Source organism: Methylobacterium sp. AC315 (assembly GCF_979253755.1).
On the sequence record NZ_CEEDEA010000029.1, the window covers coordinates 1 to 50367 of the forward strand.

General features: G+C 68.8%; 50 protein-coding genes and 2 pseudogenes. 25 read left to right on the forward strand and 27 right to left on the reverse strand.

The features are described 5' to 3' along the window. Positions 1-62 precede the first annotated feature (62 nt). Both AC0IY0_RS25985 and AC0IY0_RS25990 read left to right on the forward strand, forming a co-directional pair. Positions 63-722: an ABC transporter permease gene (locus AC0IY0_RS25985; protein WP_471766132.1), complete on the forward strand. Its 660-nt coding sequence runs from the start codon at positions 63-65 to the stop codon at positions 720-722. A gap of 44 nt (positions 723-766) precedes the next feature. Beyond that, the gene (locus tag AC0IY0_RS25990; protein WP_147939805.1) at positions 767-1687 is read left to right on the forward strand and encodes an acetamidase/formamidase family protein; all 921 of its coding nucleotides are present in this window, start codon (positions 767-769) and stop codon (positions 1685-1687) included. Positions 1688-1802: 115 nt separating this feature from the next. Here AC0IY0_RS25990 and AC0IY0_RS25995 read toward each other — a convergent pair whose 3' ends face one another. The 7 genes from AC0IY0_RS25995 to AC0IY0_RS26025 form a co-directional block, all read right to left on the reverse strand. Beyond that, positions 1803-2882: a DmpA family aminopeptidase gene (locus AC0IY0_RS25995; RefSeq protein WP_471766133.1), complete on the reverse strand. Its 1080-nt coding sequence runs from the start codon at positions 2880-2882 to the stop codon at positions 1803-1805. Further along, entirely contained in the window at positions 2879-3775 is an 897-nt protein-coding gene (gene gsiD, locus AC0IY0_RS26000; protein WP_147939807.1) for a glutathione ABC transporter permease GsiD, read from the reverse strand. The genes AC0IY0_RS25995 and gsiD overlap by 4 nt, the downstream gene beginning before the upstream one ends. A gap of 7 nt (positions 3776-3782) precedes the next feature. Further along, positions 3783-4703 carry a glutathione ABC transporter permease GsiC gene (gene gsiC / locus AC0IY0_RS26005; RefSeq protein WP_471766134.1) on the reverse strand — a complete coding sequence of 307 codons (921 nt, stop codon included), beginning with the start codon at positions 4701-4703 and terminating at the stop codon, positions 3783-3785. Positions 4704-4811: 108 nt separating this feature from the next. Then, positions 4812-6359, reverse strand: coding sequence for a glutathione ABC transporter substrate-binding protein GsiB (gsiB, locus tag AC0IY0_RS26010; protein ID WP_471766135.1), 1548 nt, complete (start codon positions 6357-6359; stop codon positions 4812-4814). Positions 6360-6392: 33 nt separating this feature from the next. After that, complete coding sequence (locus tag AC0IY0_RS26015) at positions 6393-8294, reverse strand: dipeptide ABC transporter ATP-binding protein (RefSeq protein ID WP_147939808.1); 1902 nt, start codon at positions 8292-8294, stop codon at positions 6393-6395. A gap of 8 nt (positions 8295-8302) precedes the next feature. Next, positions 8303-9280 carry an isoaspartyl peptidase/L-asparaginase family protein gene (locus AC0IY0_RS26020; protein ID WP_471766136.1) on the reverse strand — a complete coding sequence of 326 codons (978 nt, stop codon included), beginning with the start codon at positions 9278-9280 and terminating at the stop codon, positions 8303-8305. Next, a complete protein-coding gene (locus AC0IY0_RS26025) occupies positions 9277-10215 on the reverse strand; it encodes a MurR/RpiR family transcriptional regulator (RefSeq protein ID WP_471766137.1) in 939 nt (312 codons plus the stop codon). The genes AC0IY0_RS26020 and AC0IY0_RS26025 overlap by 4 nt, the downstream gene beginning before the upstream one ends. Positions 10216-10798: 583 nt before the next feature. Here AC0IY0_RS26025 and rnhA point away from each other — a divergent pair. From rnhA to AC0IY0_RS26045, 4 genes are all read left to right on the forward strand, one after another. After that, complete coding sequence (gene rnhA / locus AC0IY0_RS26030) at positions 10799-11464, forward strand: ribonuclease HI (protein ID WP_471766138.1); 666 nt, start codon at positions 10799-10801, stop codon at positions 11462-11464. A gap of 698 nt (positions 11465-12162) precedes the next feature. Then, positions 12163-14337, forward strand: a complete 2175-nt coding sequence (locus AC0IY0_RS26035; RefSeq protein WP_471766139.1) for a marine proteobacterial sortase target protein — start codon at positions 12163-12165, stop codon at positions 14335-14337. Beyond that, positions 14337-14927 (forward strand): class GN sortase, encoded by a 591-nt coding sequence (locus tag AC0IY0_RS26040; protein ID WP_471766152.1) that lies wholly within the window; start codon positions 14337-14339, stop codon positions 14925-14927. The genes AC0IY0_RS26035 and AC0IY0_RS26040 overlap by 1 nt, the downstream gene beginning before the upstream one ends. Before the next feature lie 92 nt (positions 14928-15019). Further along, the gene (locus tag AC0IY0_RS26045) at positions 15020-15778 is read left to right on the forward strand and encodes a helix-turn-helix domain-containing protein (RefSeq protein ID WP_471766140.1); all 759 of its coding nucleotides are present in this window, start codon (positions 15020-15022) and stop codon (positions 15776-15778) included. A 110-nt stretch (positions 15779-15888) separates the two neighbouring features. Here AC0IY0_RS26045 and AC0IY0_RS26050 read toward each other — a convergent pair. Continuing rightward, a pseudogene (locus tag AC0IY0_RS26050) lies at positions 15889-16649 on the reverse strand (integrase core domain-containing protein). A 59-nt stretch (positions 16650-16708) separates the two neighbouring features. Here AC0IY0_RS26050 and AC0IY0_RS26055 point away from each other — a divergent pair. Further along, positions 16709-16951, forward strand: coding sequence for a hypothetical protein (locus tag AC0IY0_RS26055; protein WP_419828639.1), 243 nt, complete (start codon positions 16709-16711; stop codon positions 16949-16951). Between the two features lie 15 nt (positions 16952-16966). Here the strand turns inward: AC0IY0_RS26055 and AC0IY0_RS26060 are convergent, their stop codons facing one another. The 4 genes from AC0IY0_RS26060 to AC0IY0_RS26075 all read right to left on the reverse strand — a co-directional run bounded on the left by AC0IY0_RS26060 (position 16967) and on the right by AC0IY0_RS26075 (position 22568). Further along, positions 16967-18817, reverse strand: a complete 1851-nt coding sequence (locus tag AC0IY0_RS26060) for an ABC transporter ATP-binding protein (protein ID WP_471766141.1) — start codon at positions 18815-18817, stop codon at positions 16967-16969. An 86-nt stretch (positions 18818-18903) separates the two neighbouring features. Beyond that, positions 18904-19836, reverse strand: a complete 933-nt coding sequence (locus tag AC0IY0_RS26065) for an ABC transporter permease (RefSeq protein ID WP_147940037.1) — start codon at positions 19834-19836, stop codon at positions 18904-18906. After that, entirely contained in the window at positions 19802-20761 is a 960-nt protein-coding gene (locus AC0IY0_RS26070) for an ABC transporter permease (protein WP_147940038.1), read from the reverse strand. The genes AC0IY0_RS26065 and AC0IY0_RS26070 overlap by 35 nt, the downstream gene beginning before the upstream one ends. A gap of 16 nt (positions 20762-20777) precedes the next feature. Next, on the reverse strand, positions 20778-22568 hold the full coding sequence (locus AC0IY0_RS26075; protein ID WP_471766142.1) for a peptide ABC transporter substrate-binding protein: 1791 nt from the start codon (positions 22566-22568) through the stop codon (positions 20778-20780). Between the two features lie 218 nt (positions 22569-22786). Here AC0IY0_RS26075 and AC0IY0_RS26080 point away from each other — a divergent pair, with 218 nt between their 5' ends. The 5 genes from AC0IY0_RS26080 (at position 22787) to rpsI (ending at position 27495) form a co-directional block, all read left to right on the forward strand. Further along, complete coding sequence (locus AC0IY0_RS26080; RefSeq protein WP_471766143.1) at positions 22787-24205, forward strand: M20 family metallopeptidase; 1419 nt, start codon at positions 22787-22789, stop codon at positions 24203-24205. A 160-nt stretch (positions 24206-24365) separates the two neighbouring features. Continuing rightward, a complete protein-coding gene (locus AC0IY0_RS26085; protein ID WP_471766144.1) occupies positions 24366-25682 on the forward strand; it encodes a nucleotide sugar dehydrogenase in 1317 nt (438 codons plus the stop codon). Between the two features lie 61 nt (positions 25683-25743). Beyond that, positions 25744-26328: a CoA-binding protein gene (locus AC0IY0_RS26090; RefSeq protein WP_419828635.1), complete on the forward strand. Its 585-nt coding sequence runs from the start codon at positions 25744-25746 to the stop codon at positions 26326-26328. Between the two features lie 217 nt (positions 26329-26545). Next, positions 26546-27007 (forward strand): 50S ribosomal protein L13, encoded by a 462-nt coding sequence (gene rplM / locus AC0IY0_RS26095; protein WP_147855873.1) that lies wholly within the window; start codon positions 26546-26548, stop codon positions 27005-27007. Positions 27008-27009: 2 nt separating this feature from the next. Beyond that, complete coding sequence (gene rpsI, locus AC0IY0_RS26100) at positions 27010-27495, forward strand: 30S ribosomal protein S9 (protein WP_419828634.1); 486 nt, start codon at positions 27010-27012, stop codon at positions 27493-27495. A gap of 286 nt (positions 27496-27781) precedes the next feature. On the opposite strand, the gene AC0IY0_RS26105 is transcribed toward rpsI, so the two are convergent. Next, positions 27782-27916 (reverse strand): hypothetical protein, encoded by a 135-nt coding sequence (locus AC0IY0_RS26105; protein WP_274533107.1) that lies wholly within the window; start codon positions 27914-27916, stop codon positions 27782-27784. 55 nt (positions 27917-27971) lie between these two features. Here AC0IY0_RS26105 and AC0IY0_RS26110 point away from each other — a divergent pair, with 55 nt between their 5' ends. Then, on the forward strand, positions 27972-29162 hold the full coding sequence (locus AC0IY0_RS26110; RefSeq protein ID WP_471766145.1) for a DUF3829 domain-containing protein: 1191 nt from the start codon (positions 27972-27974) through the stop codon (positions 29160-29162). Between the two features lie 205 nt (positions 29163-29367). Here the strand turns inward: AC0IY0_RS26110 and AC0IY0_RS26115 are convergent, their stop codons facing one another. Then, positions 29368-30222 carry a hypothetical protein gene (locus AC0IY0_RS26115; RefSeq protein WP_419828632.1) on the reverse strand — a complete coding sequence of 285 codons (855 nt, stop codon included), beginning with the start codon at positions 30220-30222 and terminating at the stop codon, positions 29368-29370. A gap of 144 nt (positions 30223-30366) precedes the next feature. Between AC0IY0_RS26115 and AC0IY0_RS26120 the strand changes: the two genes are divergently transcribed. Continuing rightward, the gene (locus AC0IY0_RS26120) at positions 30367-30765 is read left to right on the forward strand and encodes an ABC transporter ATP-binding protein (RefSeq protein WP_147940046.1); all 399 of its coding nucleotides are present in this window, start codon (positions 30367-30369) and stop codon (positions 30763-30765) included. 14 nt (positions 30766-30779) lie between these two features. Here the strand turns inward: AC0IY0_RS26120 and AC0IY0_RS26125 are convergent, their stop codons facing one another. From AC0IY0_RS26125 to AC0IY0_RS26155, 7 genes are all read right to left on the reverse strand, one after another. Continuing rightward, positions 30780-31193 (reverse strand): hypothetical protein, encoded by a 414-nt coding sequence (locus tag AC0IY0_RS26125; RefSeq protein ID WP_471766146.1) that lies wholly within the window; start codon positions 31191-31193, stop codon positions 30780-30782. A gap of 23 nt (positions 31194-31216) precedes the next feature. After that, positions 31217-31909: a hypothetical protein gene (locus tag AC0IY0_RS26130; protein ID WP_147940048.1), complete on the reverse strand. Its 693-nt coding sequence runs from the start codon at positions 31907-31909 to the stop codon at positions 31217-31219. A gap of 11 nt (positions 31910-31920) precedes the next feature. Next, complete coding sequence (locus tag AC0IY0_RS26135; protein ID WP_147940049.1) at positions 31921-32574, reverse strand: HD domain-containing protein; 654 nt, start codon at positions 32572-32574, stop codon at positions 31921-31923. Positions 32575-32584: 10 nt separating this feature from the next. Beyond that, the gene (locus AC0IY0_RS26140; RefSeq protein WP_147908967.1) at positions 32585-32863 is read right to left on the reverse strand and encodes a hypothetical protein; all 279 of its coding nucleotides are present in this window, start codon (positions 32861-32863) and stop codon (positions 32585-32587) included. Positions 32864-32916: 53 nt separating this feature from the next. After that, a complete protein-coding gene (locus AC0IY0_RS26145; protein WP_187193635.1) occupies positions 32917-33525 on the reverse strand; it encodes a hypothetical protein in 609 nt (202 codons plus the stop codon). A gap of 2 nt (positions 33526-33527) precedes the next feature. After that, positions 33528-34034 (reverse strand): hypothetical protein, encoded by a 507-nt coding sequence (locus AC0IY0_RS26150; protein ID WP_147908968.1) that lies wholly within the window; start codon positions 34032-34034, stop codon positions 33528-33530. Between the two features lie 414 nt (positions 34035-34448). After that, positions 34449-34892, reverse strand: coding sequence for a hypothetical protein (locus tag AC0IY0_RS26155; RefSeq protein WP_246692782.1), 444 nt, complete (start codon positions 34890-34892; stop codon positions 34449-34451). 54 nt (positions 34893-34946) lie between these two features. Between AC0IY0_RS26155 and AC0IY0_RS26160 the strand changes: the two genes are divergently transcribed. From AC0IY0_RS26160 to AC0IY0_RS26170, 3 genes are read left to right on the forward strand one after another with little or no spacing between them, the layout of a single operon-like run. Beyond that, positions 34947-35273, forward strand: a complete 327-nt coding sequence (locus AC0IY0_RS26160; protein WP_147830646.1) for a hypothetical protein — start codon at positions 34947-34949, stop codon at positions 35271-35273. Continuing rightward, a complete protein-coding gene (locus tag AC0IY0_RS26165; RefSeq protein ID WP_471766147.1) occupies positions 35260-35790 on the forward strand; it encodes a hypothetical protein in 531 nt (176 codons plus the stop codon). The genes AC0IY0_RS26160 and AC0IY0_RS26165 overlap by 14 nt, the downstream gene beginning before the upstream one ends. A 52-nt stretch (positions 35791-35842) precedes the next feature. Then, complete coding sequence (locus AC0IY0_RS26170) at positions 35843-36535, forward strand: hypothetical protein (RefSeq protein WP_461231572.1); 693 nt, start codon at positions 35843-35845, stop codon at positions 36533-36535. Positions 36536-36538: 3 nt separating this feature from the next. On the opposite strand, the gene AC0IY0_RS26175 is transcribed toward AC0IY0_RS26170, so the two are convergent. From AC0IY0_RS26175 to AC0IY0_RS26185, 3 genes are read right to left on the reverse strand one after another with little or no spacing between them, the layout of a single operon-like run. Beyond that, the gene (locus AC0IY0_RS26175; RefSeq protein ID WP_147830653.1) at positions 36539-36889 is read right to left on the reverse strand and encodes a hypothetical protein; all 351 of its coding nucleotides are present in this window, start codon (positions 36887-36889) and stop codon (positions 36539-36541) included. Positions 36890-36943: 54 nt separating this feature from the next. After that, on the reverse strand, positions 36944-37447 hold the full coding sequence (locus AC0IY0_RS26180) for a hypothetical protein (protein ID WP_056186785.1): 504 nt from the start codon (positions 37445-37447) through the stop codon (positions 36944-36946). 10 nt (positions 37448-37457) lie between these two features. Beyond that, the gene (locus tag AC0IY0_RS26185; RefSeq protein ID WP_471766148.1) at positions 37458-39608 is read right to left on the reverse strand and encodes a M48 family metalloprotease; all 2151 of its coding nucleotides are present in this window, start codon (positions 39606-39608) and stop codon (positions 37458-37460) included. A gap of 199 nt (positions 39609-39807) precedes the next feature. Here AC0IY0_RS26185 and AC0IY0_RS26190 point away from each other — a divergent pair, with 199 nt between their 5' ends. After that, a complete protein-coding gene (locus tag AC0IY0_RS26190; RefSeq protein WP_274533561.1) occupies positions 39808-39948 on the forward strand; it encodes a helix-turn-helix domain-containing protein in 141 nt (46 codons plus the stop codon). 261 nt (positions 39949-40209) lie between these two features. Here the strand turns inward: AC0IY0_RS26190 and pdxR are convergent, their stop codons facing one another. Then, entirely contained in the window at positions 40210-41691 is a 1482-nt protein-coding gene (gene pdxR, locus AC0IY0_RS26195; RefSeq protein WP_147940054.1) for a MocR-like pyridoxine biosynthesis transcription factor PdxR, read from the reverse strand. A 90-nt stretch (positions 41692-41781) separates the two neighbouring features. On the opposite strand from pdxR, the gene AC0IY0_RS26200 reads away from it, so the two are divergent. The 3 genes from AC0IY0_RS26200 (at position 41782) to AC0IY0_RS26210 (ending at position 44231) form a co-directional block, all read left to right on the forward strand. After that, the gene (locus AC0IY0_RS26200; protein WP_471766149.1) at positions 41782-42699 is read left to right on the forward strand and encodes a DMT family transporter; all 918 of its coding nucleotides are present in this window, start codon (positions 41782-41784) and stop codon (positions 42697-42699) included. Positions 42700-42783: 84 nt separating this feature from the next. Next, the gene (locus AC0IY0_RS26205) at positions 42784-43452 is read left to right on the forward strand and encodes a GNAT family N-acetyltransferase (protein WP_471766150.1); all 669 of its coding nucleotides are present in this window, start codon (positions 42784-42786) and stop codon (positions 43450-43452) included. Next, the gene (locus AC0IY0_RS26210) at positions 43353-44231 is read left to right on the forward strand and encodes an isocitrate lyase/PEP mutase family protein (protein WP_210248943.1); all 879 of its coding nucleotides are present in this window, start codon (positions 43353-43355) and stop codon (positions 44229-44231) included. Before AC0IY0_RS26205 ends, AC0IY0_RS26210 begins: the two co-directional genes overlap by 100 nt. Positions 44232-44402: 171 nt before the next feature. On the opposite strand, the gene AC0IY0_RS26215 is transcribed toward AC0IY0_RS26210, so the two are convergent. After that, a complete protein-coding gene (locus AC0IY0_RS26215) occupies positions 44403-45305 on the reverse strand; it encodes an SDR family oxidoreductase (protein WP_419828625.1) in 903 nt (300 codons plus the stop codon). A 98-nt stretch (positions 45306-45403) separates the two neighbouring features. Between AC0IY0_RS26215 and AC0IY0_RS26220 the strand changes: the two genes are divergently transcribed. After that, the gene (locus tag AC0IY0_RS26220; RefSeq protein WP_147940058.1) at positions 45404-46267 is read left to right on the forward strand and encodes a helix-turn-helix transcriptional regulator; all 864 of its coding nucleotides are present in this window, start codon (positions 45404-45406) and stop codon (positions 46265-46267) included. A 210-nt stretch (positions 46268-46477) separates the two neighbouring features. On the opposite strand, the gene AC0IY0_RS26225 is transcribed toward AC0IY0_RS26220, so the two are convergent. After that, on the reverse strand, positions 46478-46888 hold the full coding sequence (locus tag AC0IY0_RS26225; protein ID WP_461231568.1) for a Cif family virulence factor: 411 nt from the start codon (positions 46886-46888) through the stop codon (positions 46478-46480). A 730-nt stretch (positions 46889-47618) separates the two neighbouring features. Here AC0IY0_RS26225 and AC0IY0_RS26230 point away from each other — a divergent pair. From AC0IY0_RS26230 to AC0IY0_RS26240, 3 genes and pseudogenes are all read left to right on the forward strand, one after another. After that, entirely contained in the window at positions 47619-49079 is a 1461-nt protein-coding gene (locus AC0IY0_RS26230; protein ID WP_419828623.1) for a helix-turn-helix transcriptional regulator, read from the forward strand. Between the two features lie 259 nt (positions 49080-49338). Beyond that, the gene (locus AC0IY0_RS26235) at positions 49339-49704 is read left to right on the forward strand and encodes a CsbD family protein (protein ID WP_471766151.1); all 366 of its coding nucleotides are present in this window, start codon (positions 49339-49341) and stop codon (positions 49702-49704) included. A gap of 46 nt (positions 49705-49750) precedes the next feature. Further along, positions 49751-50367 (forward strand): annotated as a pseudogene (locus tag AC0IY0_RS26240) (PhnA-like protein); the annotation flags it as partial.

The window sequence follows — 50367 nt, forward strand, 5'->3', positions numbered from 1 at the left end:
CCGGCCAAGCTACCCGTGGTGAAGCGGCCTACCGCGCACTAACTTGAACTTTGGACCACCCTGTGGGGGGCGATCACTCGGCGATCGGCCGGTTCCTCTGGCAGGGTCTTGCCGACGGCACGCTCTTGCGCGACGCGGGCGTCACCGCCCTCGAAACGGGGCTCGGGTTTCTCATCGGCAACGTCGTGGGCACGCTCGCCGGTCTTTCTCTCTGGTACTCGACCTTCGTCTCGCGGGTCGTCCAGCCCTTCATCGTTGCGGTAGGCTCGATCCCGATCATCGCGCTCGCCCCGATCATCATCATCTGGTTCGGCACGGGGCTCGCCTCGAAGGTCGCGATGTCGACGCTGTCCGTCGTCGTGGTCGCCCTCGTGACCTCCTACAAGGGCGCGCTCGGCGTCGACCCGGACCAGATCAACCTCCTGCGGACTCTCGGTGCACGAAAGCCGCAGATCTTCACCAAGCTCGTCGTGCCGTCGAGCCTCGCCGACATCTTCGCCGGCTTGAAGCTCACTGTCGGCTTCGCGCTGATCGGCGCCATCGTCGGCGAGTTCATGTCGTCGTCCGTAGGGCTGGGCCACGCAATCTTCCAAGCGGGATCCCTCTACGCGATCCCGAAGGTCTTCGCCGCGCTGGTCGGCACGATCGCGCTGGCCTTCGTTCTGACTTTCCTAGTCGGCCGGGCCGAACGGGCGCTCATGCCTTGGCGGGATCATCTCTGACCCACGCCCCCTCGATACCACCGACATCGCCAAAGGAGTTCCATGTGACGCAGCGCATCAGCAAACAAGGAACGATCAAATACGCCCTCTCGGGCGACGAGCCCTTCGTCGCGACGATCGCACCCGGCGAGATCGTCACGGTTGAATGCGTGATCAACATTGGTGACGGGGTCATAAAGGAACTCGGGCAGAACCTGACCGAGGCCGACGTCACCTTCCCGTTCGTGAATGGGGCGACGGGGCCGATCGAAGTCGCGGGCGCGAAGCCGGGCGACATGCTGAAGGTCGAAATCCTCGACATGGAACTGGGCCAACGCGGCTACAGCTCCCTCTGGCCCGGGCACGGCATGTTTCCGGACTGGGTGCGCCGCAAGGAATGGGGCATCCGGACAAAGATCGTCGATGTAAACGACGGTCATGTCATCTGGAATGACCGGCTCCGGCTGCCGGTGAAGCCGATGGCCGGCGTCATCGGCGTCGCGCCCGTCCATGGTGCAGTCCTCACGGTCGACAACGGCACGCATGGCGGCAACCTCGACGTTCAGGAGGTCACTACCGGGAACATGGTGATGCTGCGGGTCGAGAAGGCCGGCGCGCATTTCTTCATCGGCGATTGTCACGCGCTCCAGGGCGACGGCGAAGCGGTTGGGATGGGGGCGATCGAAATCGGTGCGAACGTGACCCTGCGGGTGAGCCTCGTGCCCGCGCCGGCGCGGCTCGGCCACCCGCGGATCGAGACGCCCACGCATATCTGCACGCTCGGCTGCGCCCGTCCGCTTGAGGACGCGATGCGCATCGCGTTCGCCGACATGATCTACTGGCTTGCGGACGAGTGGAACATCCCCGAACCGGAGGGTTACCTTCTGCTCGCACAGATCGCCGAGGCGCGCTGCACGCAGATGGTCAATCCGAAATACACGTACATCTGCAAGGTGCCGAAGGCGATCCTCGCGGCTTTCCAGTGAGTCGAGCCGCAGACCTGCAATCCGGTCAATCGCCGGATCCGATCCTACCGAGCCAAGCAGTTCGGCCTGTAGATGCCGGCGTCGCCCTCGATGTCCGTCGAGATCAGGTCGCACATCAATCAGGCCCGAGGATGTCGGCCCAGCTGGGCAGAAGTTCGGTCAGCGCGTGTCGCATGTGGCCGGCTCGACCCGTCACCGTCTCGGCCCGCCACAGGGCATGGATGATCGCCTGCTCGATTCCGTCGGCGGCGGCCTCGAACAACGGATCGAGCTCCGCGTCGTGAAGTAGGACGGGCATGGGCGCTGGGCGTGTGGGATCGTGCGGCACGGTGTAGGCGGTCGTGAAAGCGAGAGCGATGTCGCCGCTACCGTGGCCGAACACCGACCCGGTCCGGGCAAGGCCCGCGCCGGCACGCCGGGCGACCCGACGCAACTGGCGCGCGTCGAGCGGCGCATCGGTGGCGACGATCATGATGATCGATCCCTTCTCCGGGGTTTCCGCGCCTGCTACCTCGTCCTCTGAAGCGGTCCTGAGGTAGGGGGCAAGCGGCTTGCCGCAGACTCGGATCTGGGACGGCTTGCCGAAGTTCGACAAGACGAGCGTGCCCACAGTGAATCGGCCGCGCGCTGGCGTGCGGATCCGCCGGGAGGCGGTACCGATGCCACCCTTGAACCCGAAACTCGACATCCCGCGCCCGGCACCGACCGACCCTTCCGCCACGGTGGTCCCGGCCGCGCCGACCGCGTCGCGATAATGAGCCGGTTCGACCGCCATGCGCTGGATGTCGTTGAGATGGCCGTCGTTGCACTCGAACACGAGCGGGTTGACGGTTGGCAACCCGCGCCCGATCTCAGGATTGGCAGTGATCGCGATCCGGATCTGGGCGGCCGCCACCGCCGGCACGCTGAAGGTGTTGGTCAGGGCGACGGGCGTCTCCAGCACACCGAGTTCCTCGACCTGCATGAGGCCGACGGACTTGCCGAATCCGTTGAGCACCACGCCGGCCGCCGGGACCCGGTCCCGGTATAGATCGCCACCGTGCGGCAGGACGACCGTCACCCCGGTCTGCACCTCCCCGTCGGCCAGCGTGCAATGGCCGACAGTCACGCCCGCCACATCGGTGATGGCGTCGCGGGCGCCCCGCGGCAGGCGCCCGACCCGCGGCGCCGGGCGAGGAGAGGCGGGCGCCGTCATTGGCGATCGATCTTCGGGTCAAGGGCGTCCCGAAGACCATCCCCGAGGAGGTTGAAGGCGAGCACCGTGAAGAAGATCGCCAGGCTCGGGAACAGGGCTACGTGCGGCGCCGAGACCATGTCGGCCCGGGCTTCGTTCAGCATGGCCCCCCATTCGGGCGTCGGCGGCTGCGCGCCCATTCCGAGGAAGGACAGGCTCGCCGCCGTGATGATCGAGGTGCCCAGCCGCATCGTGAAGTAGACGACGATACCCGAGATCGTACCCGGGAGGATGTGCCGAAGGAGGATTGTCCGGTCCGGAGCACCGATGCTGTGCGCGGCCTCGATATAGGTGGTGTTCTTCAGGACCAAGGTCGTGCCGCGCACGAGCCGCGCGAAGGCCGGAACGCTGAAAACGGACACGGCTACGACGACGTTGACGAGCCCGGAACCGAGTATCGCCACGACGCCGAGGGCGAGTAGGATTCCCGGGAAGGCGAACAGGACGTCTGACATGCGCATGACCAGCCGGTCCCACCAGCCGCCGTAGTAGCCCGCCAGCAGACCGAGAAGCGTACCGACGAAGCCGCCGACGGCGACCGAAAGGAAGCCTGTAGCGAGGGAGATCCGCGCACCCTCGATGATGCGACTAAGGATATCCCGCCCGAGGGGATCGACGCCCAACCAGTGTGCGACCGAGGGGCCCTCGTTGATCCGGTCGTAGTCAAAGTCGTTGACGGCGTCGTAGGGGACGATCCAGGGAGCCAGAACGGCGATCACGACCAAGAGGGCGATGAAGCCGAGCGCAGCGACGGCGACACGCTGGCGCCGGAACTTGCGCAGGAACTCGGACCACGGCGTGCGCACGCCGCTGGGGACGGATGCAATCGCGGCGGGGACGACAGTTTCGATCACGGCCAGCTCAGCTGTAGCGAATGGTCGGGTTGATGAGACCGTAGAGCACGTCCACGACCAGATTGATCAGGATGAACTCCAGGGAGAACAGCAGGACCAAGGCCTGGATCACCGGATAGTCGCGCTGATTTACGGCATCGACGAGCAGACGGCCGATGCCGGGCCAGTTGAACACCGCCTCCACGACGATTGAGCCGCCGAGGAGGAAACCGAACTGCAGGCCCATCATGGTGACGACGGGGATCAGGGCGTTGCGCAGGCAGTGCTTGGCGATGACGCTTCGCTCCTTCGGCCCCTTCGCTCGAGCCGTGCGCACGAAATCCTCGCCGATCACCTCGATGAAGGCGGCGCGCGTGAAGCGAGCCATCACGGCGGCGACGGCGGCGCCGAGGGTCAGCGAAGGCAGGATGTAGTGCCACCACGTCGCCGCACCGACGGTGGGCAGCCACCCGAGCTCCACCGAGAAGATCTGCATCAGGAGGATGCCCAGCGCGAAGGCGGGGAACGAGATGCCGGAGACGGCGAGCGTCATGCCGAACCGGTCGGGCCACTCGTTCCGGTAGACCGCGGAGACGATGCCGATCATGAGGCCGAAGGCGACGGCCCAGGCCATGCTGGTGAGCGTCAGCAGCAGCGTCGGCATGAAGCGCTCGCCGATCTCGACGGCGACCGGGCGGCGTGTGCGGATCGAGACGCCGAAATCGCCCTGCGCGAGGTGGGCGAAATAGCGGACGAACTGCTCGGGCAGCGACCGGTCAAGGCCGAGTTCGGTGCGCACCAGCGCCACCGTCTGGGCGTCGGCATCCTGTCCGGCCGCCAGGCGTGCCGGATCGCCCGGAAGCAGATGGACGAACAGGAACACCAGCACCGCGACGATCAGCAGCGTGGGCAGCAGCCCGAGGAGCCGCTTGAGCAGGAAGGTCAACATAGGCTCGCGCCTGCGATCGAAGGTTTTCGTGAGGAATGCGCGAACGCCTGCAGCGCGAGGCGGACAGCCTTGAATGCCGCCTCGCGTCGGGTCCGGGGCCGGACGCGTCTAGGGCGTGACGTCGATCTCACCGGAATCGATGTTGCCGTCAGGCATGACGTAGACACCGGAGAGCCGCGCCGAGGTTGCGTAGAGGTTCTGCTCGGTCACGAGGGGCGCCCAGGGCGCATCCTTCATGACGATCTCCTGGGCCTTGGCGTACAGGTCGGTCTTCTCCGCGTCGCTGGTCGAGACCAGGGCCTTGGCCAGGAGAGAGTCGAATTCAGAGTTGCTGTAATAGGCCGTGTTGTTGAGCTTGGGCGGCCAGGCCTCCGTCGCCAGAAGCGGCCGTAGACCCCAGTCGGCCTCACCTGTCGAGGACGACCAACCGGCATAGTACAGACGGACCCGGGCCGTCTTCGGGTCGGGAGCGGTCTGAACCCACTCGGTGCGCTGGCCGGGCTCAAGCGCCTGGGTCTGCACCTTGATGCCGACCTGACCGAGCTGCTGCTGGATGAACTGGATCGCCTTCTGGGCGGTGGTCGTGGTGTAGGCGCTCCAGAGGCTCGCCTCGAAGCCGTTGGGGTAGCCCGCGTCCTTGAGCAGTTGGCGCGCCTTGGCGGGGTCGTAGGGCCACGGATTCATAGCGTGGGCATAGAGCACGCCCTGCGGGACGATGCCCTGCGCGGGGAAGGCGTAGCCGCTGAAGGCGACCTTGGCGAGCGCATCCTTGTTGATGGCGTAGTTGATCGCCTGACGCACCCGCAGGTCGTCAAACGGCTTCTGCAGCACGTTCATGCTGAGGTATCTCTCGATGATCGAGGCGTGCGCCTCGACCCTCAGCTTCTTGTTGGTCTCAAGCATCTTAGCCTGCTCGTAGGGGAGCGGGAAGGCGAAGTCGGCCTCTCCCGTCTGCAGCATGGCCGCGCGGGTGCCGTTCTCCGGGACAGGCTTCCAGGTGACGGTGTCGACCTTCGGGAGCCCGGCCTGCCAGTACGCGGCGAACTTTGCGCCCTTGACGTAATCGGTCTGCTTCCAGTCCACGAAGGTGAAGGGTCCGGTGCCGACCGGGTGGAAGGCGATGTCCTTGCCGTATTTCTTCAAGGCCGTCGGAGAGATGATCGCCGCCGAGGCGTGGGCGAGGGAATTGATGAACGGCCCGAAGGGCTCCTTCAGGGTGATGCGCAGGCTCGCGGGCGAGAGCACCTCGACCATCTTGATGCGGTTGAACTGATTGAAGCGGGCGAGGTGGTTCTCCGGATCGAGGACACGGTCGAGATTGGCTTTGACCGCTGCCGCGTCGAACGCCGTGCCGTCGTGGAATTTCACGCCTTCGCGCAGCGTGAACGTGTAGACGAGACCGTCCGGAGACATCTCGTAGTTCTGGGCAAGAACGTTGCGGACCTTGAGGTCCTTATCAAACCCGAAGAGCCCCTCGTAGAACGACTTGGTGACGGCCGTCGTGAGCGTCGTGTTCGTATTGTACGGGTCGAGCGTCTCGGGCTGGCCGCTGATCGCCAGGATCGGATCGCCCGCCGCCGCTGCGGGGGATACCGCTACGGTCAGGAGAGTGGAAGCAAGGAGAATACGCTCGAACACGGTCAGACCTCGGGGCATGGGGGCGATCCTACTGGCGGGATTGAGGCGGGGTCAGGCGGCAAGGCCACCGACCATGTGGCGGGCGACGAAATGGCCGGGACCGACCGCTACGAGGGGCGCCACGGGCGGCTCGTCGCCAAGCGCCCGGATCGGGCTCGGGATCTCGTCGGTCATGAGCCGGCCAGCACGCAGGTGGCGGCGTGCTGGGTCGGCGACCGGTACCGCCGCCATCAGCTTGCGGGTGTAGGGATGCTGCGGGTTCTCGAAGATCGCCCGGCGCGGGCCGATCTCGACGATCTGACCGAGATACATGACCGCGACCCGGTGGCTGATCCGCTCGACTACGGCCATGTCGTGGCTGATGAAGAGGTAGGCGAGGCCGAACTCCTGCTGGAGGTCGAGCATCAGGTTGACGATCTGGGCTTGGATCGACACGTCGAGAGCCGACACCGCCTCATCGGCGACGATGACCTTCGGGTTCAGGGCGAGCGCCCGGGCGATGGCGATTCGCTGGCGCTGGCCACCCGAGAACTCGTGCGGGTAGCGCTGGGCTTGGTCGGGGGTGAGACCAACGCGCTCAAGGAGCCAAGCCACGCGGGCTTCGGCCGCCCGGCGGGTCGCGATCCGGTGAACGAGAAGCGGCTCCATGATCGAGAAGCCCACCGTCAGGCGTGGGTCGAGGGACGCGTAGGGGTCCTGAAAGATGAACTGGATATTCCGCCGCAGGCCGCGCAGCTGTCCGGCAGGCAGGTCGCGGACGTTTCCGCCATCGAACTCGATCAGGCCACTCTGGCTCTCGACCAGACGCAGGAGCGAGCGGCCCGTCGTCGACTTGCCGCACCCGGATTCGCCGACCAGAGCGAGAGTCTCTCCGGGATGGAGATCGAAGCTGACCCGCTCGACCGCGTGGACCCGGCGGCGAACGCGGTCGAGTAGGCCGGCGCGAATGTCGAACCGGGTGACGAGGTCGCGCACCCGCAGGATCGGTGCGGCGCCGGGGCGAATGGTGTCGTGGGGCGGCGCCTCGTCCGGCGGGGCCATATCCGCCGGAAGCTCGGCTCGCAGCAGATCGAATTTTTTCGGCAGATCGCTTCCTGCCATCGCTCCGAGCCGCGGGACGGCGGCCAGGAGAGCACGGGTATAGCCGTGGCGAGGGTCTGCGAAGAGTGCCGGGGCCGGCCCCTCCTCGACCTTGTCGCCGCGGTACATCACCAGCACGCGGTCGGCGATCTCGGCCACGACGCCCATGTCATGGGTGATGAAGACGACACCCATCTTCATCTCGGCCTGAAGGCTGCGGATAAGTTCGAGGATCTGCGCTTGGATGGTGACGTCGAGGGCGGTGGTCGGCTCGTCGGCGATGAGCAACTGGGGCTTGCAGGCCAGGGCCATGGCGATCATCACGCGTTGGCGCATCCCGCCGGAGAGCTGATGCGGATAGCGCCCGAGCACGTTGCGCGCCTCGGGGATACGCACGAGATCGAGCATGCGCAGCGCCTCGGCCCGAGCAGCTGACGCGCTCTTCCCTTGATGGACGCGAATCGACTCCGCGATCTGATCCCCAGCCGTGAAGACCGGGTTCAGCGAGGTCATCGGTTCCTGGAAGATCATCGCGATCTCGGCGCCGCGGATCGCGCGCATCCGAGCGTTCGAGGCACCCGCCAAGTCGACGATTTCGCCCGAGCGCCGCCGAAACGGCATCCGCCCGGCCGCGATCCGGCCGCCGCCGTGTTCGACGAGACGCATCAAGCTCAGCGAGGTCACGGACTTACCGGAGCCGGACTCGCCGACGATCGCCAAGGTCTCGCCCGCGTCGACATGGAACGATAGGTCGCGGACCGCCTCCACGACGCGTTCGGAGGTGGCGAAGCGGACTGTCAGGCCCTCGACGGCGACGACTTGGCGGTCCGGCAGAACGGAATGGGAAGCGGTCCCGGATGCGGTGGCCAGCATGACGGACCTCAGCGCAAGGGGGGCGATATGTGACGGGAATCACTGAAGATCGCCGTGACCGGCGTCTCGCCCGGATGGACAAGGCCACGATACATGCCCTCAGTATTGAACGGCATCGCGACTTGCCCATGGGCGTCGACCGCGATCAGCCCGCCACGGCCACCGACCGCCGCAAGGGCCTCGTGGACCACCGCACGGGCCGCCGTCTCGAGATCTTGCCCCCCGTAGGCCATGCGCGCGCAGACGTCGTGCGCCGCCGCGATGCGAATGAAAGCCTCGCCCGTGCCGGTGCAGGACACGGCGGCGGTCCGGTCATCCGCATAGGTCCCCGCGCCGATCAGGGGTGAGTCGCCGACCCGGCCGGGACGCTTGTTGGTCATGCCCCCGGTCGAGGTCATGGCAGCGAGATGGCCGTTCCGGTCGAGCGCAACGGCGCCGATCGTCCCGAACTTGCGCGTCTCGTCGAGCGGGCCGGACGCCACGTCATGGTCGAGGGCGACCTTTCCGGCGGCCTGGGCGCGGTGGAGCTGGTCGCGGCGGGCATCCGTGGAGAAGAAGTCCAGTTCGACCATCTCAAGGCCTCGCCCCTCAGCAAATGCATCGGCACCGCCACCGGCTATGAGGACGTGCTCGCCCCCATCCATCACGGCCCGGGCCGCCCGACCGGGCCGGCGCACCCGCGTGACACTCGCGACGGCGCCCGCGCGCAGCGTGGCGCCGTCCATGACGGCGGCGTCGAGCTCGTGCGTGCCGGCGCTGGTGAAGACGGCGCCGTGGCCCGCGTTGAAGAGCGGACACTCTTCCAAGAGGTCGACGGCGAGGCCCACGACATCGAGGGCGCTGCCACCGCGCGCGAGGCAGTCCGCTCCAGCCGCCAGGATGCCGGCGAGGGCCGCGTGATAGTGTGCCGCGCCAGCATCTGCCTGGCCCTGCGCGATCGTCCCAGCACCACCGTGGATCACGAGAACGGGGCGGCGGTCGCTCATGAGGCAGCTCCGGATTGCGGGGTCTCTGACAGGTCGTCGGCTCCACCCTGGGGCGGCCAAGCGGCATAGTCGCGATCGAGCCAGGGCAGCACCGCTTCCGTGACCCGCGTCGCGGCCGGGACGAGGTCCCCGGCGGCGAACGCGAAGGCGCTTGCCAAGGCCTCCACGAGCGCTGTCAGGCTGGCATCCGAGGCAGCGAAGTAATGGCAGTCGGTCTGCGCGTAGAGCGCGAGGGTGGCGGTCGCGACGAGGGGGGAATGCGGCCCGTCGGTCAGCGCCAGCACCGTGGCCCCGTGCCTCCGGGCGATCTGGGCCAGCCTCACCGTATCGGCGAAGTATCGCGGCGTGGCGAGGACGACGACGAGGTCATCGGGGGTCAGTCGGCGCAGGGTCCGCGCGGCGAAGCCGGGGCCTTCCAGCGTCGCCAGCAGATGGACGTCCTCGCGGTTGACGTCGAGGTTGCGCGCGAGGATCCCGGCCGGCCAGCTGCTGCTGCCCAAACCTACGACGTACACCCTCCGGGCCTGATGGATCGCCTGGACCGCTTGGGTACACGTCGCGCCGTCGAGCGTCCGCCGGGTCGCTTCGATGTTGCGGATGATGTCGGCGAGGGCTCCGTCGAGGATTTCAGGTACGGTCGCAGGCTGATCCCGGCCGACGCGCAGCTTCTCGACCGGTGCCAGGGCCTTTTCGTAACTGAGGACCAGGGCAGCGCGGAACTTCGCATAGCCCTCGTAGCCGACGGCGCGGGCGAACCGGTTAGCCGTGGCGACGGAGACGCCGACGAGGTCGGCAAGCTCGTTCACCGGCAGGGTAGCCACCTTCAACGGATGATCCAGGACGAATCGTGCGACCTGCCGATGGGCCGCGCTGAGCGCCGGGAAAGCCTTCGCGATGCGGTGTGTTACGGACGCGTCCTCAGATTGTAGGGCCACGGCGTCTCAACCGATCAAAAATTCTCTTCCGTTGCGTTTTTGAGAAATTTTCCGATCATACGCAAGCGGCCGTCTGCCGCTTTTGAGTGCGCCGGATGCACAAATCTTCGCGCTGTCGAGGGCAGGGCGAACGCGCCTGACACTTGAAGACATGACTTTCCAAGTGCCAACCGGATGCCGGTGGGCTGCGTTCAGGTGACCATCGATCGGTCCATCATCGCAATCTAGGGGTATCGGCTCGCACGGATCAGACACTGGGTTCTAACATCTTGAAAAAAAGAAATTTTCTAGCTAAAACCTTGGTCTACCCCCAAACATCAGCCGACAAAAATATCCGCAACTCATCATAATGCTTATTTAGCGATTGAACGATAAGATATAGACGAATAAAAGTTGTACTATTTTATAATATCAGTATCCGTCATGGGCGCTGCCCCAACTCATACCCTGACATCCACTGCTATGAATTTCGCTTCAACCGCATCGCGGCAATGAACAACGCTGCGATTGGACAGCCATCGGCGCGCCTCGAAGCGATGGTAGTCTGCGATCGACCACCCAATACGGAAGGACTGATGCTACGATGCGAACGATCGTTTATGCCGATGGCGGTTGCGACCCTAACCCCGGGCCAGGCGGTTGGGGGGTCGTCGTCGCCGCTCCGGACGGCACGGTCGAGCTGTGCGGCGGAGAGCCCGGCACAACGACCAACAACCGCATGGAGCTGACGGCTGCGATCAAGGGTCTTGAGCATTTCCCGGCCGGGGCCGCGATCGAGATGCGGTGCGACAGCCAGTACGTCGTCAAATCGGTGACCGAGTGGATGAGCGGTTGGAAGGCGAAGGGCTGGCGCACGACGACGGGTGACGTGAAGAACGTCGACCTCATGAAGCGCCTCGACGAACTGAACGCGGCGCGGGACGTCAAATGGACCTGGGTCCGGGGGCATGCCGGCGATCGTCTCAATGAGCGCGCAGACGCTCTCGTCCACCGGGGCCGTCGCGAAGCGAAGCTCGGCAAGCTCGAGTCGCGGAACAGTGCTGCGCCCATACCTGCCCCTGCGGCCGCACCAGCGTCGCCGAGCCAAGGCGCCGCCCTGCGCGTCGATCTGGCGCTCGGCCTCCAGGTCGCTCGGGCCGCGAAGGCGGCGGGTGTTACGCCCGACGCTCTGATCGACGATGCGATCCGGTTCTACCTCGAAATCGGACCGAGCGAGGTCGCCCGCCTGCGATCGAGCCGAGCAAAGTAGACGAGGCCGGTTGCGACGCCGATTGGTCGCCGGCTCGATCCCGACTTTATCACATGCGTCGGCCGCTCGGACACCAGAAGCTTTTTGGGCAAGTAGCGGCCAGTCGGCGAAGCTTCCATGAGGGGCTGCTGCATGTCGTGAGGGGGGGGGGCCGCGACGTCCTCTTTCAGGCACCACCGCCCGAAGGAGGACCAGTGGACATCCACCCGTTTCGATCGCGGCTCTCATCAAGTGCCTGGAGCGGGCCTTCGGGCTTTCTGCAACGAGTCGGGTCGGGACACAGAAAACCTGGCAGGAGAGCGGCTGCTGCAGCTACGGCGAGCTACAGCGCTTCGGTCGCCGCGTAGCCCGTTCGTCGGCCGACTCGGGTCCCTTCGACCTCCCGGGGTTCAACCACTTGGCGGGGCCGCGAAGTGCCACAGAACGCCTTCGCGGGAATGGCCGTACCGCCCGAGAAGATGAGCACGGCCGGCATTCGGCCAGGTGACCGTGATGTTGGCGCCGCGCAGCGTCTGGTCGGCAGCCGGCACCGCGGGGCGGACAGAGCCGCACCGGCCCCGCACAGATCCGTCCGGTCGCGGCGAGCGGGTGCGGCTCCAGCCCGGAAAAGAGCGAAGTTTCTGGTGGTGGCAGAGGGGCGGGCGCGGGAGCTTCAGCGGCGAGCCGGCCTCGATCAGCCGGCGCAGGAGACTTCCCCGATGCCGTTCTTCACTCCACGATCCGCAGCCGAGCCCAGGCACATCGCCACGCTGTCGCCGCTCTTCCTCGCGCTGCTGGCGCTCCTCGTCATGCTCGCTCCGGCTCAGGCGGCGCCCGGACCGCGCCGGGGCGGCCTGACGCTGCGCGGGTCGGCCGGCACCGCGCAGGTCGAGGCCGTCCAGCTCGCGACCGACATCGGCGTCGATGTCAGCGGCCCGACCGCCCGGACCGTCGTCACCCAAGCCTTCCGCAACACGAGTACGAACTGGGTCGAGGGCACCTACGTGTATCCCCTGCCGGAGGACGCCGCCGTGGATGGCATGAAGCTCGTCGTCGGCTCCCGCGTGATCGTCGCCGACATTCGCGAGCGGGCGGCGGCCAAGCGCGCCTACGAGGCCGCGCGGGCGGCGGGGCAGTCGGCAGCCCTGACTACGCAGGAGCGGCCCAACATCTTCACCAACGCGGTCGCCAATATCGGCCCCGGCGAGACGGTGCTTGTCCAGATCACCTATCAGCAGACGATCCCCGTCTCCGGCGAGACGCGGATGCTGCGCCTGCCCCTGGTGGTCGCGCCCCGCTACAATCCCACCCCTGCCTCGGTGGCGGCAGTCTCCCTCGACGGCGTGGTCGAGGCGGCCCGCGACCCGGTTCCGGATCGCGCCCGGATCAGCCCGCCGGTGCTCGACCCGTCGATCTCCCGATCGACCAACCCCGTCGCCGTCACGGTTCGGCTTCGGGCGGGTTTCGCCGTCGGAGCCGTTCGCAGCGCGACCCACGCGATCAGCGTGACAGAGACCAGCCCGGAGGCCCGGACCATCACCCTGGCCAACGGCGTCGCGCCGGCCGACCGTGACCTCGAGCTGACCTGGGCGCCGGTCCCGGGCCGGATGCCCGGCCTCGGCCTGTTCCGCGAGACCGTCGCCGGCCGGACTTACCTGCTGGCCGCCGTGAACCCGCCCGCGATCGAGGCCGACACGGCCTCCCGGCCGGCGCGCGACGTCATATTCGTCATCGACAATTCCGGCTCGATGTCCGGCGCCTCGATGCGGCAGGCCAAGGCCGGGCTGCTGGCCGGCCTCGGGCGCCTGACTCCGCAGGACCGCTTCAACGTCATCCGCTTCGACGACACCTGGGACGCGCTGCATCCCGTACCCGTGCCGGCGACGCCGGATGCCCTGGCAGAGGCCGAACGCTTCGTCGCCGCCTTGGAGGCTCGCGGCGGCACCGAGATGCTGGCGCCACTCAAGGCCGCCCTGGCCGATCCCCATGCGGAGGACGGGCGCGTGCGCCAAGTCGTGTTCCTCACCGACGGAGCCGTCGGTGACGAGGAGCAGATCTTCGCGGCGATCCACGCGAATCTTGGGCGCTCGCGCCTGTTCATGGTCGGCATCGGCTCGGCGCCCAACGGCCACCTGATGCGCCACGCCGCCGGGATCGGACGCGGCAGCTTTACCGAGATCCGCGACCTCGCGCAGGTCGGCGAACGGACCCGCGCACTCTACGAGAAGCTTGAATCTCCCGCCGTCACCGACCTGACCGCGACCTTCTCGGTTCCGGGCGTCGAGGTCACGCCGGGTGCGCTGCCCGACCTGTACCGCGGCGAGCCTCTGGTCTTCGCCGCGCGGCTGCCCAGGGCTGCCGAGGGGACCGTGACCGTCGCGGGCCGGGTGGGCGGCCGGATCTGGAGCCGGACGCTGCCGCTCGCCGAGGCGGACGCGGGCGCCGGCATCTCCAAGGTTTGGGCGCGCTCCCGGATCGGCGAGACCGAGACGACGCGCCTGACCGGGCGACTCGGCGCGGACGCGGCCGACGCCACCATCCTGGCCCTCGCCCTGGAGCACGGCCTGACGACGCGGCTGACTGCTCTCGTAGCCATCGACGCCACCCCGCGCCGGGCGCCGGGCACGCCCCTCGTCGCCGCCGACCTGCCGCTGAACCTGCCGGCGGGCTGGGACTTCGCCAGAGTGTTCGGCACGGACCGGCCCGACGACGCGCCAGCCGACGAAAAGGCGGCCCGAATCGTGCCGATCAGTGCCGATGGCGCGGCCGTTGACCTGCCGCAGACGGGGGCCGGTATCCTGGCGGAGCTTAGCCTGGGCCTTCTCCTCGCTCTCCTGGGCCTACTGCTGGGCGCCGGTCATCGGTCCGGCGGCCGGCGGACCGGGGAAATATGATGCGCCATCATCTCGGACCCGGGCGGGGGAGGGCCCTCGCGACCCTCCTCACCCTTGCGGGCCTCGCGCTGACAGCGCAGGCCGCCTGGATACCCGTCAAGGCCATTCTGGCGCAGGTGCTGCTGGAGCGTGCCTTCGTCCGCAGCCTGGCCGGGCGGCAGCCCGCCAAGCCATGGCCCTGGGCCGACACCGAGCCGATCGCCCGGCTCACCGTCGCGGGCCGCAGCTTCGTGGTCCTGCGGGGCGGGAGCGGGCAGGCCCTGGCCTTCGGCCCCGGCCATCTGGACGGCACCCCGGAGGCCGGCGAACCCGGTACTGCGGTCTTCGCCGCGCACCGCGACACGCAGTTCGCGGGACTGGGGCAGATCGGCCCCGGCGATTCGGTCACGGTGACGGGCCGGGACGGCCGAACCTTGCGCTTCCGCGTCACCGGCACGCGGGTTGCGCGCTGGGACGCCTCGGGCATCGACCCACACGCCCCGGGACGGCATCTCGACCTCGTCACCTGCTGGCCCCTGGAGGCTCTGCAGGCCGGTCCGCTGCGGCTTATCGTCGAGACCGAGTTGGCGTCGGAGGCAGGGCGTTCCTGATGGGTCGGCGTGGCTGGCCAGCTTGGCCGCGCTTGCGCAAATGTGCGGTTTCATGCGGATCTGTACGGATCGAGCCTGCGCGAGCCTTGTCCGTGAACGAAGTTGAACTGTCCGCAGCGCAGAGCCGCGCCATCGCCCAGAATGTGCGCGAGGCGCTGGCCCGCCGACGCATGTCTCGGCAGACGCTGGCCGATGAGGCCCGGATCAGCATCTCGACCCTGGAGAAAGCGCTCGCCGGCCGCCGGCCGTTCACCCTGGCAACCACGATCCGGCTGGAGGAGGCGTTGGGCCAATCCCTGCGGCAGCCGGCGGGGCAGACACCGGTTCCGGAACTGCCCCGTCACGCCCCCGACGAACTCGGGGCCTACGCGCGTCAGGGTGTGTCTTGGCTGGAGGGCTGTTACCTCACCCTACGCCCCTCGTTCGAGACGGCGGGAGTGATTTTCGCCTACCGAACCGAGATTGCCTGGGACACGGACAGCGCGCGCTTGGTATTCCGTGAGGCCGAGCGGATCGATGCGCCGTTCGCACAGTCCGGCAGTGTCGCCGTTCCCAGCCAATCAGGCATGGTATACTTAACGACCAACTGGCACGGGCAGCATCGTCTCGCGGTGCTAGGCCGTCCCAATATTCGAGGCGAGATGTACGGGATTCTCACCACGCTGCACGCGGGCCGCGGCATGCAGCTCACGCCCGCTGCTGCCCCGCTCGCCCTGCTGCCGGAGCGCGTTGCGGCTGAACTCCGTTACGGCCGCATCGCTCCGCATGAGGCGACTTACGCAGCCTATCGAGCGCATCTGGATCGTGTCCACGCGGACGGCTACGCCACTTTCTTCGTAAGCGTTTCCTAGCTGGAACGGCACCAGCCTAATTCACGTACCCGATCGCTTCCAACGGGGTGATCCAACATGAACGTTACTGCATCGCCGTTCTGGAGTTGACCCCGTTTGCGGTCCACGCCCTATGGGAGCTCTCGGGCCGTGACGGCTTTGTTGGCGAAGACTCGGGGCACAAAGCCATCCGGGGCCGTGTGGGGTCGATCTTCGGTGTCGTGGTACCTCCATTCCTCGACGCGCTCGCGAGCATCCGCCAACGACAGGAACCACGAGACGTTCAGGCACTCCGCCGGTAGACGGCCGTTGACCGACGCGATGTCGGCGTTGTCGGTCGGTCTGCCTGGTCGGGAGAAGTCGATCTCGACCCCGTTGAAGTAGGTCCACCGGTCAAGCATGCGGCCGGCAAAATTGGGGTGTGCAGCCGCCGGTAGGCATAGAGCACGTGCGCTACGGCCAACTCCTTCAGCCGCATCCGCAGCGCGACCTGAGGGTCGGATCGCTTCCTTTAGCGCTGCGACAGACGACAGGCGACCGACGCCGGTGGCCTGGCAGGCCCGACGCTCGGCTCGAGCCGCGGGCCACCTTGCAGGTGACCGGCGACTTCACGGCGAGCGCAGGGCCTTACCGCTGTCGCGTCAGGACATCCTGCAATATCGAGCGGTCCAGCGTCAGGTCGGCCACCAACCTCTTGAGCTTGCCGTTCTCGTCTTCCAGCTGCTTGAGCCGCCGGATCTCCGGCAACCCAGGCCGACGAACTGTTTCTTTCACCGGTGGAACGTAGGCTCGGACCACCCCCCTTCCGGCAGACCTCGTCCACCGTCTCACCGTTCTGCGCCTGCCGCAGGGCAAAGGCGCCCCGTTCGTTCGTGAAGCGCTTGCGGGGCATGGCATCCCCCGTCCGGGGTTCGGGATGCCCGAAAAACTCGCGCTCAGCCGTGGATCAGTTTGCTGGGTCAGGGTCCCGACAACCAGCTAGCCCAGGCTCTACCGAACGCGGCGTATCGTCGTGGGGGCCGGCGCACAATCCGCCTCAAGCTCAAGCCCGGGAGCCTCCACTTCTCCTGGGGCTCCCGCTCGCTGCACACCGACGAAGCGTGTGATGCCGACGCGATCCGCGCCATCGTGCTGCTGCACTACGCCGATCCGCACGCTGACAGCCGGATCAAGCAGGTGCTCCGCTGGCGATGACTCCGCAGTCGCCCGTCACGCCGCTGCCATGAGCGTCGTGGCGCCCTCCCAGTCGGCGCCCCAATCCTGCACCACGTGGCCTGGGGAGACCTCACGGTACAGCCGCTCCGGCGGCGCGTAGTCCGGTGCCCGGATCGGGCTGCGGATCTCGTCGTCCGGCAGCGCGTGACGGTCCCGGCGGCGGGCAGGGTCGGGGACCGGGACGGCGGCCAGCAGCTTCTTCGTATAAGGGTGCTGGGGGTCGCCGAACACGGCCGCGCGGGGGCCGATCTCCACGATCTCGCCGAGATACATCACGGCGACCCGGTGACTCACCCGCTCGACCACTGCCATGTCGTGGGAGATGAAGAGATAGGCGAGCCCCATCTCGGCCTGCAGGTCGAGCATCAGGTTGACCACCTGTGCCTTCACCGAGACGTCGAGCGCCGAGACCGCCTCGTCGGCCACGATCAGGCGGGGGCGCAAGGCCAGCGCCCGGGCGATGCAGATCCGCTGGCGCTGGCCGCCGGAGAACTCGTGCGGGAAGCGCCCCGCGGCCTCGGCCGGCAGCCCGACCCGGGTCAGCAGCGCTTCCGCCCGCGCGCGCGCCTCGCGACCCGTGGCTAGGCGGTTGATCAGCAGGGGCTCGGCCACCGCGGCGCCGACGCTCATGCGCGGGTCGAGACTGGCGAACGGGTCCTGGAAGATCATCTGCATCCGCTGGCGCCGCAGGCGCAGGGCCTTGGGGTCGAGGGCGGCGACGTCCTCGCCGTCGAGCAGGACCGAGCCGGAGAGCGGCTCGACCAGTCGCAGGATCGAACGGCCGGTGGTGGACTTGCCGCAGCCGGATTCCCCGACCAGCGCCAGAGTCTCGCCGGCCGCCAAGCTGAACGAGACCCGCTCGACCGCGTGGACGCGCCCGGTCACCCGGCCGAACAGGCCGCCGCGCATCTCGAACCGGGTGGTCAGGTCGCGCACCTCCAGGATCGGGCGCTCGGCCGCCTTGACGGTGTCGGGGGTTTCGGGCGTCGGCTCGGCGACGCCGGTGGCGCGGTCGATCACGGGGAAGCGCATCGGCCGGGCCCGCCCCGCCATGGCGCCGAGCCGCGGCACGGCCGCCAGCAAGGCCCGGGTGTAAGGATCCTCGGGCGCGGCGAAGATCCGGGCGGTGGGGCCGGCCTCCACGGCGCGGCCACGATACATCACCACCGTGCGGTCGGCGATCTCGGCGACCACGCCCATGTCGTGGGTGATGAACAGGACCGACATGCCCTCCTCGTCCTGGAGGCTCTTGATCAGGTCGAGGATCTGGGCCTGGATCGTCACGTCGAGCGCCGTGGTCGGCTCGTCGGCGATCAGGAGCTTGGGCCGGCAGGCCAGCGCCATGGCGATCATCACCCGCTGGCGCATGCCGCCGGAGAACAGGTGCGGGTATTGATGGATCCGCGACCGGGCGCCCGGGATCCGGACCTTGTCGAGCAGCCGGACCACCTCGGCCTCGGCGCCGGCCCGCGACAGGCCCCGGTGCCGGATCAGCGCCTCGGCGATCTGGAAGCCGACGGTCAGGACCGGGTTCAGGGAGGTCATCGGCTCCTGGAAGATCATGGCGATGGCATCGCCCCGGACCTGGCGCATCTCGGCCTCGGAGGCGGTGAGCAGTTCCCGGCCCTCGAACCGCACGCTGCCGCCGACGCGGCTGGCGTCCCGGGCGAGCAGCCGCATGATCGACATCGCGCTCACACTCTTGCCGGAGCCGGATTCGCCCACCAGCGCCACGGTCTCCCGGGGGCCGATATCGAATGAGACGCCATGCACCACCTCGCGCCACTGCCCGTCGGAGCGAAAGGCGGCGGTGAGGTCGCGCACCGAGAGGATCGGATCCGTCACGGGCTCAGCTCCTTGACCAGTCCTGGTTTCAAAAGGTCCGGGACCTTTCGCGGGTGCAGGGCGGAGCCCTACGGCGGAGGTGCCCGTTAGAAAACCCGGCGCGGGTCGAGGGCGTCGCGCAGGCCGTCGCCGATGAAGTTGATCGCCAGCACGGTCAGGAAGATCGCGCCGCCGGGGAACAGCGCCCAGTGCGGGGCGACGTCGAGATGGTCCTTGGCGTCGAACAGCAGCCTGCCCCAGGTCGGGATGTCCGGGGGGAAGCCGAGGCCCAGGAACGAGAGCGTCGATTCCGCGATGATCGCCGCCGAGACCTCGATGGAGGCGGCCACGATCACCGGCCCCAGGGCGTTGGGCAGGATGTGGCGGCGGACGAGGTGTCCGGTGGTGGCGCCCTGCGAGCGGGCCGCCTCGACGAACTCCTTCTCGCGCAGCGTGAGGAACTGCGCCCGCACCAGCCGGGCGACCGGCATCCAGCGCAGGCCGCCGATCACCGCGACGATCATGAGAAAGACGCCGCCCTGGACCCCGAACACGGCCTTCAGGCTGTCGCGGAACAAGTAGATCACCAAGAGCAGCAGCGGCAGCTGCGGCAGCGACAGGAACAGGTCGGTCAACCACATCAGCGCCGGATCGAGCAGGCGGCGCGACATGCCGGCCAGCGCCCCGACCACGACCCCGATCAGGCTTGCCACCGCCATGGCGGCGAAGCCGACCGCGAGCGAGATCCGGCCGCCGTAGATCATCCGGGCGAGCAGGTCCTGGCCAAGGTCGTCGGTGCCGAACGGGTGCGCCCAGGACGGCCCCTGGAGCTGAGCCGAGAAGTCGATGTCGTCGATGGCCAGCGGCCAGACGAGGCCGCCGAACAACACCCCGCCGACCAGCACCGCCAGCACGGCGACGCTGGCCAGCGCCAGCCGGTGCCGGCGGAAGCGCCGCCAGGTCTCCCGCCCAGGCGAGGCCGGGGAGCGGGCCAGGGGGGACGCCTCAACGGAGGGCGATGCGAGGGTCGAGCCAGCCATAGAGCAGGTCCGCGACGAGGTTGAACAGGACGACGAGGCCCGCGAACACGAAGGTCACGGCCATCACCACCGGGGTGTCGTTGGCCAGCATCGCGTCGATCAGCAGGGAGCCTATGCCGGGGATCCGGAAGATCTGCTCGGTGACGATGGCGCCGCCGAACACCGCCGGGATCTGGAGGGCGACGAGGGTCACCACCGGGATCAGGGCGTTGCGGGCGACGTGCCGGCGGGTGACGGTGCCCTCGGTCAGCCCCTTGGCCCGGGCCGTGGTGACGTAGTCGAGGCGGGCGACGTCCAGCGCCGAGGCGCGCACGTAGCGTGTGTAGGAGGCGGCCTGGAAGAAGCCCAGCACCGCCACCGGCATGATCGCCTGCCGCACGCTCTCCCAGGCCCAGGCCAGCCCCGTGCCGGGCAGGTCGGCTTGGTAGACGAAAGGTAGCCAGCCGAGCTTGATCGAGAACAGCAGGATGAACAACAGGCCGGTGAAGAAGGTCGGCAGCGAGAAGCCCACGAAGGCCAGGGTGTTGGCGACCTGGTCGGCCAGCGAGTAGGGCCGGCGGGCGGCGTAGAGCCCGACCGGCACCGCCACCAGCAGAGCCAGGACCTGCGAGGACCCGACCACGAACAGCGTGGTCGGCAGCCGCTGCAGGATCAACGTGTCGACGTTCACCCGACTGGCGAAGGAGAAGCCCCAGTCGCCGTGCAGCATCGCCCAGAGCCAGCGCAGGTAGCGGGTGAAGATCGGGTCATCGAGCCCGAACTTGAGCCGCAGGGCCGCGCGGACCTCCGGGGGCACGTTCGGGTTGGCGGCGAGCTCGCCGAACGGGTCTCCCGGGGCAAGGGCCAGGACGACGAACAGGATCAGGCTGATCCCGAGCAGGCTCGGGATCGCGATCAGGAGCCTGCGCAGGATGTAGGCGCCCATGGCGCGCGGCTCCCGCTCAGGCCTCCCGGCTCCATTCGGGCAGGAACGCCAAGTCGTTGTCCCAGCCGCTGCGCGGGGCCACCAGCTTGGCGGCGGCCCCCGAGACCTCCGCCCGATGGATCAGCGGCAGAATGTTCTCCGAGACCGCGAGGTCGTTGGCCTTGATCAGCAGGGCGGCGCGCTTGACCGGGTCGAGTTCGGCCTGGGCGTCCCTGTAGGCGGCGTCGTAATCCGCGTTGCGCCAGCGCGCGATGTTGCGGCCCTGCCACTTGTTGTCCTTGGTGGCGGCCTCCCACGAGACGTACTGGAGCAGCCAGGTCGAGGGATCGGCCTGGGTCATGCTGATCGCGTACATCTCCATGTCCGCGTAGAAATGCGGGAACGTGTCCGGGTTGGCGGTGTCGGAGGAGAAGAACACCGAGCCGGTGACCGATTTCAGCTCGATCTCGATCCCGGCCTTGGCCGCCGCCTGCTTGATGATCGCCTGGGTCTTCTGGCGCGGGGCGTTGATCGAGGTCTGGAACAGCAGCTTCAGGCGCTTGCCGTCCTTGGCCCGCACGCCGTCCGAGCCTCTCGCCCAGCCGGCCTCGTCGAGGAGCGCGTTGGCCTTGGCCGGGTCGAAGGCGAAGCGGGTGTTCTTGGAGACGAAGCGCTCCGGGCCGTTGACCGAGTTGGCCGTGGCCCGGCCGGTCCGGCCGTAGATGTAGTCCTGGATCGACTTGCGGTCGACCAGCAGGTTCATCGCGTGGCAGACCTTCGGGTCCGAGAAGGCGGGGTGCTTGGTCTTGAGCGAGGAGCGTTCGCCGTCGACCTCGATGTTCGGGTCGGTGGTGTTGAGCAGCAGGAACTCGAGCTTGCCGCCGTAGACGACGTCGACCCGGCCCTTGCCGCCGGTCTCCAGGCGCTTGAGCACCTCGTCCTCGACGAGCAGGTTCCAGGCGTAGTCGTACTCGCCGGTCTGGAGCACCGCGCGGGCTGCCGAGACCGCGTCGCCGCCGCCCTTCATCTCGATGGTGTCGAAGTAGGGCCGGTTGGACAGGTGGTAGTTCGGGTTGCGCTCGCCCCGGACGATGTCGCCGGGCCGGAACTCGAGGAACCGGTACGGCCCGGTGCCCACGGGGGCGAGGTTCTGCGGCGCATCCCGGGACTTGGCCCCGGTATAGGCGGCGAACAGATGCTTGGGGATCACCATGCCGACGGTACCCACGAAGGCATCGCTCCAGTACGGCGTCGGCTTGTCGAACAGGATCCGGACGCTGAGGTCGTCGACCTTCTCGACCGTGCAATCCTTGTAGGAGCCGATCGTCACCGCCGCGGTGGCGGGGTCGCGGGCATAGGCCCAGGTGAACACGAGGTCGTCGGCGGTGAGCGGCTTGCCGTCGTGCCACGTCACGCCCGGCTTGATCTTCCAGACCACCGAGCGGCCGTCGGCGGCCAGCCCGCCATTCTCCTTGGACGGGATCTCGGCGGCCAGCACCGGCACGAGGTTGCCGTCCGCGTCCCAGGCGGCGAGCGGCTCGTAGAAGATCCGCGAGGCCTCCTGGTCCTTCGTGCCGATGGCGAAATGCGGGTTGATCAGGGTCGGCGCCTGCCACCAGAGCAGGCGCAGCGCACCGCCGCCGCCGGCCTTCGCCGCCTTGTAGCCGCCCCGGATGTCGGCGGCCATCGCCACCCCGTTGCCTGCCAGCATCAGCCCCGCCATCGGCGCGGAAAGGCCGACGGCCAGCATCCGCTGCACGAAGCCGCGCCGCGACAAGCGGCCGACCTTCACCTGCCCGATGAGCCCGCGCAGATCCCGCTCGTCCATGCACCTATCCCTGATTGCCGCCGCGAACCGCATAGCATCCTTCTGGGTGCGGCTTTGGCAAGGCCCTTGGCAAGGGGCGCGCCAGTTACGCTTGGGGCGAAACGTCGTCGCCGGGGCTCGGCAGCCTGGCCCCGGGCCTGCATGACGGGGCCCGACACGCAGGCCGCCGCACCCGCTATGGATGCGCATCGACGCGAGACACGCTCGGAGACGACGAGATGGACAACCGCAACACCGTGTGGCGCCACGTCGATACGCAGAAGGCGCGGCTGATCGCCCTGTCCGAGCGCGTGTGGGGCATGCCGGAGGTCTGCTACACGGAGGAGCGCTCCTGCGCCGAGCACGCGGCGGAGCTGCGCCATCAAGGCTTCCGCGTCACCGAGCAGGTCGCCGGCATCCCCACCGCCGTGATGGGCGAGGCCGGCGAGGGCGGTCCGGTCATCGCCTTCCTGGGCGAGTACGACGCGCTGCCGGGCCTGTCGCAGGAGGCGGGCGTGGCCGAGCACCGGCCCGTGGAGCCGGGCGGCCACGGCCATGGCTGCGGCCACAACCTGCTCGGGGCGGCGGCGTTGCTGGCCGCGACCGCCGTGAAGGACTGGCTCGCCGAGACCGGCACCCCCGGCCGCGTGCGGTATTACGGCTGCCCGGCCGAGGAGGGCGGTGCCGCCAAGGCGTTCATGGTCCGCGCCGGCGCCTTCGCGGATGCCGACATCGCGATCTCCTGGCACCCCGGCAGCTTCTGGGAGGTGGCGCCCCCGGTGGCGCTCGCCAACACCCGGGCGGACTTCATCTTCACCGGCCGGACCGCCCACGCGGCGGCCGCGCCGCATCTCGGTCGCTCGGCGCTGGACGCGGTGGAGCTGATGAGCGTCGGCGTGAACTACATGCGCGAGCACATGCCCTCGGACGCAAGGGTGCACTACGCCTATCTCGACGCCGGCGGCATCGCCCCCAACGTCGTCCAGGCGAGCGCCCGGGTGCGGTACTCGATCCGGGCGCGGGACCTCCCGGGCATGCTCGCCCTGGTCGAGCGGGTGAAGAAGGTGGCCGAGGGCGCCGCCCTGATGACCGAGACCGGCGTCGAGGTGCGGATCGTCAGCGCGGTGTCGAACCTGCTCGGCAACGACCCGCTGGAGCGGGCGCTCCACGGCGTCATGGAGGACCTCGGCCCCCCGCATTTCGACGCGGCCGACCGGGCCTTCGCCGACGCGATCCGGGGGACGCTCAGCGACGGCGACATCGATGCCGTGTTCCGCGCCATCGGGCTGCCCCGTACGGAGGCACCGCTCGCCGATTTCCTGGTCCCGCGCGACGCCCCGCGCAACCCGGCGGTGGGCTCCACCGATGTCGGCGACGTGAGCTGGGTGGTGCCGACCGTGCAGGCCCATGCGCCCACGGTGGCGATCGGAACCCCGTTCCACACCTGGCAGGTGGTCGCCCAGGGGCGCAGCCCGGCCGCCCACAAGGCGATGGTCCAGGTCGCCAAGGCGATGGCCGCCACCGGCGCCCTGGCGCTCACCGATCCGGCCCTGCGCGCGGCCGCCAAGGCCGACCTCGCCCGCCGGGTCGGCGCCGTCGGCTACGTCTCGCCGCTGCCGCCGGAGGTGGCGCCGCCGCTGCGGATGTCGGTGGGGTGAAGGCGGCGGCGGGCCACGCGCGCCTTTCCCACCGCAAAGAGGGGAGGGAGCGCGGCTGCCGTGACGGCGTTGCACCGTCACCGCCTACCCCCGCATACCGAAACTCGCCCGGAGCAGGTATGACCCGATCCGGGCGGCACGCGTCCCGCACGGCATCACGATGGACGTCACTCCCTCCGAAGAAACATGCGTGGCCATCGTCGGCCTGGGCTATGTCGGGCTGCCGCTCGCCCTGGCGTTCGGGCAGGGCCTGCGCACGATCGGCTACGAGCGCGCGACCGCCAAGGTCGCGGCCTACCGGGACGGGATCGACCCGGCCGGCGAGATCGAACCGGAGGCATTCCGGGCAGCCCAGCACCTGTCGATCACCGACGACCCGGCCACCCTGTCGAGGGCTGACGTGATCATCGTCACGGTGCCGACGCCGGTGGACGACGCCCAGAGCCCGGATTTCAGCCTGCTCACCGAGGCCTCGGCGCTGGTCGGGCGGCACATGCGGCCCGGGTCGACCGTCGTGTTCGAATCCACAGTCTATCCGGGCGCCACTGAGGAGGTCTGCGTGCCCGTGCTGGAGCGGCATTCCGGCCTGCGCTGGAAGGCCGATTTCTGGGTCGGCTACTCGCCGGAGCGGATCAATCCCGGCGACCGGGAGCACAGCCTGGCCAAGGTCGTGAAGATCGTGGCCGGCGACACGCCCGAAACCCTGGACCGACTCACCGCGCTCTACGGGACGATCATCGAGGCCGGGATCCACGCGACCTCGTCGATTCGGGTCGCGGAGGCCGCCAAGGTGATCGAGAACACCCAGCGCGACCTGAACATCGCGCTGATGAACGAGCTGTCGCAGATCTTCGACAAGCTCGACCTCGACACCTTGGAGGTGCTGCGGGCCGCCGGCACCAAGTGGAATTTCCTGCCGTTCCGCCCGGGGCTGGTCGGTGGCCACTGCATCGGGGTCGATCCCTATTACCTGACCCATAAGGCCGCGATGGTCGGCCACCATCCGCAGGTGATCCTGGCCGGGCGGCGCATCAACGACAGCATGGCGGCCCATGTCGCCCGCAAGACCGTCAAGCTGATTGTCCGGCAGGGGGCCCGCGATGGCGGCAGCGCCCGGGGCGCCAAGGTCATCGTGCTGGGCCTGACCTTCAAGGAGAATTGCTCGGACCTGCGCAACTCCAAGATCGCCGACTTGGTCCGGGAGCTGGCGGAGTTCGGCTGCGCCGTCTCGATTCACGATCCCCGCGCGCGCAAGGAGGAGGCAAGGGCCGTATACGGCATCGACCTGATCGATTGGGCCGACCTGCCCAACCAGGCCGACGCCGTGGTGGTGGCGGTGCCGCACCGGGAGTATGCCGAGCGCCCCCCGGCGGAAATCGCCGCCCGCCTCAGGCCCGGGGGCCTGATCGTGGACGTGAAGTCGCTCTACGACCCGGCCGCGTTCCGCGCGTTGGGGCACGAAGTCTGGCGGCTGTAGAGAGATGTGAACCCGCACGGCCGCCGGCCCTGCGATGATGCGGCGGGAGCGGATCCGCGACATGCACGAGACCAGCGTCACCGAGGAGCCGGGCCGGGATTTCGCCGCCCGGCACGCGCGCTATCCCGACGCGCAGATCCGCAGGATCTTGAACGACACGCGCACGATCGCGCTGGTCGGCGCCTCCGCGAACCCGGCCCGCCCGAGCTGGATCGTGCTGAAATACCTGCTCGACCGGGGCTATGCGGTCATCCCGGTCAATCCCGGGCTCGCCGGGCAGGAGCTGCTCGGGCGGCGGGTGGCGGCCGCGCTCGCCGAGATCCGTGAGCCGATCGACATGGTCGAGATCTTCCGCAACTCTGCCGCCGCCGGCCCGCTGGTGGACGAGGCGCTCGCCCTCGACCCGCCGCCGAAGGTGATCTGGATGCAGCTCGGCGTGCGCGACGCCGCCGCCGCCGCCCGGGCCGAGGCCCGCGGCCTCGCGGTGATCATGAACCGTTGCCCGAAGATCGAGTACGGCCGGCTCTCGGGGGAGATCGGCTGGACCGGGGTGAACTCCCGCATCATCACCGCGAAGAAACCGGTTCTGGCGGGCCGGGGCGTCCAGAGGCTCACCATCGCCGAGCGGGGCAAACGCCCGGAGTGAGGGACGCGGTATCATGATACCACTAAGGCGAAGTCATTCCAGAACAAGCCGTTTTCGTGGTTTTGATTTTATCGGTTGACGTGTCGGGGATCCCCGGCTATCCACCGGTCGTCGCCGCCGCGTGCTCCCCACGCGGCGGCTCGTTTTTCGGCACCCCGAGGCTGTCCGCGTCCCGATCCGTCGGGGTTCCGGCGCGTCGGAACCCTGGGATCTCACCATGAAGACCACCTCGCTAAAGCCCGCCGAGGTCGACAAGAAGTGGATCGTGATCGACGCGGAAGGCCTCGTCGTCGGCCGCCTCGCCTCGATCGTCGCGATGCGCCTGCGCGGCAAGCACAAGGCCGCCTACACGCCCCACGTCGATTGCGGTGACCACGTGATTGTCGTCAACGCGGACAAGGTGAAGTTCACCGGCCGCAAGTACGTCCAGAAGCGCTACTACTACCACACCGGCTATCCGGGCGGGATCAAGGATCGCACGGCCAAGTTCATCCTCGAAGGGCGCTTCCCCGAGCGCGTAGTCGAGAAGGCCGTCGAGCGCATGCTGCCCCGCGGCCCGCTCTTCCGGCAGATCCTCGGCAACCTCCGCGTCTACAAGGGCGCCGAGCACCCGCACGTGGCCCAGCAGCCGCAGGCGCTCGACGTCGGCGCCCTCAACCGCAAGAACGTGAGCGCTTGATCATGGCGACCCTCCAGTCCCTCGCCGACCTCAACCGGGCGAATACCGGCGCGGTCGACCCCGCCAACGAGGCGCCGGTCCACGTCCAGAAGCTGGACGCGCAAGGCCGCGCCTACGCCACCGGCAAGCGCAAGGACGCGATCGCCCGCGTCTGGATCAAGCCGGGCAACGGCACGGTCACGATCAACAAGCGTCCGGTCGAGGTCTACTTCGCCCGTCCGGTGCTGCGCATGATCCTGCGCCAGCCGCTGGAGATCGCCGGCCGCGTCGACCAGTACGACATCAACGTCACGGTCGCCGGCGGCGGCCTCTCGGGCCAGGCCGGCGCGGTGCGCCACGGCCTCTCGAAGGCGCTGACCTACTACGAGCCGGAGCTGCGCGCCCCGCTCAAGCGCGAAGGCTTCCTCACCCGCGACGCCCGCGTCGTCGAGCGCAAGAAGTACGGCCGCAAGAAGGCCCGCCGCAGCTTCCAGTTCTCGAAGCGCTAATCCGCGGTCTCATCGACGGTTTGGAAGAGGGCGGTTCCTGCGGGAGCCGCCCTTTTTCGTGTTTGGACGCAGCGAGGGAAACCGGAATCTGACCGCGATCGGATTGGCTGTCGCGATGTCCGAGTTGGGTGGATTGCGGTCTGTCCGCTGATTGGCGGCAGATCGACAAAGCGGTCATCCAGCATTGCCGATCTACCCCGGGATGAAGAACCCCGGCGGAGACCAGCCAGGCCCACGTAATTATGAGGAAAGGCATCGCCGAGGAGGGTTCGGACCATCTCCTCGGCTACAATCCCGACTTGATCGATGCAACGAGGTCCATGTCGCCATCCGCAATCCCTAGCGTCGTCGTTCCATGACCAAGCGCTTCAACTTCGAGGACCAGAATGCGCAGCACAGCCTCCACGAGAAAGCTCGGCATGTCTCACCGTTCGGCCTGTGCGCTGGCCCTCCTGTCGGGGATCTCGGCCACACCCGTGGTGGCGGTCACGCCGGTGACACCGGTGGGCGTCGAGAGCTGCGACGCCTTCCTGGAAGCCTATGCCCAATGCGCGGCCAGCCCCGGCGTACCGGAAGCCGCTCGCCCCGGCATCCGCCAGGGCATCAACACGATGCGCGAGAGCTTCCGCGACTCGGTCCTGCGCAACGAGGCGGCGCGTCCGACCGTGGCCTATCAGTGCGCCCAGGCTCATGAGGCCGTGCGCAAAAGCTTGGTCGACGCATTCAAATGCGATTTTCCCGCCGCACCCGCGGCCTCACAGGCCCTGTTGCAGAGCCCGCCGCCACCGCCGGGCTCGCCTCGGGCGACCGCCCGCCCGGCGCCGACGCCCGAGGCTCAGGCGCTGGCAAAGGCCAATGCTTACACCGAGGCCCAGAACCACCTCGTCCGGTCGCATCCCCTGGAGCAGCAGTTGGCCGACTACCGGCGCGACAACGAGCGGGTGCTCAAGCTCGGAACGAATTTCGGCGCCAACGCCTGGTACCACTTCGGCATCGTGGATTTCGATGGGGTCATCGACGAGTTGGAGAAGGCCGTTGCCTTGCCGGGCGTCGTGCCAGAGGTGGATGCTCAGGCCTCCCGGCTGCTGGCAGCCCTGCGTGAGGTCAATCCCATCCTGAAGGCGCTCACGCGCTATCAGACCACACGCGAGTTCAAAGAGGATGGCTTCAAGTTCGCCCGCGAGCAGCACGCGATCCTCGTTCCCAGAGTCGACGCGGCCGCCAAGGCGATGGACGCGTATGGCACGGCCCTGTTCGAGCGCGAGATCGCCCGGGATGAGCTCCGCCTGGCGGCGCTGCCGGAGGATGCGCCGGCACGGCGCCTCCTCTCCACCAGCCTCACCCTGCGCCGCGCAGTCCGGCGGTTCGAGGCACTGGGACCGAAGGCGGATGTCGCTCCCTTCCTGGCCGCACTCGGCGAGGTCTCGGACGCCAACCGCCACCTCGGCACGGTTCTCGACGGCATGAGCCCGAAGGCGAACTCATCCTGCACCGGCTACACCGACACGGTTGCAAGCGTGATTGGGCATGGCCGGGACGTCGCCCGGGACATTCGCGCCAAGAGTGATCCGAGCCAACCGGCGCAACGCTTCAACGAGACCTACAACCGCTCGGTACGCGATCTAGAATCTTGCCATAAGAATGAGAGTCGGGTGCGTCCAGGCTGAGGTCAGCCGAAGATCGCTGAAGACAGGACTGATGTCTCCTTCAAGGTAAACGCTCGTCCTTACGCCTCCGTAAGTCTGCGGGGAGACGAGCAGGTTGACGTCAAGGAGCGTACGTTCCACGGGTAGCACCGGCGTCTATTAATGAGGACGGACGGAGAGCGGTCGCTAAACCTTTGCGCGGGATCGCGATCGCGTCGTCCGCTCCTCATCGGGGCCAGTCGAAGTAGCGCCGGGCGGCGCCTCGGCCTTCCGCCAACGGCCTCGTCAGCCGGCCGCGCCGGTCGATCAACCCCCATCGGCCCCCGACCATGGCGGATGGCTCGCGCCCGTCCGAGCGGCAGCCCTGGCAAACCAGGGCCTCGCCGCGGGCGTTGAACGGGAACGACCAGTCGAAATTCGTGGCCAGCACCCGGCGCAGGCGCCGATCGTGAAACGCGACCTTGCCGGCGTGACGAGCGCGCACCAACCCCTGCGCGAAGGGATCCGGCCCGTTGTCGAGGGGGAACACCGGCAGCGCCAGCCCGTCGCGGCGCGCCCAGAGCGAGCCGACTCCATCGACGACGATCTCCGTCACCCCACCCCGGAACGGCATGCGCGCGAGGCGGACGGGGTCGATGCGGACGAAGTCCCCCGCGCGGCGGGCGCAGTGCTCCGTGCGGGCGAAATCCGCGTGGACGTCACGGCAGGCCAGTGGGTAGGCGCCCCCGGCGCGCGCCTGCACGGCCTGCGGCGCGAGGCCGGCAGCAAGCCCCAGGAGGGCGAGCGCACCGAGCACTCTTCCCCGTGCCCTCGGGCTCACCTGAGGCCCCAGCGCCCGAGCGGGCCGGGCGCCCGTGGCGTCGTCCACGAACACGCGCCAGCCGCTGCCGTAGGCGACCTCGCAAACATCCCAGACGAGGCCGGTGTCCGTCCGGGTCGGCACGGCCGTGCCGGTGGTGGCTGTGCCTGTTCCCGCCGCGGCGCACGCCGCGATCGCCGCCGCCTGCTCGGGCTTGAGGCGGCCCGTCGCGGGGGCAGGTCTGGCGGATCGGGAGAACAAGCGGTCCAGGATCGCCAGCACGGTTCGGGCTCCTTGCATCGGCGAACGAGCATGGTCGTCCGGCCCCGGGATGTCACCCGCCCCGGTGCCGGTTGCGGGGCGGCCGCCCGTCAGCCACACCTCCCGGACCGGATCAGGCGGAAGAACCGCATGTCAGGAACCTGGATGTCCTTGAAGCTCGACCACTCCTCCGTGGAGGAACTAGACTTGGCCCTGCGCCTGTATCGGCGCCTGCTGGTCCGCCTGCTCCTGATCCTCGTCCTGGGCTTTGCCGGGGTGATCGGCTTGGCCAAGCTCAGCACGATCCTGTCGCCGCCCTACGGCGTCTACTTCCTCGGGCAGGGCCTGGTGACCTGGGGGCTACTCGGCCTCCTCGCCCTGCTCTTCGCGGAATTCTGGTGGGAGGGCCGCCAGATCGGCAAGGCCCTCAACCATCCCGGCCTGCTGGATGCCCCCATCGCGGGGCTGCTGGGCGGCCTCGCCGTGATCGGTGAGCGAGCCGCCGCCATCGGGATGGAGCCCAGCTTCTTTCACGGCCCCCTGCGGCCGATCCGCCGGCGCTGACGGGTCCGTGGCGCTCAGCGCGCCGGCCCCTTGCGCGCGACCAGACTGTCGCGGTGGACCGCGAGGCTCGCTCCCGCGCTCGCGAGGGTGACGGCGCAGCCGAGGGCGGGCAGCGTCCAGTCCTCCGCCCGCCACAGGGCCGCCGCGAGACACGCGCCGGCGCCGAGGCAGGCCAGGGCCAAGGTGGAGCGCCAGTTCCGCACCGCGCGCGGCTCGAACCGCACCAGGCCGTTCACCCACCAGACCAGGGGGAGCATCGACAGCCAGTAGAGGGGTTGGGCACGGGTGGGGCCGTGTGGTCCGGGCACGAGGCAGCCGATGACCGAGATGGTGGCGGCGACGCCCGCTACGAGGGCGAGCCCGGCCGCCACGTTCGAGGGACGGTCCTGGCGCAGGCGCGGCCGGTAGGCCGGGTAGCGTCGGATCATAGAGCCTCCTCCCGGGCCGGCGCCTACCGCTTCCAGGCCGCGAGGCGCGCCAGGACGTAGGCCGGCACGCGGTCGGCCACGTCGAGGTTCTCTGGGCGCAGGGAGAAATCGTAGGTCAGGCCATCGCGGTGGACGAGGTAGGTGCAGGTGGAGACCTCGCGCCCGTCCGAGGTGTCCGAGGCGAGGCAGCTGTGCGGCGTCTGGTCGGCCGGCCGTGCCGCTTGCTGGGACGGGAGGCGGTAGAAGCGCCGGTGGTCGACGCCTTCGGAATAGACGAGGCGCTCGCCGCCGTACGGGTCGGGCCGCCACGGTGCGCCCTCGGCCAGCCGCGCATCGAAAGTGCCCCATTGCCGGGCGTGGCGGAATGCGAAGTGGCGACCGTCCGGGTCGCCCACGACGTGGACCACGAGGTCGGTGGCGAACGGGCCGGCATGGCCGTGGCTGAGGGGGCTGTAGCCGGCGAGGCCCGCCGCGACCTCGGTGGCGGGCAGCATCAGCCAGAGCGCGTCCGCCGGCTCCCGGCCGAGCCCCGGGAGCGCGTCGAGCCAGGGTAGGCGGAAGTTTCGGGAAAACTCGTAGGCGTGCGGCACGGCGTACGCGGTCCCGATGAGGCGGTACCGCGTGGTGCCGAACTGGCCCTCTGCCGCAAAGGCCGCGAGCACGAGGGGCAGGCCGAGGAGCGCAACGAGGAGCGCCACGCGTCGCGAGGGACGCATGCGGGACGTCCCTATTCCGGGGGGCCGGCACGGAGCCCGGCCGCTTCCGCCGCAACGTTGGCGCGGGCGGCGGCCTCCAAGCGGTCGTGGAAGAGGTCAGTCTGGTAGAGGCGCGGCCGGGCGAGGAAACGGTCGAGGACCTGGGCGCGCCCGAGCCGCCAAACCGCCTCGGGAACGGCGGCGTATTCCCGGCGGATCGCCGCCGCGTAGGCCGCGTAGACGGCGCGCGGCGCACCGAGCACGGCGAGATCGAGATCGAGGAGGAGCCGGGTCGCCGGTTCCGCGCTCGGGCCGTGCGCCGCCGTCGCGTGGATCATCGCGATCGCGGCACGGACGTGCGCATCCCCGGACGCCGGCCCCGCCTCGGCACGCAGCAGGTCGGCGCTGCGGGTTTCGTTGTCGTCACGAGCGGTGTCGTAGACGGCGTCGTGGAAGGCGATGGCGAGATCGATGGCGTCGCCGTCGAGGCCGGCGAAATCGGGATGCGCCCGCACGGAATCGTGCCCCGCGAGCAGCGCCGCGACGTGGGGCCAGCCGTGATAGTGCCGGTCCGCCGCGCCGTAGCCCGCGTCGAGGGCCCGCCACGCCGCCGCGCCGGGCGTGCCGACGGTACGCGCCCACAGGGCGTCGAACCGCGCGCGAAGGGAGGCGTCCCTGACTTCCATCGCACCGGCCTCAGTTCACGCGGTGGCAGGTCGAGGTGGTCTCGGATGCCCCGCGCATCCCACCCGCCGGCCGCACCTCGCAGACCACGTACTTGCCGCCCCGCTCGAGGGTGAAACTCGGACCGGAGGCGGAGACGATGCGGTGGCCGCCGTTGAGGAGCGCGCTCATGGGCTCCTCCACCGGCACCCAGGTCGTGGCCGGGCGCGGCGGCGCGGCCGGGGCCTGGGCGACGGCCGGGCCGGTCACGAGGATCAGCGGGAGGAGGGTGTGGGACAGCGTTCGGCGCATGGGACATCCTGTGGTCGGGGGCGGGCCTTCGGCCCGTTCGAGCGGCGAGGGGGTCAGGGAGTCACCACGGCGAGGTCAGCCGCCGGCAGCCAGCCGATGACCGGGGCCTTCTCCCCCCGGTAGCGCACGCGCACCCAGGCGCCCCGCCGCTCCAGCACCGCGACGGGATCGAGCCGGACGAGGTAGGGCGCTCGGGCCGGAGCCGGGCCGGGTTCCGGCCGGAAGGCCGTGCGCTCGGCCGTCACAAGGCCGACGCCGATCCATCCGGACGGGGTCGCTGCCGCACGCCGCGAGAGCGCGTAGGGGGTTCCCACCATGGTTCCCGTGGTCATCGAACAACCGCCGTGATCCTCCACGAGGGTCAGGGCGGCGCCGTCGGGGGTAAAGGCGAGGTCCCCCGGGATGCGCTCCGGCTCGTCGGGAAACCACGTCTCGACCTTGGCCCGGTCGCCCGCGAGGGTGCCGCGCAGGAGGAAGACGCAGGCGAATTGCGGGCTACCGGCATCGACCGCCCCCCGCTGCTCGGCGAAGACCCCCGCCACCGCATCGCCGGAGATCGCCAGCGTCAGGCTGTCGTAGGTGCCGGACCGGGCGGCCGGCTCACCCGCCGCCGCGCCGCAGGCGGCGAGCAGGGCGGCGAGGCTCAGGGCGGTGCCACGCACCGTCAGAGGCCCTTCTCCAGCAGCTTCACCACGGCCTCGACCCGGTCCTTCGAGTCGGCGACGTTGGTGAACGGCCGCCAGTTCACGTCGAGGACCCCGCCGTCGAACGTGAGGCGCTTGGCGTAGTTCGAGGCCGGCGCGGTGTTCTCGTCGAAGCGGACGCGGATGGTCTTGAGCTTCGCGGCCAGGGCGTCGCGGCCCATTTTGTCCTTGGCCACCTCCTTCAGCCCAACGGCCAGGGGCTCGAAGATCGTCTTCTCGAAATAGTCCGGGTCGGAATAGTACTTGGCGTCGCCCGGGAGCGTGAGGTCGTCCCACGCCACCTCCACCGGCACGGCGAAGCCCGCCGCCTCCTGGATCGCCTTCTCCTGCGCGCGGTAGCGGTCCTGGCGGTAGGCCGCGATCGCCCGGCGCTCGGCGAGGCCGATGGTCGGCTCGGCCATGGCCGAGGGGGCGGACAGGACCGACAGGGCGAGCGCAGCGGCGAGGGCGTGACGGCGAGAGATCATACGGCGGTTCCTCGGTAGGACGGCCCCGGATGCGGGCTTGGCGTGACGGTTCAATGACGGGGCGGGCACGCTGTCAAAGTGAGACCCGCCCTCACGGGAAGATCGCTTTCACGGTGTCGGGGCGCAGCGCACCGGGCCGCCGGCCTCGACGGTGGGTGGGGCGGTCCCCGTTAGTTGTACGGGAAACGAGACGATGCTGGGCGTGTCCTTCGGGGCCTTTCCGGCCCGATAGCTCCCGGCGCAGGCCTTCACGGGCGCCGGCAGCGCCGCGACGGCGGGTGGAAGCGGCCCGTCGCGGGCGATCCGCGCCCAGCACGCGGCGCCGTGCTTCGGGATCGAGCAGGCCCCCTGCACACCGCGCTGGAACCCGAGCCGCAGGGTCCCGTCCGCAACCGCGAAGGTGTCGATGCCGGCCTAGGCGGTCGTGTCCCGGATCAGGGTGCGGCCCGTGCCCGCGTCGAGCACCGCGAACGGGACGGTGCCGTTGGTGCTCGCCTGCTCGAAGACGAGGAACCCGCCCGTGCGGCCGAGGAAGCGCTGGCCGGCGGTCGCCAGGATGCGCGCACCCGGCCCCGGCGCGGTGGCGCAGGCGGGGGCGGCGCCGTTCGCGAGGGGCACGAGGGTCGCGTCCTCGGGGTCCGGCGTGTCGGCGTCGCTCTCGCGCACCATGAGATCGCGGTAGGTGGTGCAGGTGATCTGCTTGCCCTCCCCCGACATCTTGCCCTCTCCAGACGTCGCGGTCTCGGTCTTCGCGGGCGACTCGAACCGCGCCGCCTCCCATCCCGCCGCCACTGACGGGGCGGGGAGGCACGCTGCGAGGAGCGCGAAGCGGGCGGCGGGGAGAAGGCTGCGTCTCATGCGGGTTCCCTGTATACGGCGCGGGACGCCCGAAGAAAGGCAGGATGGAGAGCCATGCGGACCGTTCTCTCCAAGGTAGCCAAGCGTTCTGCCGGGCCGCTCGCAACGCTTCTCGCCGCGCCGCTCCTCGGGCCGCTCGCCGTCCGGGCCGAGCCCGCTCTGCCGGGCGACGTGACGGCGTACGTGACGCGGCTGCGGGACTGCAACCACTGGGGCGGGGAGGATGCCACGGACGCGGCGCGCGGCCGGGCCATCGCGGCGGCCGTGAAGCGCCTGCGCTGCGACGACGCCGAGGCGGACGAGCGGACCCTGCGACGGCGCTACCGGGGCGACCCCGCCGTCCCGAAGGCCCTCGACCGGGCGCGCGATGCGGACAGCTGAGCGGGGGCCCGACGCCGGCGATCCGGTCCGCCGACGCGTCTTGCGGCTGCTGCACGTTCCGCTCCTCGGATTGCTGCTGGCGCTCGGCCTCGCCCCGGTCTTCCTGCTGTTTCCCCTCCTGCCCGCCGAACCCGGAACCGATCCGACCTTGCGGCCCGTCGAACTCTGGCTCGGCACGGCCCTCGTCGGCGGCCTCGTCGGCACCTTGGAGGGCGCGTCGCGGTCCCTCTACCGGGCGGCCGGCCTCGTCCTCGCCGTCGGCCTGCTCTCGATCCCGGTCCTGCGCGTCTTCCTCTGGACCGACCTTCCGGTCCCGCACGGGCTCGCGCGCTGGCTCGGCCTCGATGGGGAAGCCGCCCTCGACGCCCACCTGTACGAGATCTGGCTCGCGGCGTGGTTTTCGGCCTGGGTTTTGGCTTGGGTTTTGGCTTGGGTTTTGGCTTGGCTCGGCCTCGTGCTCCTGGGCCGGCACCTCCCGGCGCGACGCGCCCGCATCGACCGTGCGGCCGTTCGATGACGGCGCCGTTCGAGGATTCTGGTCGGGGATTCTCGGCGATGATCGTCCCGCCATGATTGCCCCTCGGTCCGACGGGACGCGAAGGGCGGCCCTCATCGTCGGCGGCTGCGGTGTCGTCGTGTTCGGCTGGGCCCTCGTCGCCTACGCGCCGGCCCCGGGGATCGCCGCGGCCGTCGTCGCGGTGCCGGCGTTCGCCCGCGCGGCGAAGCGCCGGGTCGCGGCCTTCCTGGCCCTGGCGGTCTTCTCTGCTGCCGTGATCTGGGCGGCGTTCGGAACGACGACGGGCTACTTCGTACTGAACCGATCGCGGCTCGACGCCGTGGTGGCGGAGATCGCGGCCATGCCCACCCTGGTGTCCTTCGAACGCGGGCGGGACGATCCTCCGGCGGAGGCGGAGCGAACGGCGTGGTGGGAGAGCACCCGCCTCGTCAACGGCCAGCGCGTCACCCCGTACCGCCCGCAAGACGCGCGCGACACGGACAGCCTGCGGGAGATCGACGTCCTGCGGGAACTCGGGGTTCCCTACGACCGCTACCGCGCCATCTGCGACGCCCTCGAACGCCTCGGGCTCGCGGGGTTCACCCGCGGTCCCGGCGGCGAGATCGGCCTGGACGAACCGATCCCGGGGGGCACGCCCTGGGGCACGTCGTTCGTGTACCGGCCGGACGACGTGTTTCCGGCCGCCTCCGGGGCCGAGAGCGACCGCCGCCTCGCGCCGAACTGGTTTTTCGTGTCGCGGGGCTGAGATTTACCGAACAACGCCGCCGGGTTCTTGGAGGGAAGGGCGGGCGCGCGAGGCCTCCGCCGTGGTGATGGTGCCGGTCCCGAGCAGGGCCGCGAACACGAGCATCGGCACGGCCCAGACCTGCATCGGCAGCCCCCAAAAGGCGTGGTCGCGCCCGGCCGGCCCGAAGGTCGTGCCGTGGTTCCAGCGCCATCCGAGACCGAGGACGGCGAGCGCCGCGAGACTCATGGTGAGGCAGACCGCCCTGTCAACTTCCGGCCCGTCGACCTGCCGCAGGACGATCAGGGGCAGGAACATCGCCAGCGCCACGAAGAGGACGACCCAGTAGCCGCGCCCGGTCCAGAAGACGATCATGTGCTGGTCCTTATCCCTCGTGTTTCGGAGCGATCCGCCCGGGCCGCGACCGCGTTAGCCCATCGCGCCGGCGCGCCGGTTGCGCACCATCGCGGCGAGGGCCGCGACGATGATGACCGCCAGCGCCCCGGCGATGACTAGAAGCGTGACGGTGCGGTTCCACAGGCGGTCGAGGGCGAGATCGGTGGTGACGAGGTCGGGCCGGGCCGGATCAGCCAGCACCCGGACGCTGTAATCGCCCACGTGCATGCCCGTGAACACGGTATTGATCCGGCGCACCACCGTGCCCGTCGGCGTGGGCAGGGTGAGGGTCATGTCGCAGAGATGGAGCACGATCTTGGCGCTGCACTTGCCGTCGCTCACCCGCGCGGCGGCGACGGGGCGCGCCGTGTCCCGGATTTGCCAATCCGAGATCACGGGCGGGGCCGTGTAGACGGCGCATGCGACGAGGAGGGCCGCTAGCGCCACGAGGCCGAATAGGGTCCAGAAGATGTTGCCCCAGCCCTGGCGGGGCGGCGGCAGGCGCAGGGGCTCGGGGCGGTCGGCGGCGGTGTTCATGCTCGGAACCTCACGGGATCAAGGGAGTCCGGGAGGATTCGGAGGCCGCCGCGGTCTCGGCCAGGACACGGCGCGCCTGCGCCGCCTGCCGGTAGCGGCCGATGAGGCCGGCGAAGTCCTGTACAGACATCCGGTACGGCAGGCCCGCCGTGATGGTGACTATACGCCGGCCCGCATCGAGCTTCACCTTGCGGCCGCCCGGCACCCGTTGCGGGAACGGCGCCTCCGGCGGCAGCAGGAGGCGGGTGACGACGCCGTTCTGCCGGGTCGTCATGTCGAGGTCGGCGATGCTGTCCCAGGAGATCGGCCGGTCGAGGCCGGGCACCGCCACGGAATTGGGGCTCAGGATCATCGTCGTGCGCTCGCCCCGCCACAGCCGGAAACCGCCAATGCCGCCGAGGACCGCCCCGCAGGCCAGCGCCACCCCCATAACGGCCCCCGCCTGGCTGGCGGACAGGCCGGGCAGGCCGGCGGCGAGCCACAGGAGGGCGACCCCGATGAAGAAGCCGCCGGCGACCAGGAGGGCGATGGCCCCCGGGCGGGTGCTTTCGCGCAGCACCCGTGCCTCGGTGCCGATCTCCGCCACCGTCGCCTCCAGGTGCGCGCGGAACGCCGCGTCGCGGGTCCGCACCGCGTCGAGGAAGTCGTGCGTCGCCGCGCGGCAGAGGCCGGTGGGGTCGGCGAAGTAGGCGGCGAGCTGGCCGAGCGCGTGCGGGGGTGGCACCGCGGCCGCGGCGGCCAGGAGTTCGGTATCGAGGGTCCGTCCCAAAGCTGCCACGCGCTCGCGGGTCGGCGGATGGGTGTCGGTGGGGTGGGCCTGCTCCGCCTCGAGATGCGTCGCCGGATCGTCGAGGCCGCGCGCGATGGCGTGGTCGAGGCTCGCCGCCACGAGGTCGGCCGGGGCGGACCCGGGCGCTTCGGCGGCGGCGTCCAAGGTCTCGGCGATGCGGGGGGCCACGGCCCCGGTGCGCAGGAGCGCCCGCGCGGCGGCGTCGACGGAGACCGGGCCGGCGCCCGCCGCGTCGGCAGCGAACTCGCGGGTCCGGCTCCAGTGGCGCACGGCGAGGTGGAAGTTCTCCATGACGAAGACGCCGAGGCGCAGGGACGGACCGAGCAGCCCGAAGGACCCGGCATGTCCCTCCGCCACCGCGTCGAGGGAGCGCCCGACGCCGGCGTAGATGGGAAGGAATCGCTGACTGTAGACGGTGTCGCCCCCGGCGTAGTGGGCGAGTTCGTGGCCGATGATCGCCGCCACCTCGTCGCCCCGCAGGAGGGCAAGGTAGGGCAGCGGCAGGTAGAGGATCCGGCCCGTCAGCGGCGCGCCGCCGGGCTCGACCACGGCAGGACCGGCGCTGACGAAGAAGCCGCCCGTGAGGCCGACCACCACGGCCTCGGGCTTCAACGCCCCGAGCCGGTCACCCAGCCCCTCGATCAGCCGCCACAGGCCCGGTGCCTCGGCGGGCGAGACGACCCGGCCGAAGATCGACAGGGGGTCGGGCTCGAAGGCGGAGAGCGCACGGCGCAGGCCGAGCACTGTGGCGCCCGCCGCGACCAGGACCGCCCCGATGGCGACGACGGCCACGAACAGCATCTTGATCTCGCTGCCGCCCAGCCCGGGCCGTGCCAGCAACCCGGCCTCGAAGACCACGGCTGCGACGAAGCCCGCCGTGGTAAAGAGCACTTGGAGGGCGAGCACCGGCGGCAGCAGGCGGCGCATCCACGAGAAACCGGCCACCAGCGCGTCGCGCGAGGCCCGCCCCAGCCCCCCGAGAGCGGCGCCGGCGAGGAGCACGAGGATCGACAGTAGTGCGGCGCCCCCCCCGGCCGCGACGACCACGGGCGGGAGCAGGCGGCGCCAGTCCATGACCGTCGTCAGGGTCGCGACCTCGTCCCGGGCCGCCCGGGCCTGAACCAGGGCAAGTGGACCGCCATAACCCTTGCCGTTGCGGCGGAACTGCATCCGGAAATCGGGGCGCCCGTCCGGCGGCGCCCGCGCCTCCAGATCCGCGACGATCCGGGTCAGGTGCTCCCGCTCGGCGACGAGGTCGGCCCAATCGGCGCCGGCCCGCTCCTGCTCCCACAGGCCGAGGAGCAGGATGCCCAGGGGTAGGAGGACGGTGGCGGCGATCAGGTGCGTGACGGAACGCAAGCGCAAGGGCATGCGCGAATTAGCTACGTCAGGGATACCCGCCTCCTCAGATGCGTTCGGAGCCAGAACGGGTCACTCAGAATTTGTTCGCCGGACGCTCGTCCACTGGAATCGGGATGAGGCTGTCGTGCTTGCGGCACGAGATCCTATCGATCTTGCGGCTCTCACCCTTGATCAGGTCCATGGCGCCAGTCTTTCGATTGACCAGGAAATAGCTACTGACATCGGCAGCGTCCGCGAGGTGGTGAGTCGCATTCTGGCGCAATGGGCAGAGGCTGGTCTGGTCGAGCTACGTCGTGGCGCGGTCGAGATCATTGACAGAGGCAGCTTGGCCTCTGCCGGTAGACGGTGACTGCTGCACTCCAATGGTTCGGTGTCCGCTTCGGGGCAGAAGGTCAAGGTCCGTTACCCATCCCGAGCCGAGTTTGCCGGACGGCCGACGAATGGCCGCTTTCGGGAAGCGCTGATGGTGATCCTAATGACTGTGTTGGGTCGGGACCCGTCCGTCTGCTCTACGGCCGGGGTGGGTGGAAGGCAGAACGGCTGCTCGGGAGTGGATGAGGCTCTAAGCGGAAGCTGCCTACATCAGCTCGCACAGGCTATCCTGAACGAGCTACAGCGGAGGCAGCACGAATAGGGTAGCGAGTCGCCTGACTGCGTCGCGCAATTGCTCGGGCAGAAAACCGCCGAAGCCGAGCATCAGTCCCGGACGTCCGGGTAGCTCGGCGTACATCGGCGAGATCGGACGCATCACCAAACCGATGGCCTGCGCCCGGGCAGCAACCTGCACATCGTCCGCCCCTTCCGGCAGCCACAGCACGATGTGCATGCCCTGGTCACTCGGCTGAATGGACCAGCCCTCCGGCAGGGCCGGCGTGAGCGCTTCCAGCAGCACGGCCCGGCGCTCGGCATAGAGGCCGCGGATGCGCCGGACATGGGCCTCGAATGAACCGTCCTGCATGTAGGCGGCCAGCAGGTGCTGATCAGCGGTGGGGGAGTGTCGGTCGAGCATCGCTCGGGCACCGGCGAACGCCTCGACCAGCGGACTCGGCGCGATGACGTAGCCAAGCCGCAGCGAAGGAAACAGCACCTTGCTGAAGGTGCCGAGGTAGATGACTCGCGCTGGGCTGAGCCCCTGGATGGCCGGGAAGGGATGCCCCGCGTAGCGCAGCTCGCTGTCGTAATCGTCCTCCACGATCCAAGCCTGATTACGCTCGGCCCACGCGACGAGGGCTTGGCGCCGGGCCATGCTCATCGGCATCCCGACCGGATATTGATGCGAGGGGGTGACGAAGGCGGCGCGGGCCGTCGCGCAGATTGATAGGCCGCGTTGCACGTCGAGGCCTTGCTCATCCACGGGCAGGTGGTGCGTGAGGACGCCGAGGTCTTCCAACACGGCCCGCAAGCCCGGATAGGCCGGGTCCTCCGCCCAGACCGCATCGGCGCGCGACAGCAGCACCCGACCGGCCATGTAGAGGCCCTGCTGGGTGCCGGACGTGACGATGACGTTCTCCATTCCGCACCGAACCGCGCGTGCGCGGCGTACGTGATCGGCGATTGCCGCTCGCAACGCGGGTAGTCCGTACGGATCGGCGTAGCCCGCCGGTGCGGAGCGACTGGAAGCCCGGACACGATTGCCGAGCTTTCGCCACGTGTCGTCGGGGGCAATGCCGGCCGCCGGCACGGCGACCGCGAAGGGAACCTGGGGCTGTGACGCGACGGCACGGGCGAAGGCGGCCAGTCGTTCCGCCGCAGGCGGCAAGACCATTTCATAGGATATCAGATGTAGGCTCGACTCTGGCGGCGTGACCAGCGGCTCGTCGCTGAGCGTCGACGCGACACGGGTACCCGCACCGACGCGCGCGTCGAGGTAGCCTTCCGCCCTGAGCTGGTCGAACGCCTCGACCACCAACCCTCTGGCAACCCCAAGGGAGGCAGCCAGCGTGCGGGTCGATGGAAGCCGCTCTCCTGGCTTCAGTTCGCCACTCGCCACGGCATCACGCAGGCGCTGCGCGATCTGGCGGCCGAGGTGGCCGTCGCGCCGCTCGAAGGCTCTCAGGGAGGGGATCACAATGGTCGTTCGCTGCTTCGGCATCCAAGTGGACTAGCCGAAAACACCGATAATGGCACTCTACGCTAAACCATTTTGAGACGAAGGTAAGGTGCTCTCAGGGACCCTCGAGGCATGACGTCCAGCTCCGCCACCACCGTTCTTGGACGCCGACCGTCTCCGGCCTCTGCTCTCTCGACGCTTGGTCTCTTCGCCTTCGTGGTGGTGGCCTGGAGCCTCAACTGGGTTGTCATCAAGGTTGCCGTTCGGGAGATCACGCCACTCTGGGCCGTTGCCATCCGTACCGTTCTGGCTACCCTGGTCCTGTTTCCGGCGCTTTTGGCCACGGGGCATCTCGTTCGTCCGCCCCGTGCTGACCTCCCCGTCGTGCTCGTCATTGCCTTGTTCCACATGGTCGCCTTCGCGGCGCTCATGACGGTGGGCATGACATTCGTTCCAGCGAGCCGCGCCATCGTGCTGGGTTACACGACGCCGCTCTGGGTGGCGCCCGCTGCGTTCCTGTTCCTTGGGGAGCGCATCACGACGCGTCAGGCGATTGGCATCGCCATCGGGCTTTTTGGACTGCTTCTCCTCCTAGGACCGCGTGGTCTGGATTGGGGAAGCCCAGCGGCTCTCTACGGCAATGGCCTTCTGCTTCTGGCCGCACTCTCTTGGTCCGTCAGCCTCGTTTATACGCGCGGCCACCGCTGGACGGCGACGCCGCTTCAACTCATGCCCTGGCAGTGCCTGCTGGCTAGCTCGGTTCTCGTCGGGCTCGCACTTCTGGTCGACGGTGCGCCATCCCCGCGGATGAGCGCCTCCGTCCTCATCGCACTTGCCTATAACGGCGTGATTGGGACGGCACTCGGCTTTTGGGCGATGACTGTCGTGAGCCGCCGCCTGCCGGCAGCCAAGGCTTCTCTTGGCCTCTTGGCGACGCCCGTTCTCGGGATCGGCCTATCCGCCGTCTTCCTCGGTGAAGGGCTCGACCCGGTTCTCGTCCTCTCTGCGTTCGCGATTCTGGCCGGCGTCGCTCTCGGGATTGCCTTCTGAGTGGCAAGACCGTCCGGACACTGCTGAACGGATCAGGCTTGCCTTATCCAATACTCCCTCATCTCAGATGGATTACTGAAAGCTATGGATCGACAGAACTGGACTGGCGTCCCGAAGCCCGGATCTTGCGTGCTGGAAGGGCGTTACGCGCGCCTCGAGCCGCTGAGCCCCGCGCGACACGGTCCGACGCTCCTTCACTCGGCGCTCCGACCGGGCGCCGAGGATCGCTTCCGCTATCTCTTCGATGAACCACCGGTGGATGAGCCCAGCTTTGCCGCTTGGCTTGAGACAGCATCGACGTCGCACGATCCACTGTTCTTCGCCGTGATCGACCAAGCGACGGGACGGGCCGAAGGGCGCCAAGCCCTGATGCGCATAGATCCGACCCACGGCGTCATCGAGATCGGCAACATTCTCTGGGGACCGGCCATCGCAAGGACACGGGTGGCGACGGAAGCGCTCTCCCTCTTCGCCGCCTACGCGTTCGAGACACTCGGTTACCGACGGTTCGAATGGAAATGCGACAGCCGGAACGCACAATCGCGGAACGCGGCGGCTCGGTTCGGTTTCACCTTCGAGGGCATCTTCCGCCAGCACATGATGGTGAAGGGTGAGAGCCGGGACACGGCCTGGTTCTCGATCATCAGCCCTGAATGGCCCAGGATCTCGGCCGCGTTGACCGCCTGGCTCGCGCCCTCGAACTTCGACGAGGCTGGCCAGCAGCGGCGTCGGCTGGACGATGTCAGGGCCTGATGACGATGGATCAACCGATGACCACCACGGTGGAGAAGCGGAAGGCCTTTTGCAGCCTTCACGAGAGCGGCTTCTTCCTTCTGCCCAATGCCTGGGACCGCGGCAGCGCCGTTCGACTCGCCAAGCTCGGCTTCAAGGCCCTCGCCTCGACGAGCGCGGGTGCGGCATGGGCCGCCGGCCGGCAGGATGGGGAACTCGGTCTGGAGGCCATCCTCGATCACCTGAGGATGCTCGTTGCCAGCACCCCTCTACCGGTCAACGCCGATTTCGAGAACGGCTTCGCCGACCGTCCGGAGGATGTCGCGCGGAACGTCGCCCTGGCGGTCGACACGGGCGTGGCCGCCCTGTCGATCGAGGATTGGTCCGGAACCGCGATGTACGAGACGGCTCACGCCGTCGAACGGATCGCGGCCGCGCGCAGGGCTATCGACGCCATCGATCCCACGGTGATGCTCGTCGGTCGCAACGAAAACTTCCGTGTCGCCGGCATGTCGGTGACTGCCAGCATCGCGCGCGTCGTCGCCTATGCGGAGGCCGGCGCCGACTGCCTCTTCGTGCCCTTCATCCTCGATCAAGGTGCCGTCGCGGAACTCGTCGCGGCGGTCGCCCCAAAGCCCGTCAACGTCGTCGTGCACCAGTACGACGCGGGCATCCGGGCGTTCGCCGAATGCGGGGTCCGTCGCTGCAGCGTGGGTGGAAGCCTTGCCCGAAAGACCTGGGCGGCCTTCGATGACGCTGCAGAGGCCCTCAAGAGTTACGAAGCAGGCGATGGGTGCTGACAAACGAGCAGGTTGGAGCGTCTGCTTTCGAGCGACGGCCGAATCCCTGGCTACGTCGTAGTTGGGTCGAAACCCGTCCGTCCGCTCTATGTTGAGGTCAGATTGGTTTGCGACATTCCGCGGTCAACAAATGAGAGCGTCGAAGCTCGTTCACTAGCGTCGACCAACATCTCAAGACGAGGCACGGGAGTAGTCCATCCGCTCAAGGTCGGCCAGCAGGCTCGGTCCGGTCGGACGCCAGCCGAGCTGAGCCTGCGTCCAGACACTGGACGCTGACATGTCGTGGCCGGCGAACATGCCGAGCCACCCGAAGTGTCCGGCTACCTCCTCCGACGAGATGGCAGATACCGGCACCTTAAGGCCGCGGCCGATGACCTCCGCGATGTCGCGGGTGCTGACACCCTCCTCGGCGACCGCGTGGTAACGGGACCCCGCATCCGCCTTTTCCACTGCAAGACGATAGAGGCGCGCAACGTCGAGGACGGGACCCGCCGCCCAGCGGTTCGCTCCGCCTCCGGCATAAGCTGATACGCCTTTGACGCGCGCGAGATCGACCAGGTAGGTCACGAGCCCCTGCTTGACCGTGTCGTGGACCTGCGGGAGGCGCATCACCGAGACGTTCACCCCCTCGTCCAAGAGCTTCGCCGCCGCGAGTTCCGAGGCCACACGGGGGTTCGGATACTCGGCATTGAAAACGTCCTCGCGCGCCAGCTGCCCCGGGGCCGAGCAACCGAAGCCGACCCCGGACGTGATCAGGAGGGGACGGTCGGACCCCTTAAGCGCCGAGCCCAGGGCCTCGATGGCGCGCCGATCCTTCTCGCAGTTGGCGACGAAGTTCGAGAAGTCGTCGTGGTCGAAGGCGGTGTGAATGACCCCGTCGGCTTGGACGGCGCCGCGACGGAGGCTGTCGACGTCCTCTAGGTTGCCGAGGAACGGTTCGGCTCCGGCTTCGGTAAGGGCCCGTGCCCCGGCCTCCGACCGTGTCATCCCGAGGACCCGATGGCCCGCGGAGAGGAGTTCGGGGACGATGGCCGAGCCGATGAAGCCGGTGGCGCCGGTGAGGAAGATGAGCATGGGAAGCGGTCCGTTGGGTTCAGACGCCAACTATCCGCTAACTGTTGATCCCGTTAAAGTAGTGACCGTATCCCGGTATAGCGACTAACAGGATCGCCATGCTTGCCAGCACTGAAACCTCGCTCGGAGCATACCTGCGGGATCGGCGCACCAGGCTCGATCCTGCCGCGCTAGGGTTCTCGGGCCGCCGGCGCACGCCCGGCCTGCGCCGGGAAGAGGTCGCCCAGCGCTCGAACATCAGCGCCACCTGGTACACGTGGCTGGAGCAGGGACGTGGCGGAGCGCCCTCGGCTGACGTCCTGAACCGCATCGCGGTCGGGTTGATGCTGACTGAACCCGAGCGCGAGCACGTGTTCATGCTCGCCCTCGGGCGTCCTCCCGAGGTCCGCTACACGCCGAAGGAAGGGATCACCCCGCGCCTGCAGCGGTTGCTCGACACGCTTGAGGTCAGCCCCGCGCTGATCAAGACGGCGACCTGGGATGTAGTCGCCTGGAACCGCGCCGCGGCCGTCGTACTGACCGACTGGGACACGGTCCCTCCCGGCGAGCGCAACATTCTGCGCCGCATGTTCGGCGACCCGCGTGTGCGAGCGGCGCAGCATGATTGGCATAGCGTCGCTCGCTATGTCGTAGGCGCGTTCCGGGCGGACGCAGTGCGGGCGGGTGCCGCATCCGAGGTCAACGAACTGGCGGAGGAACTCAGTCGCACCAGCCCGGAGTTCGCAGCCCTGTGGCAGGAGAACGACGTCCGGGCGCACACGGACGGGGTCAAGCGGCTCCGGCATCCGATCCTGGGCTCCATCGAGCTGGAATTCTCGGCCTTCTCCGTGGACGGCCGTCCAGATCTGGGCATGATCGTCTACAACCCTGTCACGCAAAACGTTCGGGAAGGCATCGGCGCGCTCCTTTGCGGGGCCCACGACAGGATCGAGACCGAAAGTCCCCTTACGGAGCCCCTCTAGCAGCATATGGGTTGGTAGCAGCCCGCGACCTACTGCTCTGCTCAACGTCCGGCCTGGGTGGATTGCTGCCCGTGCGCTTTCGGGTGGAAATTGGTAGAAGCAGACAAAGCTGTCCCGCCCGCTCGCGACCCTTCAGAGCCATTCGCAGTGCCCGCTTCTTGGCGATGCACCTGCGTGAACTACCTGTGCGGAGTGCTTGACATTCGAGGGTTAGAGTTGCGCCCCTCGTGCGGCCCATGCCGCCATCTCACCATCGGCAATCGTCAACGATACCCGCCAACGGTCGCTGCGGCGCAGAATATAGACGTGCTCCCATTCTGCGATGAGTGCTTCTCCTTCGCCCTGCATCCGGTAAGCCATCCGAGCCTCAGCGACATTCGGGAAGAGTTCGACCGCCGACAGCAGTTCGCCCACAGGCTGAACGACCCCTTGCTTGCGATAGAAGTCTAGCAGCGTCACGCAATGGTCGCGGAACGCCTCCCTCGGCATCGCAAAGTTGCCGGTCGGAGACGGGAACAGTCCAACCGGCTCCCAGAGATCGCTCAACGCATCGGCGTCGCGGCGAACGAACGCACTGACGTAGCTGTCGAAGAACGCTGCGATCTCATTCTGAAAGGTCATGGTCGTCCTATTCGGTGTTTCGGCTTACGCGATCTACCAGGACGCACCAGCCACCGCGAGGCGGATATCCGCTACCTAGCAAACGGCCAAAGTCCGCTCTCCACCCCGAGCCGAAGTTGCCGGGCTGACGAACGACCGCTTTTGAGAAGCGGCAACAGCGGTCCCGGTGGCTGGATTGGGTCGAGCCTGTGTGAAAACGAAAGCGCTTGCCGAAATTGTAGAACAATCCTCTACGCTGCAGACAAGCGGCCCCGCTGCAGGGCGGTTCTGACGCGATTTAGGCCTAAATTTCGGCGCTGCCCAGGTTGTTCTCGGGAAGATCCTTCTGCCCCTTTGTCGTTTTCACACATCCTCGGTCGAAAGCAGCCGTACAATGCTCCAACGAATTGGGTTCACACCACAGGAGATCCGTCGCCTTCGGGAAACGGGCTCCACGAGGTCGGTTCGTCGCCCTCGCCCAAGACCGGGACCAACCCTCTCCTGACTGCGTCCGCGAGGGCCGCCTCGTGCGGAGCCGGCGACGTTTCGGGGCCTCCGGCAGGGCCTTGATCGCCCTCTGAACATTGCAGAACCTTGGCCGTCCGCGCGGAGTCACACCACGACGCCCGATTACAATCCTAAGTAAAATATACCAGCAATCCGATTGCGCACAAGGGAACAACCGGGTGCGCCGCCTGTTACCCGCCGCCGATCCAGTCCGGGTCGCATCAGGCAAGGCAGCTGAACCACCGTGACCGCGGGCGTCGACAGACACGAGCTGAGGCAGATCATCGCCGGCCTGACCGAGGGCGTCATCCTGGTCGAGCCGGATCAGACGATCACCTGGGCCAACGACGCCGCCCTGGCGATGCACGGCGCCGGCAGCCTGGAGGAGCTGGGCGAGACCGTTGACGCCTACCGCGACCGGTTCTCCGTCCGCTACCGCAACAACCGGCCGCCCGAGTCCTACCCGATCGAGAGGGTGGTGCGGGGCGAGACGTTCCACGACGTCATCGTCGAGGTGGTGCGGTCCGATAAGCCGGACGTCGCCTTCGTCCATTCCCTGCGCAGCCTGGTCGCCACCGACCGGGCCGGGCAACCGAGCTGCCTCGCGCTGATCCTCCAGAACGTCACGCCGCAATTCGAGGCCGAGGAGCGGTTCGAGAAGACCTTCAACGCCAATCCGGCGCCGGCCGTGATCACCCGGCTGTCCGACCTGCGCCACGTCAAGGTCAATGCCGGCTTCCTGGAGATGACCGGCCACACCCGCGACCAAGTGATCGGGCGCAGCGTCTACGAGGTCGACGTGCTGGCCGACGCCAAGCAGCGCGAGCTGGCGGTGACGCGGCTCAATGCGGGCGCGACCATCCCGCAGATGGAGGCCTGCCTGCGGCTGCCGGATGGCGGCACCCGCTTCGTCATCGTGGCCGGCCAGCCGATGGAGATGGGCGACGAGCCGTGCATGCTCTTCACCTTCGCGGATCTGGAGCTGCGCAAGAAGGCCGAGACCTCCCTGCGCCAGAGCGAGTCGCGCTTCGCCACCGCGTTCCGGATGACCCCGGTGCCGACCCTCCTCGCCCGGGCCGACGGATTCGCCATCACGGCCGTCAACGAGGCCTTCCCGCGGATTTTCGGCTACGGCCTGGACAAGACCGTGGGCCGCTCCGCCGCGGAGCTGGGCCTGTGGATCTCGGACAGCGCACGGACGAAGTTCGAGGCCACGGTCCGGCGCACCGGCTACGTGCTCGGCCTCGAGACCTGCATGCGGCACGAGGACGGGACCGAGATCGACTGCCTGGTGTCGGCCGAGCGGGTGGTGATCGGCGAAGACGACTACGTCCTGGCGGTGCTCCAGGACATCACCGAGCGCAAGCGGTCCGAGCGCGACCTGTTCACCGCGATCGAGACCGTGATGGCCGACACCTCGTGGTTCAGCCGCGGCCTGATCGAGAAGCTCGCGGGCCTGCGCCATCCCGGCCGCGACAGCACCGACGAGGGCGTCCAGAGCCTCACGGTCCGGGAACGCCAGATCCTCGGGCTGGTCTGCGCCGGCCTCTCCGACGAGGCCATCGCCAAGCGGCTGAACCTGTCGCGCAACACCGTGCGCAACCACGCCGCCGCCCTCTACCGCAAGCTCGGGGTCCACAAACGCACCGAAGTGATCGTCTGGGGCCGGGACAATGGCTTCACCACGCGGGAAGCTAGTACATAAGTTCGAGCAAATCGGTATAATTATACCATTGAACCAGCGATATCAGACCCCACTCTAGTATCGCCAGGATCAACAATGGGTTTGACCATCGAAACCCATCCCACGCTGACCGGCGCCGCGGAGATCCCCGCCGGCGGCCAGGCTCAGCACTCTTCGCAGACGTCCGACGCGAAACCCGGGATCCCGCGCAACGCGTAGGCCGGGTCGAGCGGCGCACGACCACCAAGCCACCCGCCGACCCCCAGACAGGAGAGACACCATGGTTGATACGGATCGCGTGACGGGCGCCGCCAAGGCGTTCGTCGGCAAGGCCCAGGGCGCCGTCGGCGACCTCACCGGCTCGAAGAGCGACTCGGTCGAGGGGCGCTTCCGCGAGGCACAGGGCTCCGCCGAGAACCTCTACGGCCAGGCCAAGGACACAGTCCGGCAAGCGGCCGACCAGGCCGCCGACTACGCCGATGAGGCCGGCCACTACGCCGAGGACGCCTACGAGCATGCCGGCGACTACGCCCGCCGGGGCACCCGCGCCGTGGCCCGGCAGGTCGAGGAAAGCCCGATCGTCGCGCTGCTGATCGCCGGAGCGGTCGGGTACGGCCTCGCCCTGCTGATGCACGCCCGCCGCTGAGGCCGGGCCGCACATCCGGGGCGACCCTGACACGACGACCAAGACGATGACGACCAAGACGACGACCAAGACGACGACGACCAGGAGTTACCCAGTGGCCGCTTCCCCCAACCTCTCGACCACACCGCTCGCCCATGCGAGCGACTCGCGAACCGTCCTGCTCCACCAAGTGTCCTGGGGCGCGATCTTCGCAGGCGCCACCACGGCCCTGGTCGCCCAGGTCATCTTCAACATGCTCGGTGTCGGCATCGGGCTGTCCAGCGTCGGCATGAACGCCGCCGACAACCCGGCCGCCTCGACCCTGTCGATGAGTGCCGGCATCTGGTTCGTCGCTTCCGGGATCGTCGCCTCGCTGATCGGCGGCCTCCTGGCCGGTCGGCTCTCGGGCAAGCCCGTGACCGGCGCCGCCGGCCTGCACGGTCTGGTGTCCTGGGCGGTGACCACCCTGGTGGTGCTGTACCTGCTGACCTCGGCGGTCGGCGGCATCGTCGGCGGCGCGTTCAGCGGCGTGACCAGCACCCTGGGCGGGGCCGGCTCGCTCGTCGGCGGCACCGTGCAGACGGCCGCTCAGGCCGCCGCGCCGTCGCTGTCCAAGATCACGAACCCGCTCGACGGGATCGAGAGCACGGTCCGCCAGCAGGCCGCCGGCCAGGACCCGCAGGC

Coding starts and splice junctions, on each gene's coding strand:
- AC0IY0_RS25995 (WP_471766133.1), bottom strand. CDS start 2,882: ATGACGGCGCCCGCCTCTCCTCGCCCGGCGCCGCGGGTCGGGCGCCTG.
- gsiC (WP_471766134.1), bottom strand. CDS start 4,703: ATGTTGACCTTCCTGCTCAAGCGGCTCCTCGGGCTGCTGCCCACGCTG.
- gsiB (WP_471766135.1), bottom strand. CDS start 6,359: ATGCCCCGAGGTCTGACCGTGTTCGAGCGTATTCTCCTTGCTTCCACT.
- AC0IY0_RS26015 (WP_147939808.1), bottom strand. CDS start 8,294: ATGCTGGCCACCGCATCCGGGACCGCTTCCCATTCCGTTCTGCCGGAC.
- AC0IY0_RS26020 (WP_471766136.1), bottom strand. CDS start 9,280: ATGAGCGACCGCCGCCCCGTTCTCGTGATCCACGGTGGTGCTGGGACG.
- rnhA (WP_471766138.1), top strand. CDS start 10,799: ATGCGAACGATCGTTTATGCCGATGGCGGTTGCGACCCTAACCCCGGG.
- AC0IY0_RS26035 (WP_471766139.1), top strand. CDS start 12,163: ATGCCGTTCTTCACTCCACGATCCGCAGCCGAGCCCAGGCACATCGCC.
- AC0IY0_RS26040 (WP_471766152.1), top strand. CDS start 14,337: ATGCGCCATCATCTCGGACCCGGGCGGGGGAGGGCCCTCGCGACCCTC.
- AC0IY0_RS26065 (WP_147940037.1), bottom strand. CDS start 19,836: ATGGCTGGCTCGACCCTCGCATCGCCCTCCGTTGAGGCGTCCCCCCTG.
- AC0IY0_RS26070 (WP_147940038.1), bottom strand. CDS start 20,761: ATGGGCGCCTACATCCTGCGCAGGCTCCTGATCGCGATCCCGAGCCTG.
- AC0IY0_RS26075 (WP_471766142.1), bottom strand. CDS start 22,568: ATGGACGAGCGGGATCTGCGCGGGCTCATCGGGCAGGTGAAGGTCGGC.
- AC0IY0_RS26080 (WP_471766143.1), top strand. CDS start 22,787: ATGGACAACCGCAACACCGTGTGGCGCCACGTCGATACGCAGAAGGCG.
- AC0IY0_RS26085 (WP_471766144.1), top strand. CDS start 24,366: ATGGACGTCACTCCCTCCGAAGAAACATGCGTGGCCATCGTCGGCCTG.
- AC0IY0_RS26090 (WP_419828635.1), top strand. CDS start 25,744: ATGCACGAGACCAGCGTCACCGAGGAGCCGGGCCGGGATTTCGCCGCC.
- rplM (WP_147855873.1), top strand. CDS start 26,546: ATGAAGACCACCTCGCTAAAGCCCGCCGAGGTCGACAAGAAGTGGATC.
- rpsI (WP_419828634.1), top strand. CDS start 27,010: ATGGCGACCCTCCAGTCCCTCGCCGACCTCAACCGGGCGAATACCGGC.
- AC0IY0_RS26105 (WP_274533107.1), bottom strand. CDS start 27,916: ATGCCGAGCTTTCTCGTGGAGGCTGTGCTGCGCATTCTGGTCCTCGAA.
- AC0IY0_RS26120 (WP_147940046.1), top strand. CDS start 30,367: ATGTCCTTGAAGCTCGACCACTCCTCCGTGGAGGAACTAGACTTGGCC.
- AC0IY0_RS26125 (WP_471766146.1), bottom strand. CDS start 31,193: ATGATCCGACGCTACCCGGCCTACCGGCCGCGCCTGCGCCAGGACCGT.
- AC0IY0_RS26130 (WP_147940048.1), bottom strand. CDS start 31,909: ATGCGTCCCTCGCGACGCGTGGCGCTCCTCGTTGCGCTCCTCGGCCTG.
- AC0IY0_RS26135 (WP_147940049.1), bottom strand. CDS start 32,574: ATGGAAGTCAGGGACGCCTCCCTTCGCGCGCGGTTCGACGCCCTGTGG.
- AC0IY0_RS26140 (WP_147908967.1), bottom strand. CDS start 32,863: ATGCGCCGAACGCTGTCCCACACCCTCCTCCCGCTGATCCTCGTGACC.
- AC0IY0_RS26150 (WP_147908968.1), bottom strand. CDS start 34,034: ATGATCTCTCGCCGTCACGCCCTCGCCGCTGCGCTCGCCCTGTCGGTC.
- AC0IY0_RS26155 (WP_246692782.1), bottom strand. CDS start 34,892: ATGAGACGCAGCCTTCTCCCCGCCGCCCGCTTCGCGCTCCTCGCAGCG.
- AC0IY0_RS26160 (WP_147830646.1), top strand. CDS start 34,947: ATGCGGACCGTTCTCTCCAAGGTAGCCAAGCGTTCTGCCGGGCCGCTC.
- AC0IY0_RS26165 (WP_471766147.1), top strand. CDS start 35,260: ATGCGGACAGCTGAGCGGGGGCCCGACGCCGGCGATCCGGTCCGCCGA.
- AC0IY0_RS26170 (WP_461231572.1), top strand. CDS start 35,843: ATGATTGCCCCTCGGTCCGACGGGACGCGAAGGGCGGCCCTCATCGTC.
- AC0IY0_RS26175 (WP_147830653.1), bottom strand. CDS start 36,889: ATGATCGTCTTCTGGACCGGGCGCGGCTACTGGGTCGTCCTCTTCGTG.
- AC0IY0_RS26180 (WP_056186785.1), bottom strand. CDS start 37,447: ATGAACACCGCCGCCGACCGCCCCGAGCCCCTGCGCCTGCCGCCGCCC.
- AC0IY0_RS26185 (WP_471766148.1), bottom strand. CDS start 39,608: ATGCCCTTGCGCTTGCGTTCCGTCACGCACCTGATCGCCGCCACCGTC.
- pdxR (WP_147940054.1), bottom strand. CDS start 41,691: ATGCCGAAGCAGCGAACGACCATTGTGATCCCCTCCCTGAGAGCCTTC.
- AC0IY0_RS26200 (WP_471766149.1), top strand. CDS start 41,782: ATGACGTCCAGCTCCGCCACCACCGTTCTTGGACGCCGACCGTCTCCG.
- AC0IY0_RS26205 (WP_471766150.1), top strand. CDS start 42,784: ATGGATCGACAGAACTGGACTGGCGTCCCGAAGCCCGGATCTTGCGTG.
- AC0IY0_RS26210 (WP_210248943.1), top strand. CDS start 43,353: ATGGCCCAGGATCTCGGCCGCGTTGACCGCCTGGCTCGCGCCCTCGAA.
- AC0IY0_RS26215 (WP_419828625.1), bottom strand. CDS start 45,305: ATGCTCATCTTCCTCACCGGCGCCACCGGCTTCATCGGCTCGGCCATC.
- AC0IY0_RS26220 (WP_147940058.1), top strand. CDS start 45,404: ATGCTTGCCAGCACTGAAACCTCGCTCGGAGCATACCTGCGGGATCGG.
- AC0IY0_RS26225 (WP_461231568.1), bottom strand. CDS start 46,888: ATGACCTTTCAGAATGAGATCGCAGCGTTCTTCGACAGCTACGTCAGT.
- AC0IY0_RS26235 (WP_471766151.1), top strand. CDS start 49,339: ATGGTTGATACGGATCGCGTGACGGGCGCCGCCAAGGCGTTCGTCGGC.